The organism is Bacillus cereus group sp. MYBKT14-1 (assembly GCF_051915185.1).
Classification (GTDB): Bacteria; Bacillota; Bacilli; order Bacillales; family Bacillaceae_G; genus Bacillus_A; species Bacillus_A cereus.
On record NZ_JBQAEF010000012.1, the window covers coordinates 57,500 to 115,170 of the forward strand.

The following is a 57,671-nucleotide window of genomic DNA, read 5'->3' on the forward strand; positions in this document are numbered from 1 at the left end:
CCTTGTATTAATCATGCTGCGCTAATATATACATTATAAAGAATATATGTTTTATTAATTTATGTTAATAACACATAAACTAATAAAATTTACTGATTACTCTCCAGACATTCATAAACCGCCATCATATCTCGTTTATCCAACTCACGTATGCGATTAAAAATTGGTATTTGCGCAACAGCTTCTGTTAATAAGCTTTCATCCACAACATCACTTACTTTTCCAGTTAACCACGTTTGTACATCCACGCCCTCAACAACTTCTTTTAACCCTTCGTCATTAATACCACTTGCATTACAAGTTACACATGGAATTGTTAGTTTAAAGACACCATCATGTAGATTATCTTCGGTTATCACTTTCTTACCTTTACAAAATGGACATGGATTACTTTTTTTAATTTTATTAATTTGAGTAACTAATTTTTTGTATCCAAACGCTTCGTATACATACGTAAGTTTTTTATATTTACCATTTGTGAAATACTTATCTATAATGGCTTCTCTCGTTTCATAAACATTAGGGAAATCACAAACAGTTACCTGATTATTAACACTAATGGATTCGATATTTCCTTTTATTTCGCTCCAGAATGGTAAGACATTTTGTAACACCATTTCATAGTTTGAAAAGCTTGCTTGTTCTAATTCAAACATTTTCAATGCAACTTGTGCTTTTCTTGGCAATAAAGAAACATCTTCCGTCAATACCATATCGCCACCAACAATAGACTTCAATGTAACAAGTGCCGGTAAATCACCAACTGTTTTCAATACTTTATTAATAGGCTGATTGATTATTTCACGAATATCTACGTTACCAAATTTAAGTGGCTTATGATGATTTAAAACCGTCCCCTCACAAATTGGACATTTCATCATTTTTTTTGAACTCTTAATTTCTTCTTTAATAGATGCTTTTGAAATAACAATATATCCACCAATAATTGTATTAAATCCTACCCATGTTCTGCGTGTCTTTCCTTTTTTATCATAAAATGATTTTTCAAAATATCCGTACCAAAACGTATGCTTTTCTTCTTCTGACATATCATTATAGCTCTTTGACAAATCGTGACCAAGCTCATTTTTTATTTCTTCGAATAGAAATTCTATTTTTTCATGCTGATAAAACTTTAATACCTTCATGATTTCTGGATCGAATAGCCCATCCCAAAATGGAACACTTTTATCTTGAATGGCAATATCTTTATCAAAAACTTCAATTTGAAGACGTCCAGAACAAGATGGACAATGATTGTCCTGTGAATAGAAATCAAAACTTCTCGTATCTTTATTAATTGGATGAGCAGCTACAATATGATTAATTAATCCACCAATCTCATATAAGAAACTATATTGACTATATAAATGTCTTTCAAGATCAATAGCAATAACAGGTGCGATTGTATCAGATTCATATTCACCATAAATTAACCTAGCCATTGATGATAAACTTTTTAAAATACCGCCCTTATAAACATTTTCGGCATTTTTAAAATAGTTAATATGATTTTCTTCTAAATAGTGAACTCCTTTTTTCTGCTTAAGCATTGAAGAGATATTTATTTTCTCTGTGCTATTCACATTACTTTTTTGACGATAGTAATCCTCATGATTAACAACATCCAAATGCTCTACAGATTCATTCTGCCTTTTTCCAAAATCAACTATATAATCAGAGCTTTCTAACATGTAACGATTATGCTCAATCATAATGATAGAAACTGATTCATCTTGCAGAATACCTCTAATACTATCGATAAATTGATTTAAAATATTTTGTGATAAACCTTTTGAAGGCTCATCAAAAATGAATAATGTATGTGGATTTCTAGTGTTTGCAAATAATTCCGAAACTAAATGAACACATTGAAACTCACCTGTCGATAATGTTTGTGTTTTTCTCTCTAATGTTAAATAGCCAAGTCCTAATTTAATTAGTAGGCTCAAACGTTTATAAGCGATATCTTCATTTGGAAGTTCATCAATAATATCCTCAATCGAGCGCTCAAAAATATCATCAATGTCTTCACTATACTTTGTTAGTTTCTTTTTAATATCTAGGAAAGTTGCTACAGTTGATCGACTTGTAATTGATTGATTTCGGTCTTGTCCCACCATAACTAATTTATCTTTTGGATATCTTTTCAAGAAATCTGTAGCTAGACATTCATTGACAAGTGTAGATTTCCCACATCCTGATTCTCCTGTAACCGTTACAAGCCTGTTTTTAGGAATTTGAAACTCCTCCATTTGGATATTACGGCAATATAAATCATAGAATGTATAATATTCTGTTGGTATTTCTTTATTTCGATCCCACAGTATTGACTTTGGTCTTGGTGATTCTTTCACAATTTTCCCGCCATATTTTCCGCTACCAGGTCCAAAGAACAATTGCTCATCAGTTGTATCTAGTACCGTATCTGAATGATCAATAAGCCAAATTTGATTTTTACACCCTAATCGTTTTATCTCTTCTAAAATTTGTAATAATATTTCATGATCAAGTCCAACTGAAATCTCATCAATAATAATTACAGCATTTTCACTTACTGCCATGAATTCAGCCAAATAAAGTCGTGTTAACTCTCCACCTGACAACGTACCCATAATTCGATTTAATGTTAAATAACCAATGTTCATATTAATAATATTTTGCAGTATATGCTGTTTTTCTTCACTAATATTTAATTCTTTTGCTAGTGAAAGAATAGATTCAACACTTAAATCATTAATATTTGAAATTGAATGTGGCTTGGCCAACAAATCAATTTCATGTTGTTCAATTTCTTCACTATAACGTTTTCCCTTACATTTTTTACACTCAACATTTTTTGTAGTACCACGGCCTTTACAACCAGTACACCAGCCTAATTGATTATTAAATGAAAAGACCTCTGGAGAAAGATTAAATACTTCAGCAAGTTTTTCCCGAACCTCTGTAAAAACACCAGTATGAGTACCAATCGTTGAACGCGGATTAGACGAAATCGATGATTTTCCTAGAAAAAGTACTAAAGGCATTTCTTCCATCTTAATGGCACTAAAATTTGTTTCCATAATGTTAGGAAATAAATATTGATATTCAGCCTTTGGTAATAAAGAAACTAATCGTTTTTTTGATTCTTCACCAATTGTTTGGCAAAAAGTTGTTTTACCCGATCCAGATAAACCAGCAATTCCAAACGATTTATTAAACGGTATAGTTGCATCTAATTTATTTATGTTATTAGCAATTAATTGATTTACTTTCATATTAACCTCTATTCTTATTTATTCACAAAAGCATTTTTACAATATAATAATTACATAATGAATATTACCTATTATGCAATTATCCTCTCACTTCATGAATCTTATCCTTGTATATTTCAAACCATTGTTGCCATTCATCTTTAGAAAATCCTTTCTCTTCTCCTTTTAAAACGTAAGAAAAAAGATTTAAACAAATATGCCAACCAGCTATATCTCTCGGTGTATGATCTGTTAATTCATGAATGTACTCTTTAAGAAGTAACAAAGTACCATTCTCCTCTTTATGTATTTCAAATCGGACACGGTCTTTATCCCAAGTAAATTCAAGTACTGAGTTTACTTTACACTCTAAAATATCAATGTTTATGAATGAACCGTCCATCATGTCGAACTTTATTATTCCACCAGTTTTAAGGCTTTCAATCTGTAAATTGGACATCCATTTTTTCAGCTTACTGTTTTCTGTTAATACAGACCAAACTTCCTCTACCGTATATGGAAATTCGCGTTCAAATTTTACAATATATCCATCAGTTAGTTTCCCAATTTCAGCTATCATTTTGATTGCCTCCTTATATAGAATGTATGTTCTCACTTCATTTTACACGAATATAAATATAAAATAAATATTTATAACAACGAAGTGTTAATTTAAAGTGAATGGTGCTGAGAAAAACTTAAATATTTTCTAAATCGAGTTATATAATATTGAAAATTAAATATAGATTTACGTACAAATAAAAAAAGCCGCATTTGCGACTTATGAAATCATAGGATTAACTCCTTTTTTTGTTGAATGATTAGCGCTTAATCGCATCGACAATTAGCGATGGAAAACCAAGTTTATCGCCTTTATTTCTAGAATCATACCTTTTCGAACGGAAAATAACACCGTCGTTTGCATCCCATTCGTTGTAATAAAACCGACCATTTTCATCACAATATTCAAGTAAAACTACCTCGAATCCAGCAGTTTCAAACATTTTTGTTAATGTTATATAATTATGAACGATTTTATGACTTGCTGCTGGATGATCTTTCGGACCGGGGCCCCCTATTTGAACTATATTTTGATATGCCTCATCCTGAAAGAATGCATCAGGGACTCCGCACCGAATATGACCAGATGGTTTTAAAAATTCATAACAAATTTCAGCTGCTCTTACACCTTCTTCAAAAGTAAGGTGTTCCCATACATGCTCAGCTAAAATAGCTGAAATAGAGTTGTATTCAAATCTTTCTTCCCACGTAGCTTTATCTAGTAAGTTAAGTTCATCTTCTTGCGTTTGAATCCAACCTGGATTATTATTAAACACTCCAGCTCCGACAACTACTTTAATTTCGTCTTGTTTTATTGCCACCATGTTCACCTCTTAAATATTTTAATTCATTAATATATTCTATGTTTACTATTATCCTTCCTCCTTTAACAAATTTAGTACCATGAGTCCAGTACAATACCGAACTCATGTCCTAAAAACTCTCTAACGTAACGATCTGTCTAACTCTATAAAATTAGTTCATAATATACGATTTTTCTTACAGAAATATAGCACAGCAAACATTAGCATAATACCAATTACGTAAAAAATTGTTGTTCCGCTCCCACCAGTATTAGGAATTACCCAATTATTCTTCGCATTTTTCACTGTTATTTTTTGTGTCTTTACTGCTTCTGTAATTTCTATTTCTATTGGATCCCTAAGTAACATGTATCCGTTCGGTGCTTTTATTTCTTTAATCGTATACTTTCCAATTGCTAATTGGTTGGAAATCACCTTTCCTTTTTCATCCGTTATTAATCTACTAACTTCTTTCCCTTCTTTATCTAACACTTGAAATACAGCGCCTTTTAGCTTTAATTCACTATCCATATCATCAACTTTCTCAATTTCAAATTGTCCAGTCGGATCTGGTAATTTCTTATTTCCTATTTTAATTTCTACTACTGCATCTTTTTCTACTTTTACAGTTATTTTTTCTTTTAATAATTCGTAACCTTTAGGTGCTTCTACTTCCACTAAGGTATAGTTTCCTATTGCTAAGTCTTTTGATATTACTTCTCCTTCTTCATTTGTTACTAGTTCTCCAACTATTTTTCCTTTTGAATCTTCTATATGAAACTTTGCCCCTGCTAGCTTTTTATTTTTATCACTTATGTCTACTTTCACAAGCTTCATTTTCCCCATTGGATCTGGCAATTTCTTATTTCCTATTTTAATTTCTACTACTGCATCTTTTTCTACTTTTACAGTTATTTTATCTTTTAATAATTCGTAACCTTTAGGTGCTTCTACTTCCACTAAGGTATAGTTTCCTTTTGGTAAGTCTTTTGATATTACTTCTCCTTCTTCATTTGTTACTAGTTCTCCAACTATTTTTCCTTTTGAATCTTCAATTTTAAACTTTGCTCCCGCCAATGTTTTATTATCATTATTACTATCAACTTTTTTTATTTTTACTTTTCCAGTACTAGGCTTGTTCCAATGTTGCCAGTTAAATTTGAAATTATGAAATTCAAATCCACCAGTTTGTTGTACCGCGCCGACAAATGCTTGTCCATTAATCGAGCCGCCTTTTGTTTCTAATACAGCATTTGGGGCAAACACACTCCCAACGACACCATATCCCTCTGTTGTAATTTTTTTCGCATTTGGAAAAACCCAAATCACTTTCCCGTATAGCTCAGTAAACGGGGAATTAGGAGAATATGGTTGTGATGTAGGAACTATATCTGTAGCCCTTCCAATATTGTTCGTGTCATATAGAATAGAGCCATTTTTAAATGTAACCTCTGTTGCATTCGAATACATAACAATAAAATCTTTGTCCTTAGCACTCGGTAAAAATACATCTCTTATATCTAAATTAATTTTCCCTGTCAATTCTGATGAAACATAAATATTAGGATTGTTTATATCTTTTCCGATTCCATGACTCATATTTGGAATTGGGGTATTCGTTTTATATTGACCTGCATTTTTACTGACTTGGTTCACTATATTGCGAAATTCATTAAATTTCGCGTCAATTTCTAGTTGTTCTTTATAAACGATACGATCATAAGAAGATTGTATGATGCGATCTGGATCACTCTCTTTTGTCATTACAACCATTCCGTTTTGAATGATAAAAGATTCTTCTCTTGATTTCTTAAATTTTCCAGACAATAACAAGGACGGATATCCCTCATCAACCCATTTTTCACCTACTATATTAGATGTTCCCGCTGCAGCACCTACAATCGTATACCCCGATGCATCCATATCACCTTGAACTGCGATTGCTCCTTCAATGTCACCACCTATTGCTTTATGGTTGCCAAAGACAACAGCATTATAACGCGATATATCACCTAGACTTTCTAGGTTTGTCGTGGATCCATATACTTCTTTGGGTACATATACGACAAAACTTACACTTAACATTAACAAAACAATAAAATGAATACTTACCAGCTTTAATCGTAGCCTCAATTCCTTTGTTCCCACCTTTACCGTATTTTTTCTATAGTCAAATAAAATGAAATTTTTATTAATGATGATTTACTTCAATCCCCTATATACCTTCTTTACTTATCTCTGAATTTCCGGTCCCACTTCCCATTAATGCAGGATAAATAAATACATTCTATCGAGTAAACCTTTTCTTATAAATTACGACTAGAAACACACATAACAATAGGAGTGGAACTATTACAGTCCACTTATTAAACATAAATATCTCTGTACTCACTTTTTGTTTTTCTTTCTCGTTTAACTCCACACGCTCACCTCGAACTAGCAATCTATTGGTGTTTACTCCATAAGGCGTACACGTAATTAAAGTTGTATAATCTTTATTTTCTACAATTTGTAGATCTTCCATTTCGTGTGGTAACACTACTTTAATTTGATCTACTTTATAAGCAAGAACTTTGTCTAAAGAATAAATATAAAAAAGATCTCCTTCACTCAACTTATCTAAATCTGTAAATAATTTTGCTGATGGTAAACCACGATGCCCTGTTAAAATAGTGTGCGTATTTTCTCCACCTACCGGGAGCGAAGAAAAATCTAAATGACCTATCCCGCGACTCAATACTTCCTCAGAGGTCCCTTGATAGATTGGCAGTTTTATATTAATTTTCGATATTTCAATATACCCCATTACATCTCCTAAATTTAACGCATCAGCATACGCTTGATGATTACTTTTTTTTTCAGAAAATGGATCTGTAAATGTTTTCGCAAAAGTTTGAACTTGTTTATTATATTCGGCTGCTTCTTTTTCCCTACGTTCGACTTCTTTCTTTTGTAATGCTTTAATCTTCTTATCGTAAGAGCTAATCTCAGAATAATGTGCACGAGTCGCCAACCAATTACTAATAGTAGGATATAAAAAAATACCTAATCCAAATAAGAAAATACCTCCCAAAACAAGATTTCGTTTCATATTTCCACCTCTGTATACGCTTAAATATCGAAAAGAGGAAAGCATTTTGCTTCTCCCCTTTTCATATGGTTACATGTTCCTAAAATCTTAATTTCTAGCAAACTTTTTTCTAAAGAAAACAAATGCCGCTGTAAGCATTAAAGTAAGGCCTATTACAGTAAAAAGAGTCGTTCCTATACCACCCGTTACCGGAAGAATCCATCCACTTTTATTATTTTCAATCGTCAATTTAACCGTTTGATTATTTTCACTAATCTTTACATCAATGGGTTCTTTTAATAATTGATAAGATGCTTTTGTACCATCTTCTTTTGTATATATTGGTGCTTTCGTTTCAAAAATTTGATAGTCTCCATATGGAATGTTAGACCATTTAATAACACCATTTTCATCTGATACACCTGTTACTTCTTTTCCTGCTACGACAACTATTTTTCCATTATTATCTTTAAGTACAAACTCTGCACCTTTTAATTTATTCTTATTAGCACCATCAATTTTTGTTAACTCAATTATTCCAGTTGTCGGAATAACAACTACGGGTTTAGATTCCTTTTCTCCAATTACATCATTTTTATTTGTAAAATGTATTTTTGCTGTATTTAAAATTTCCGAACCAGATGGTACTCCTTCTTTTACTTGAGATTTAATTTGCAAATGAAATTCTTTTTTACCATCTAATTTTGTGAAATCTTTTACTGTAGCTGTTACTTTTTGACCTTCTATAGCTACCTCTACAATGCTTGCATTTACTTCTGCTCCATCAATTTTCACGATTGGCTTTCCTTGAATCACTAAACGATTATCCAAAGTATCTGTTACCACATATTTTTTGTATTCCTTAATGTCTTCTGGAATTAATATTTTAATATCATAATTATAATTAGTTAACGGATTGATTGGTAACGCTTCCAATTTTCCGTTAATCTTTTTATCAATTATTGGTTCTTCATAGTTTTTCACTTCTAATTTAACTACTGTACCAGAAGTAATAGTTCCATCTTCATTAATTGTTCCGGAGTTCTTAACAAAAAACTCACGTTTAGTTGGATCTATTACATAGCCTTTCGGAGCTTTTGTTTCTTGGAAATAGTATTCTCCATACACCAATCCTTGCACGCGAATATGACCATTAGCATCTGTTGCTAACTCTTTTTTCACTTCTGTACCGTCTTTTTTAAATAAAGAGAATACTGCACCTGCTAATGCTTTTTCATTTAAACCAGTTTTTATTAAATCCACTGCACCACGTTTAATCTCATTTTTTGGATACATGTGAACATCATAGTTTAGCACCTTACCCTCTTTATTCGTTAATGGAATATCCACTGTATACGTATTGGGATTTAGATTCACATGTGGAGGTCCTGCCACTTCTTTCACCTCATAACGTCCTAGCGGAAGATCTTTTAATACAGCTTGTCCGTTATCATCTGTTACTACTTGATTTGGAGTGGCTCCCAATACAGGTTTCACGTCTTCTTTTACGATTTTCCCATCGTTTGAAATTTTTTCAAAAGAAGCAACCCTTTTTACTTCAAACGTTACACCCTTTAATGGTTTCGCATCTTTTGGCACCTCTTGATTTGCAGAACCGTCACCTTCTAGTCCCTGTGCTCCATCTTTTTCTTGTTCATACTTATGAATCGTTAAAGTACCTTTAGATGGTGAATCCGCCTTTACTAATACACTAGACCATGTAGAAAATGTTAAGAAAAACAATAAAAGCACACTAAATATTTTTTTCATTTCTCTTATCCCCTTTACTACTTCTATCATTTTAAAAATCTCTTTATTACTATTACCTTCTTAAAAGCAATAGTGTGCCAAGTATCAGATTTAAACGAATAACATAAAACATAGTCGTCCAACAATCCATTGTTTACAATCACTTATTCACTTTTCTTATCTTCTATTATTACGTTGTCTCTCCACATGATATATGTAATTTTCTCCCCTAAATTACACGTATATCCCTATTTCAAGAATCATTACATTTGTTACATAATAGCTTTCACCGCTAATTTCGACTATTCACTTACTGTCAATCTATTCATTTCTCACTTCCTATCCCTATTTAAAATCCAATCTTAATCATTTTTTAATACATATAAGTAATAACCAACAAATAAGTGTGACGATTCATATTTTACGTTACTGTCCAAAACTATTACCTGTATATTCAAATAATATGTGCTATTCATGTTAAATTATGGTATTATTCTTAGAAGTTTATAACTTTTATTTATATTTTTTATTGATAAAGGTTTTCCGTATCTACTTATGAAAAAGGAATATATGTTTATTTAACTATTACGCATAACTGTAAGGAGGAAGAATATGACTAAAAAACTCAGTCTAGTTGAGATAGAGTACATTTGCAATATGTTTTTTCAATCTTTCGAAATTCCAGTTTGTTTTTTAGATTGTAACAAAAATATTCTTTTAGAATTTAAATCAAAAAATGATTCACATTCGTTATATACATCAAAAATAGAAGAGTTACATATGCTTTTTCAGAGAAATGATACATATAATTCCCCCATCTTCAGAACTCACGAATATCTAGGGCACTTTATTTTAATTCACATAAAGAGCGATTATATGGTGAACGGTACTCTTATTATTGGGCCCTTGACACATGTGAATTCTTCTACAAGTAAAGCGGATAGTAACCTTAATTTTATTCCAAATTATAAAAGAACAAGAGACCATTATTTTTCATTGTCAGTCAAAGATCAAAATTTCTTTGTAAATATAGCGATATTGTTCTATAACATTCTCTATAAAAAAAATTCAGATGTAAGCACCTTTTCAAATAACAGTGACTCACTTCATATAAGTCATAGCAGCATCTTAAACGAAGATGTATATATTTCAATGCAAAAAGACGAATCCATTTATCATAATTTATATATAGAGCAGCAACTACTTAGTTCTATAGAACACGGGGATAAAGAAACCGTACTCAAATATTATTACGAATTCCAACAAGAGACTCTTTCATCTTTATCTTCATTCCATCAATTAAGACGTCATAAAAACATTTGTATTTCATCCATCACGCTCGCTACTAGATATGCGATAAAAGGGGGACTTCCATCTGGGATTGCTTACAAAATTTATGATTTATATATTCAAAGAACAGAAGATTTAAAAGACAAAGAATCTGTTTGGGATTTATTAAAAAATGCTTTTTGTACCTTTGCAGACCGTGTAAAGGCACAAAAAACACAGCAACATTCACAGACTATTGCTATTTGCAAAAACTACATTTTTAAAAATATTTACAATCCAATATCTGTTAAACAACTTGCTAAATTTGCAAATGTGAATTCAGATTATTTATCTATATTATTAAAAAAAGAAGTCGGTATTTCATTAATTGAGTACATTCAACGTGAACGAATCGAAGAAGCAAAGAAATTATTAACTTTCACCACCTATCCTTTATCAGACATATGCGCTTCGCTTAATTTTAGCGATCAAAGTTATTTCACTAAAATTTTTAAAAAATTCACCAATGAAACACCTGGTAAATATCGAAAATCTCATGTTGTCATTTAGAGTGAAACTTCCATTAAAACAAAATGTTTTCAGTAACTCATCAATGGCAGATTAGAAGCACTCCCAGATTCATGAACTATAGGATTTATGCTTTTCCAAACCAAAAAACACGTTACTATTCTTTTATTTTAATGAGAATAGTAACGTGTTTTTTATGTAATGTAATTTTGTAGACAGAACATGATCCAACTACAAATTTTTATAGAAGCCAAATGCACCGCTTAACTACTAAAATCTTATTAAGTAAAAAATCCATATTTTGTTTTACTTACTTTCTACTTTATTTCTTTTGAATAATGAACTCTTTTCTTCAAACGAATGATCCCTACTATTATTTTTGTATCTTTCTAAATTTGCGAACAAAAGTGAGTACTGTGCCTGTAATAATCATCAATATGCCGATTGCTGCACTGTTAGTTGTACTTACACCCGTCTTTGGAAGCTCCTTATATGTATATTCTTTTTTATCGCTATTACTGTTGTTTGAGATATTACTCTTATTTTCCTTATTAGCAAGGCCATTAGCTTTGCTAGTTTCTTTATCTTTCACTAATACTTTTTGTATTGCATTTACCTCATTACCCACGGAATCTCTAACACTATATATTATTTCATAAGTACCAGCTTTAGTTGTATCTATAGTTCCTTCATACGCTACTTTAGAAATAAGGTCACCGTCCTCTTTATCAGTAGCTGATACCCCTACCAATGGATCAAATTGATCACCCTCAGTAATTGAAGTTGTAGCAGGTACTTTTAGTATTGGTTTATCATTTTTTACTTCTTCTCTAACTTTGACCGTTACAGTTTGCTTCGCCGTTACTTCATGACCTTTAGAATCTGTAACCGTGTACGTTAATACGTAAGTACCGGCTTTAGTTGTATCTACTTCACCATCAACTTTGATTTTAGAAGTGAGATCACCGTCTTCTTTATCGATAGCTAATACTTCTGCCATTGGAACAAATGAATCTCCAACATGAATTGTCGCTCCAACAGGCACTATTAATTTAGGTTCTAAATCTGATGTTTCTCCATTTCCCTCTACAATTACAGTCTGTCTAGCCGTTGTATTTCTCCCTTGGGAATCAACGACCAAGTATTCCACAATGTATGTACCTGGTTTTGAAGTATCTACATCGCCTTTATGCTTTACTTTATTTGTTAAATCACCATCTTCTTTATCAACAGCTTTTACATTTCTCATTGGATCAAACGTATCACCTACACGTAGTGTAATCGTAAACGGTACAGTTAACTCTGGAGCTTGGTTTTCTGCTGTTTTTTCGTTCTCTTTCACCGTTCCTGTAATTTTTGCCGCATCAAAAGCATTTTGGACTGCTTGAACTTCAATTGAGTTCGCTCCATATTTATTAGTTGCCACTTTAAGGCATGCCAATTTCAATTCAGAGAAATTAGAAGTCATATTTAATTCATCAGTATTTGCATAATAGAAAATATCAAACATTCTATCTTCACCAATACCATTTACATTTACACCGTTATGAGTACCACCTTGTGCCATTAAATACGCAACTTTATTAATAATACTTGAGTTAAAATGAACGCCTCCATAATCCTCTCCATTTAAATCATTATATTTACTATAATCATCCGGATACGGTAGTCCTTCTGAAAAATTAATTGCAGTTGGATTTTTCATATTACGAAAAATCGATCCAGTTTGTTCTCCTATTGTCCAGTTAAATTCCTCATTATTTATGTATTTCTCTATAGCCGTTCCCATAATATCCGATAATGCCTCGTTAATTGCCCCAGATTCTCCTGAAAATTCAAGGTTAGATTCACTTGATGTAACTGCATGTGTAAATTCATGACCGGCTATATCGAACGCTTTTACCATGGGATCTCCATATAAAAGCATACTAATGTTATTAATATTAGTACTAAATGCATTCTCCCAATTTTCAGGATCATTTGTTCCTCCAGAATCCCATGCATGTACAACTGAAACTACTTTTTTTCCTTTATTATCAAAACTATTACGCTTATATTTTTCTTTATAAAAATCGTATACCTTTGTTGCTAAGAAATGAGCGCTTACCGCCTTTGGATCATTAAATGTTGTTGAAACACTAGTTGCTAGTATACCAGGATAATAACTTTCTTCATTTGTAATATCTCTATAATTTACATCATATGTCTCAATTCCTTGTCCTCTTGTGTAATCAGCAAGCGCATAATTCCCACTGGTCTGTTTAGAAATACCAAATGTACGAGTTACGCCTAAATCATCTTTTCCTGTTCCAGTTAATGATGTAAAATTGCTAGTTTTATTTTCCTTAACGGATTCAACATACTCTTCACTTATTTTCAAACTTGATTCTTGTACCATATCTTTTAACATTTCACCATTATGAGCATTCACTAAATAGGTTCCAGATACATAATTTGGTGTTGTAGCAGCAAATGTAACTTGATATGCATTGCTAGCCTGCCCATGATTTTCATCAACAAAAATAACTGCCTTAACTTCTGGCTCAGAAATAAATTTAGTATCGTTTCCGTACTTTTTATAAATATATTGTTTTGCTTCTTCTTTTGATAAATTAATAGGTTTCTTTAAATCTTCTTGTGTTAAATTTTGTGCGCTAGCTCCTGAAATGCTTTTAATAATACCTTTTTTATCTACGTGAGCAGTCAACTGGTGGCCATATACTTCTTTTCCTTCATATATTTGTTGCATGCGCACAAGTGTAGTTCCATCATAAGAACCACGTTTTTGAAGAACCTTGTAATCTACTCCTGTTTCTGCACTAACTTGTTTTGGAGACAAAGCATGCTCCGTATTTTCCTTAAGTGCATCTTTCACTACATTCTCTGGTGCCTTTTTTGATGGTTGTGTCAGATCACCTGTACGGAACGAATCCTCTTGAATTTCAACTTGCATTTGACCAGGTTCCTCTGCATGCCCTACTCCATATGGTGTTACACTTGTTAAAACGAATCCTGTTGTTAATGCAACTATAGCTATTTCTTTTTTATTTCCCATGATATTTACCTCGTATAAATTTCTATTATTTATATGAAACTGCTAAAATGTATACAATCTATTCCTAACATAAAAAGATGACTTTTGTAATCTACAAAAGCCACCTCTTCAATATGTAATATCCCTAAAATGTTTTTAATACATAATTTCTATACGAACAGAAAAAAGCATTCATTAACGAGCATTTTGCAATACTTTTATTAAGTCATTTATATTTTCAACTTTCTGCTGAAACTGATCAAGTCTGCTATGTAACAATGAAGGATTTTTATCTTCAGTTGAAATAACTTGTTTTAATTCGTTTTCTAATTTATCATACATATCAAAGAAATTATCAAATTCTACACTTACAAGCTCTTCATTTTCGCGATAGAATCTTTTTGCTTCTATATAAGTCATATATGATTTATTTAAAAATCCTAATGAAATTAAATATTTAGAAGTGTTTTCTTGATAAATAGCAATATCACACGCTATTTTAATATCAGAATAAGTCTTTTGAACGAGACAATGCAATTCAAAAATCTTAAACTTTAATCCATTATTCATTTCATCCCCTCCCATCGTATCTATTCTACATAAAATTAGAATATTATACAAAGAAAATTATTAGCATGAAATTGACAATTTAAAAAATAACTTAAGGATAAACAAAATCCCTCTCATTATAAATTATAGTTGCGGAGCATTTACCAACATAACAGCAAAATAAAAAGCGAAAAGAATAAATCTTTCCGCTCTTAGAGTAATAAATACATTTCATATTGCGCTAAAGAATTCTTTTCAAATCCACATTTCTTAAGAAAACCTTCCAGTAAATTATTGTTAGGAAACCCAATTGATAAACTTGATAAATTTAATTCTTCTCTTGCTACTTGTAATAATTTCATCCCAACACCAATATTTCTATAATCTTTGTCTACGAAAATAAAACTAATTTTACCTTGTTTATTTACACATAGAGAGCCTTTTAAGTCATTATCGACATATGCACCATAAAATACATGATTTGTTTTTTTGATATAATCAATATCATTTTGCCAATTTATATGGAAGTTTAACCATTTCTGAATTTCATCTTTAAAAGTTGGAAATTCTAATTGTTTTACTTCAATATCCTTACAATCTTTATTCATTATTTTAGTCAAATCATTTAAATTATAATAAGAAAGATCGTACACTTTTTCATAGCCCAACTTATTATAAAAATGAATCGCTCGGTCATTTCCTACAATGACTTCGAGAAAAAGTTGCTTACATCCATGTTGAATCGCCTCTTCTTTATGCAGTTCAAATAATTTTTGACTCACACCAATACCGCGGTAATTAGGATGAACCGCTAATGTTCCACAGCGCATAGTCTTAATACTTTCATAATCCTTTATACCACCTAGTATTACGCCAACAGGTTTGCCTTCTTCTAAAGCAAGAAAAGAATGTTCTAGCAAATTACCTTCTGGTCCCAAAAAACGTTGTATAAAATCCCCTTTTGAAACTTCCATTTTAATAATGTAATCTGAAAATCCAACTTTAAAAGCTTCATATACTAAATCAATATTTACATCACTACACCTTTTATATTGAATCATAATATAATTATGCCTCCAATTACTTATGTTAAAACCCTCTAACTATCTATTATTTACTACATTAATCTCATAAACACGTAAAAAAGCAATTAAATGCTCACATGCTCTTTCGCATGCTAGCATTTTAAAGATTTTTTGTTCTTCTTTCGTTTTATCATTTGCTTGATCTGAAGCAGCTTTTAAACAGAGAAATGGTTTTTTATTTATTTGACACACATAGGCGAAAGCTGCTACTTCTTGATCAACTGCCAATGCTCCATATACGGTATGGAGTAAATATCTCATTTCTGAACTACGAATACGTTGATCTCCGGATAAAAATGTACCGAAATGTATTGGATCATATGATCGTATTTTTTTTATTCTTCTTACAAGTGATTTTGTTGTTTCAATAGGTGCTGTTCTACCGTTATATAAATTAAAAACATCTTCCCCTGAGCCAGCTGCAGTAACATCGTGTTGTATTGCGTTTAGTGCCACTACAATATGACCGTTTTTCACCTTGTTTGATAAACTTCCGCATATTCCTGTCATAAACAACTCATCTGGCTGAAACTCACTAATTAACAATTGTACACAACTAGCGCAGCTTACTTTACCGACACCAGTAACAACTGATATAATTTCCAGCTCATTAATAGTATGAAAATGAAATTCCCAAGCTGCTCTTTTTTCAACACGTTCACTCGGATAATGTTGATGCAAATACGTCAGTTCTGGTTCCCATGCAGATACAATTGCAATACGTTTCATTACACGCTTCACTTCCCCTATTGTCATTTAAATAAGTTATCTATACTTTCTCGTTCATAATCTGGAATCCATTCTTTGTATTTCTTATATGAATCTCGTATTATTTCTTTATTCTTCGCAATTACTTCACATCCTCTATCATCATACATAAACATGACAATATCTTTCTTTGCATTTATGAGAAATACATCTGGATAAGAGATTTCTTTTTTTCGTCCAAATCGAAGATACAGATCAGAAAAATCCTCATGATTAGCAGCTTGTATCAGCGGTTCATATTTAATATCTTCCGCAAGACATTTAAAAGAAAATTGATATGTACAATATAAAGTGAAACTTTAATCAGTGGGGGGTCTTACTGCCCGGCAAATAGCGGGATAAATCTGCTTCTTCATCTTCAAATAAAAACGGTAACGTTTCTTATCTTATATGAAATCTTAAATCTCTTTTCTTAATATATTTATTGTATATATTTATTTTCTGTGAAGTTTTTATGTTTTCCTTTTTAAATCTATAAACATTTGTCACTACAAACACTACATCTTCTTTTGAAAATATGTCTTCAAAGTTGAGAAAAGTATTCCATATTTAAATCGTCGGTTCCTTCTACAATTTGATATTTATCTTTTCCGAAATCAAAATGTAAATGATTTTCCCACTGAGAATATAAGTAGGGTCCTAATGTAACTCCTGGAAATGTTTGATTCATATATTCTTTTAATTGCATTTCCTTGTCCTTTCTACTGTACAATTCTTTTTAAATCCCAATATGCTTCTTCTAGCCACGGATGTATAACTTTCAATGTATCTTTCCTTTCCCACAAATATGAAATATATACAAAAGCTGCTTTTTCCAAAGATTTTCCCAATTCTTTTTTTATTTCTATTAAATATGGTGGTGTCCCTTTTTGATCCCATTCTATTTTATCTGCAACAAATAATACTAAATCCATCTTCGTTGCATGTTTACGCAACGTTGTATGGCAACAAATTGCATTTAAAATCTCTTCATCTTCGACTTTAAATATTTCTTTTGCGATTACCCTCGATAATTTTTGATGAATAATCATAGGAAACTTTCTTTCCGCTTCCACTATTTCTACACCAAATTCTTCAGCAACTGCAATCCGCTCCTCGTTTGGAAAAATGCCACTAATATCATGTAAATATCCTGCAATTGCTGCTTTTTCTTTATCTACGTGAAACTTTTCTGCAATCTTTTTTGCCTCATTTGCCACACGAATTGAATGTTTATATGTAAACTCTTTATTATATTTTAGTAGAAAAGCTTTAATATCATTGTCTATTTTTCCAGTTGGAGTAAATGAATATATATCATTACATAACATAGAAAATCCCCCTTATAACTAACTTTCATTATAATGTAGAATCTAAATATCCTTGTTATTTTATATTCGTTATTAATCTTTTTACTCCTTTTTAATACGTTACATGAAATTTTATACATAATCATCGCTACAAGTACATAAATGTTTGATATTATAGTAATGTTGATGATTTGTAAGGAAAGGAACTACACAATGAATAAAAATATATTAATTATTGATGATGATAAAGAAATTGTTGAATTACTTGCTGTTTATTTGCGAAATGAAGGCTATAACATTTATAAAGCTTATGATGGCGATGAAGCATTGCAAAAGGTTTCTACATATGAAGTTGACCTTATGATTTTGGATATTATGATGCCAAAACGAAACGGATTAGAAGTTTGTCAGGAAGTGCGTGAAAATAATACTGTACCAATTCTAATGCTTAGTGCAAAAGCAGAAGATATGGATAAAATATTAGGCCTTATGACAGGTGCCGATGATTATATGATCAAACCATTCAATCCATTAGAATTAGTAGCTAGAGTGAAAGCTTTATTACGAAGATCCTCTTTCCAAAATGCTACTTCGCAAAAGAATGAAGATGGTATTATTCGTATTCGCTCTGTTGAAATACACAAACATAATCATACAGTTAAAGTAAATGGAGAGTACATTAAACTAACCTCTATTGAATTCGATATTTTATATTTACTTGCGAGTAATACAGGAAGAGTATTTAGTTCAGAAGAAATTTTCGAACGCGTTTGGAATGAAGATGGTTATGGTTCAAATAAGACGGTAATGGTCCATATTAGCAACTTACGAGATAAACTTGAAACAGTAATAAATGGAGAAAAATTTATTCATACTGTTTGGGGAGTTGGCTATAAAATTGAGAAATGAAGCATTTGATATATTAAAAGATATTCCTAAATGGAAACTTATTTTTTGGCTTTTATTAGCTATCACACTCACTCCTATTACTGAATTAATTATTTATCGCCTCGTTACGAGTGTAATTGAAAGTTCACTTACTCTAACCGAACTCGGTAAAGAATTCATTCGAATTTTTGGTTATGAAAAGTATAAAGGGATTAAAGAGTCTTTATGGATGATGATTGTATCTTATTTGTTTTTATTTTCTATTTTTTCATCCTATCTTTACATTTTTTATCGTCACGAGAAAAAACTTTATTATGAAACTTGTATAAAAAAAATGATAGAAGAAATTCGTTATATTGCAAATGGAAACTTCAATCATAAAGTTTCTATTGTAAATCATAATTATCTAGAAGAATTAGCAATCGGGGTCAATGAAATTGTTGAACAATTAAAAGTCTCAATTGATGAAGAAAGACAAGCTGAACAAGCAAAAAGTGAACTTATTACAAATGTATCACATGACTTACGCACTCCCCTTACCTCTATAGTTGGATACGTAAATTTAATCCATCATGATAATTATAGAGATGAAGTGGAATTGCGATACTATATTCAAGTCATTTACGATAAGGTAACTCGTCTTAATGCATTAATGAATGACTTGTTCGAATATACACGTGTTCAAAATAAAGAATTAAGCTTGTATTCTGTTCCTATTGATATTGTAGAGTTACTTGGACAATTAACTGTTCAATTCCGTATACAATTTCAAGAAGCTAATATAGAATGTCGGCCTTCTTTCCCGTCTCAAAAGCTCATGGTATTAGCTGATGGTGACAAATTAGTGCGTGTGTTTGAAAATCTTATTATAAACGCTATCGCTTATGGAAGCGAAGGTCGCTATATTGACCTTACTGCTTATGAAAGCAATAATATGATTACAATTGATATAACAAATTACGGACAACCTATTCCTAGTACGGATTTACCTCATATTTTTGAACGTTTTTATCGCGTTGAGAAATCTCGCTCTACAAACACTGGTGGATCTGGACTTGGATTAGCAATTGCAAAAAGTATAGTCGAATTGCATAAAGGAACAATTGAAGTATATAGTGATGACGAAAAAACAACATTCACTGTAAAACTACTCCCATACAAATGTTAATATTACAAATAAAAAGTTCAATTTCTTACCATATAAGAAATTGAACTTTTTCCATAATTACCCTAAATTTAATAATCCTTTATAATTCTTTAGAAATTCTTTACCTTTTCTTTCTTCCTAATTAAGCATTCCTTTTTACAATACTATTATTGATGTCATAATAGGAGGATCGCTTATGCAATTCTTAAAGAAATTCGCTATTTTATTATTATCTTTTTTTATTACTGCACTTATCGTTTTATATTTTTATCTTTATGTAAATGGTCCGATTATTCAAGCTAAATCAGCTATTTTAATAAATGCTAATTCAGGTGAAATTGTTTATAAAAAAAATGAAGAAACTCCAGTACAATCAGCTGCTTTATCTAAATTAATGACAGAATATATCGTATTGGAGCAACTAAATGATAGAAAAATACAGTTAGATGACTTAGTACAAATAAGTAACGAAGTTTTCCGAGTAGAAACAAGCCCTATACAAGTAACATCGAATGATAAAACAACGGTTCGTGATTTACTTCATGCATTGCTACTGGCAGGGAATAATCGTTCTGTACTCGCCCTAGCAGAACACATTGCTGGAAATGAAGATAACTTTACAGTATTAATGAATAAAAAAGCAAAAGAACTAAAGTTATTACAACCATCTCCATTTCTAAACTCTACTGGAATTAATAATAATACAAATAAACAATCAACTACAACAGCGATAGACGCAGCTAAACTAGCAGCACGATTAGTAAAAGATTTTCCAGATGTATTGAATATTACGAAACTAACCTCTTACCAATTTACCTTCAAAGATTCCCAGGTTTTCAATACGAATAAAATGATATATTCCCTTAATGAAAACATTAAACTTCAAGGTGTTGATGGCTTACAAACTAGTTTTTCAACTAACGGTAATTATAGTTTTGTCAGTACAGCAAAACTTGGAGATACTAGACTAATTTCAGTAATATTAGATGCAGATGAAGAAAACATTTCATTTATTGAAACAAAAAAGTTGCTCCAGTATGGTTTTGATCCTTCCTCGTACTCTGCACTCCAAGCTTTTAAAGACGCCCTTACATCTTGGACAATATTGCTTCAGTTTAAAAATTTAATTATACAAACTATAATGATTTTTTTAATCATTACCACCTTAATGTTTTTACATATACGTCAGAAAAAATCCGAGGATTTCAATTAAGAAATCTTCTTATATATATAAAACCGACTTGCGCTTGAGATGCAAGTCGGTTTTTAATTCTATCATCCTCTTCCAAGCAAATTTGCTGAAACTGGTTGCAAGTTTAACTCTCTCGCCCATATAGATAGCTGACCAATATGATAAATTTCATATCCCATTACATGTCTTAAAACCTATGTTTTTTGAGGCATACATCCATCTCTGTTTCCTTTCGTTGTGTTCGTTTGTTTAGTTTAAATGGGTTAATCTATTAATTCTATTAAATCCAACAATTGAACTATTACACTTTAAAGTTCTACTCATATACTATAGTAGATTACTAGAAAGGAGGCTTAACTATGGATAGTTGCGTTGTATTTGTAAACGGACAACCTTTTTTAGTTCTTTCAGTAGCTGGTATTGAAATTGCTAGATTAGAGATTTCCCTTCAAGTAGCATTAGCTCTAAGAGTGCTTGGGATACCAATCTGTGATTAATTACCAAATTAAAAGAAAAAGAGGGCATTAGCCCTCTTTTTTTATTTTCCTCATATATTTTCTTAACAACAAATAAAATTTTAATTTTTATATTGTAAGGAAATTCCGAAAAATAAACTCATTTTATTCAATAAAAAGAGCACCACCCATACCTCATTATCCGTTTCTAAAAAATTAGAATTCGATTAATTACAAAAAAATTTAAATATACGAACGTTACATAAAATACTTGTTAGAATAGCTGTCCTTCACACTATTTATTTCGCAGACGTTATATAATCAAAGCACCAATGATTAACTTTTTATACGGCTTATTTTAAGTGTGCTAGCATTCTAGGCTAGATGATCATGACTGCAAAAAAAACTTCAAGTTCTCGTTTATATAAATCAGATAACGCTTTCACTTTTTGAATCGATTGATAATCTTTAAATTGCGGTTCGCTATCTTCTTCTCCTTGAAGAGCACTAATCCAACTATACTTGAAATCATGTTTCTAACATACCCCCAGTTTGCAAAGTAAATCTTCCTCTCAAAGTTGTTCACACCACTTAAACCAATCATCTCTTACTTGCCAATTATATTGAAATAAAGTGTACACATTTCTCTCTCCCTTACTTCAATTATCCACCTAACAGCATCTGTTATATAATGTGGTTCATCTTTTTGAATATAATGACCACTTTGTTCTGCAATTATTAGTTTATTTTTGTTTGATAATCTTAATAATTCTTCTTGCAATTGTAACCATTTTATTTGTGCATCTTGCGAATAAAAAGCTTTTTTACCAGCAGCTAACACGACGAGTGGAATATCTCTCGTCGACTGACAATATTTATCTGCTTCACCCAGACTAAACATAAACTCTTCATAAGAACTTTCATGTACAAATTGTTTATAGTAAGCTTCTTGAAATTCTGGAGACATGATTGGCAAAAATGCTTCTTTATAATTTTCTGGTGTCGAATCAACCAAAACTATTCCCAACATATCTTCAGGATAAAAATCAGTAAATAAACGTGCATTTATACCACCAAAAGAATGTCCTACAAAAATATAAGGTGGCTTCAGTTGTAAAAGATTTAAGCATGTTCTCAAATCTTTTACCATTTCAGAACTAATACGTTTCTTGGAACTCTTCCCGCTTTTGCCTAATCCAGCCCGATCGTATGTAAGTACCGTACCATATTCCGTCAGTTCTTCAGCAGTTTGATTCCATGCCTTCGAATAATCACCATAGCCTGATTCCAATATAATAACAGGCTGCTTCTTCTTTCCTTGGAATATTTTCGTATACATTTTAAAATCAGCAACTTGTATATATTCCTCTATACATTTAACCATTGACAATCACTTCTCTTCGGCCAAGTTCCTCTACAGCGTGATTAATTATTTCACTTACAGATAAAGAACCATCCAATATGATATCTGAATTCGGCTTAACAGTATGAATTGCCTCTAAATAAGCTTTTCTCGCATATGTCATGTAATGTTCCAAATCATTATGTATTTCATCTATTGTACCTTCCTTAAAATCTCGCAAAATCCTTCTAGCCATCGCAATATCTAAAGGCGTATCAATAAATATAGTTACATCAATGAATTTTCGCATCTCACTATTTAAGTATGCAAAAGGATAATCTACAATAATATAGTCTAAGGTATTATTTTGTATAAGTTGCTCAATATCATGAATTAATGGTGTTAATACCCACTCGTCGTAATTCGCCCCATCATCAATCCATTTACAAATATCAGCAGGAGAGTTATCAAATGTATAACTATCAAAATATAGAGCTTTTGAGTTTTTAAACTTATGCTTTAATCTTTCTGTAATTGTAGTTTTACCTCCCCCCGAAACAGCTGCAATTGAAATTATTTTTGTTTTATTATCCACTATACCCACCAAGCCCCTTTGTTAACATAATATAATTATAAATTACTATTGTTGCTACTTCTTCCATTCATATTCTAACATACTCATTTCCCATAAATTCCAATACGTTTCTCCTACGCTTTTTGACTCTCTTAATAAGCCTTCTTTTACAAACCCTATTTTTTCGTAACATGAAATGGCCGATGTATTAAAATCATACACACCAAGAGTTACTCTATGTAGTTTTAATTCGTCAAAAGCAATATGAAGTACTGCTTTCATCATATGTTTTCCTATAGAACGTCCTCTCATCTTCGTATTACCAACTAATACTTTTCCAATTCTAGCGGACTTATTAATATTATCTATTTGCCCAAGCGAAATATGACCAATAACGTCTGAAGTCTCTTCATCTACCACTTTGAAAGCGAGTGTATTTGCACTTTCTATATACTTCTCTAATTGCTGTTCGTCTAAAGGGAATGTGAATGCATTTCCTGACCATTGTATTAGAAATTCTTCGGAATTAATCCAATTTATTAATTGTTTAAAATCAGATTTCTTAAAACTTTCTAGTTTAATCACTTCCTTGCTCCTTTCGTACATCATGCTTTATAACCTCAAACTTATTTCTATATAAAGAATATATTCTCCTTTTATATAAAATTAAAATAAAGCCATTCATGTGAATGGCTTTACAAAAAAGCAGCATAATTATGCTTTGTTTGCTACATCAATACCATTAAAATCAAAGTCAGCAGTAACCGTTGTAACCGGTGGGAAAATTGCTTCAATTTTGCAAATGGAAATAATTACTCCAACCGATCCAGGAATAGCCGCAAGCCTAACTACATCACAACTTACAGACGAAACAGTACCTACATAAGTACGTCCCTCTGTATTAATTTGAACTGTTCGATTAATTAATTTCTTAAGTTCATCTCTAATTCCTTGTACACAAGAATTATCACATTTCTCATGCTGTTCTTTTTTACACTCTTCGAATACTTCCCAACAATCATCTTGTTTACATGTACACTTCTTTTTACAATTATTAAATCGAGAACCCAATACCTCACCCCCTAATCCTTTCTATTAGTAAAGTATGTCCACTAGCTTAAAAGGGTACGAGGCAAACACATAAAAAGAAAAAAACAAACAATTGTACCAAACTTTCTTTTCATTATTCATTATAAAAACAGACTTCTCCTAATTAAAAGCTTTTTAATGAGCGGCCGTGAATTTAGTCCTACTCCATTTAATGTTTAGACACCACTTTCTAAAACAAACCTTTTTTCTTTTAAATAAGACGCCCCTTAAAAACACACTAGATTTCCCCATTAACTCACATATACATAGACTTTATTTGTGGATTTCCCATTTTTCATTGTGAAATATACATTTAAAAAGCGTACTCGAAAATAAGATATTATTTGTAATCAGAACATTTTCTTCAACAAGTGTTTATTGAAAAATACCATAACTAGTAGTAGTTCTCTCCACTTTCTCTTAAAAATTAGCATAGTTTGTATGAATTCTATATCGAGTAGAAGACACTCTATCATATAAAGATAAAATAGTAGGTTAATAAACAAGCCATTTTTTTATTAAAACATAGAATAATATGAACACTATTGAAAGGAGGTAGAAATAAATGTCCTGGAAAAATGATTGCTGGAGTTCTCAGAAAAAGCATTGTTGTGATGATTGGTGGAAATCTAAAGAAAAGCACCATTGTGATGATAATTGGAGTTCTCAGAAAAAGCATTGTAATGATGATTGGTGGAAATCTAAAGAAAAGTGTCATTGTGATGACGATTGGAGTTCTCAGGAAAAACATTGTAATGATGATTGGTGGAAATCTAAAGAAAAGTGTCATCGTGATGATGATTGGAGTTCTAAACGAAATAAGTGTCGTTGTAAATGTTTCTTTATTTGTTGCCATTGTAAAAGAAAAAATTGGTAATATTTTTAATGTCAACGTAAAGGAAAGAATATGTCTTTTGGAACCAATCGGGCTTTTCCGGAAAGTTGATCCCTCACCTACTTCCTTGCTTTTGCTGAATTTTTAGATGGGGGCATTACTGCCCGGCAAATACTAGAATGTAATATATAAAAAGCTGACTGCTTATAGTCAGCTTTTTATATATTAACACGTAAAGGTTTAAACAGACATATAAGCAGTCACGCTTTGTCATCACCTTGTTGTTGTAAATTAGTATTTCTACATTGAATAGACATTCCATAATATCGTATTTTGATTAAAACTAAAAAACATACTTAACACTAATAGTAAAATTTTTCTTCTTCATCAAATTCACTTCTTTTCTTTTTATAAACATAAAAAAAAGGATCTCTATTTATATAGAGATCCTTTCTAACTTTATAATTTACTAGACTGTAACCCCTGAATAAACGGAACTACTTCAGGATTTACAAGCGATGATAAATCACCTAATTCTTTTCCTAAGTAAGCTGCTTTAATAACACGGCGCATTACTTTAGAATTACGTGTTTTCGGTAAATCTTCTACAACGTGGATGTCTTTAGGACACAACGCTTTTCCAATATGAGAGTTTACTAAACTCATTAATTCTTTCTTTAATTCTCCTGTGAATGTTACATGATCTCTTAACACTACAAAACAATGACAAACTTCACCTTTTACTTCGTCAGGTACACCAATTACAGCAGCTTCGATTACATCGTTATGTTTCACAAGAATAGATTCATATTCAGCAGGTCCAATACGTTTACCTGCAATATTTAACGTATCGTCTGAACGCCCTGTGATGATATATTGTTCACCATCGTAAATGACCCAGTCACCGTGGACCCATTTATTTTCAAAACGCGACCAATATGTGTTTACGTAACGTTCATCATCTTCCCAGAAGCTTTTCGTCATACCTACCCAAGGTTTCTCTAAGCATAATTCTCCGACTTCATCTCGAATTGGTTTACCTTGATCATCCAGTACGACAGCTGCCATTCCTGGTAAAGATGCGTTAAAACTAATCGGTGCTATTGGCTTAATAAGAACATTACCGAAAATCCCACCAGAGATTTCAGTTCCACCTGAGTAGTTACAGATTGGGACATTTCCTTTTCCAACTGTTTCAAACAGCCACATCCATGGATCAGGATTCCAAGGTTCTCCTGTTGATGCGAATACTTCCAAACTCTTTAAAGAATGTTTATTGACATACTCATCACCTTTTGCCATCAATGCTCGGATTAACGTTGGCGAAATACCTAGATGAGTAATCTCATATTTATCAACTGTCTCCCATAACCGGTCTGCTTCTGGGAAGTCTGGAACACCTTCGTACATAACCATCGTTGCTCCATTAATGAGTGAACCGAATAATAGAAACGGCCCCATCATCCAGCCCATATCAGTTACCCATAATACACGATCACCTTGTTTAATATTCATTCCAAATCCTGCATCAAAAGCTGCTTTCAAAGGAAATCCTGCATGCGTGTGTACTGTTCCTTTCGGCTTACCAGTCGTTCCTGATGTATAAATGAGCATTAATGGATCATCACTTTGCATTTCCTCGGCATGTATGAATGGTTTTTCTTTTTCTAGCGTACTCCACGAAAAATCATAGTTATGTGGTGTAAAATCATTTCCTGCATGACGAACGATAACAACTTTTTCAACAGTTGGGCAATACTCACAAGCTTTATCTACTTCATCTTTTAAAGAAACAATTTTACCGCGGCGTGAAAATCCATCTGCGGTAATAATCATTTTTGAACCTGCCGCTTGCACACGTGTCATGACTGCATCAGACGCAAAGCCTGAGAATATTGGTGAAATAATTGCTCCGATTTTCATTACAGCTAGCATCGCAACAACTGTTTCTGGAATCATCGGCATATAAATTGTTACACGGTCACCTTTCTCAATACCCGCGTGTTTCAAACCATTTGCAACACGACTTACCCAGTTGTCAAGCTCTTCATATGTAAATGATTTTGAAGTTCCATTTTCCCCTTCGTACTGAAGTGCTGGCTGTATTCTCGTCTCTTCATCCGCAAGCCAGCGGGATAAAGCTGATTCTACAACGTTACATGTTCCGCCATTATACCACTGTGCAAACGGTGTACCATTTTCTAAATCTAACACGTCTGTATAAGGTTTCATCCATTGATAGCCTACTGCCTTTTCTGCCTCTCCCCAAAACCAAGCTGTTTCCTCGATAGATTTATTATAAAAAGTTTCATAATCTTCATATCCCAATGATTTCATCCAACCATATAAACGTGTTTTTTCCTTGTACTCTTCTGTTGGAAACCAAACTGCTTGTTTCAATGTTTTCCCCTCCTTAACTTTTTGAGCAAGAAAGCCCTAAATAGGGCTTTTAAACTGGATATACAGGATGTTTACGATCCGTGAATACTTGATATTTACTCATATACATTTCGAAACGTCCTTTTAATTCTTCACGTAAATTGTTTGGATGAACAATACCATCAATCACCATCTCTGATGCTAAATGATAAATATCAATATCTTTCTTATACTCTTCACGTTTTTCAGCAATGAAGCTAGCACGCTCTTCTTCTGGTAAAGCTGCAATTTTATTTGCATATACAGCATTAACCGCAGCTTCTGGACCCATTACCGCAATAGAGGCTGTCGGTAATGCCAGGCAACAATCTGGTTCAAATGCTGGACCTGCCATCGCATATAAACCAGCACCATATGCTTTACGAACAACGATAGAAATCTTCGGTACAGTTGCTTCACTCATTGCAGAAATCATTTTTGCACCATGGCGAATAATACCAGCACGCTCTACTTTTGTTCCAATCATAAATCCTGGTACATCCGCAAGGAATAATAATGGAATATGATATGCATCACATAAATTAATAAACTTAGCAGCTTTATCAGCTGAATCATGGAATAATACGCCGCCCTTCATACGCGGCTGATTTGCAATAATACCAACAGGCTTACCATCAATACGTGCTAAGCCTGTAATTAGCTCTTGAGCAAATAATTTTTTCACTTCATAGAAGGAACCTTCATCAATAACTCTATTAATGAGATCTTTCATATTGAAAGGAGCATTTTGATTTTCTGGAATGATTTGTTCTAACGTTTTATCGAATTGTTTCGGTTCTTGAGGTGTAACCAATGGAGTCTTTTCTAAGTAGTTATTTGGAAAATATGAAATGTATTGTCTTGCTTGTGTAATCGCATCTTCTTCTGTCTTGCATAAAACATCTCCGCATCCTGATACAGAGCAATGCATACGAGCTCCGCCCATCTCTTCTAAAGTTACCTTCTCACCGATAACCATCTCAGCCATACGAGGAGATCCTAAATACATAGATGCATTTCCTTCTACCATCATTACAACGTCGCAAAAGGCTGGAATATAGGCACCACCAGCTGCAGAAGGTCCAAATAATAAGCATACTTGAGGAACTTTACCTGATAATTTCACTTGATTATAGAAGATTCTTCCTGCACCACGGCGCCCTGGGAACATTTCTACTTGATCTGTAATGCGCGCTCCAGCAGAGTCGACTAAATAAAATAACGGAACACGTAGTTTTTCAGCTGTTTCTTGAATACGTAAAATCTTTTCAACTGTGCGTGATCCCCATGATCCAGCTTTTACAGTAGAATCATTGGCCATTACACATGCAGTACGACCATGTATTTTACCCGTTGCCGTTACAACGCCGTCCGCAGGTAAGCCTGTTTGTTCACAGTTAGCAAATAATGCATCTTCTACATATTCGCCATTATCAAATAGAAGCGCTAAACGATCTCGAACAAATAATTTTCCTTTTGCTTTATTTTGTTCATGATACTTTGGTGCGCCGCCTTGTTTAATCGTTTCAACTCGTTCTTCAAATGAATTAGATTGTTGTTTTTGATCTAACATATTTACTCCCCCTTATACGTTGGTGTGCGTTTTTCCTTGAATGCTTGTAATCCTTCTAATCTATCTTTCGTATGGATTACACCTTCATACGCTTGTTTTTCCATTTGTAATCCGGTATGTAAATCAACTTGAATACCATTTGAAATTGCCTCTTTTGCTAATCGAACAGCAATAGGTCCATTACTAGCAATTTTCTCTGCTATTTCAATCGCTTTCTCTTCAAGTAAATTAGCTGGTACAACAAATTCTACTAAACCATATTCTTTTGCTTCTTGCGCTGAAATACGTCTACCTGTATAAATTAATTCTTTCGCTCTACCAACACCAATTAATCTCGGTAAGCGCTGTGTACCACCCGCTCCTGGTATAATTGCAAGTGTCGTTTCAGTAAGACCAAGACTTGCAGATTCAGCAGCAATTCTAAAATCACAAGCTAAACTTAATTCCGTACCACCACCAAGTGCGATTCCATTTATAGCAGCAATAACTGGCTGTGGTAATTGTTCAACCATCTCCATAGTCGTGCGAATCATACTAACAGCATGGCGAACTTGTTCCTCATTCATACCAGCACGTTCTTTTAAATCAGCACCAGCACAAAATGCTTTTTCACCAGCACCTGTTAGAATAACTACACGCGTATTGGACTCTTCACTTATTTGAGTTAATATGTTTTGTAACTCTTCTAATAACGCTAAAGATAATGAGTTTACTTGTCTTTCACGATATAACGAAATCTTTACAACGTGAGGTGTTACATAATCAACTGAAATGTTTTGTAATTGTAGCATCTTCTCACCTACTTATCGTTTTATGTTGAAGCGCTCTATACACATGACTCGGTAATTGGATATTTAGCTTACTTTGAATAAATTGACTAGCTCGCAATAACTTTTCTTCGTCTATATTCGTTTGAACTCCTAATTTATGGAGCATATGTACTAGGTCATCAGTAGCAACATTACCTGATGCTCCTGGTGCATAAGGGCAGCCCCCGAGTCCACCACAAGAACTATCAAATGTTGTAATACCGTATTCTAATGATTTAACTACATTTGCTAGAGCCATTCCATACGTATTATGAAAATGCATGGCAAACTGCGAAGCATCATACTTCTTTAATAGATGTTCTAATACTTGTTCTACTTGTAATGGATTCGCTACACCGATTGTATCCCCAAGAGAAACTTCATAAATGCCGTATGAAAATAGTTGATTACATAATTCGTCAACTGCTGTGACACTTATATCCCCTTCATAAGGACATCCAAATACAGTAGAAACATAGCCTCTTACCTTTTTCCCTTCGAATAATGCCTGTTTTGTTATATCTTTGATTACAACTAACGCTTCTTTAATCGATTTATTAATATTACTTTTATTATGAGATTCACTTGATGATAAAAAAACATTCACCTCATCTACATTTTGCAAAAAAGCTCGTTCCAAACCATTTTGGTTCGGAACAAGCGCAGCATATGTAACATTTGGATCCCTTTTCAGCTCAGAAAACACATCATTTGCATCCGCTAATGCTGGGACCCATTTTGGGTGAACGAATGAGGAAACTTCAACATACGACAATCCTGCTTCTGTAAGTAGTTGAATCCATTTTACTTTATCTTTTGTGCCAACAATCTTTTTTTCATTTTGTAAACCATCACGTGGTCCTACTTCTTTAATGACAGCAAAATTAGGTAGTTTCAATTCGCTTCCCCCTATATCTCCCTATTCAATTTCTAATAATACATCTCCTTCATTTACAAAATCGCCTTCTTGCACATTAATTTTCATAACTGTGCCGGCTTCTTCTGAAATGATTGGAATTTCCATTTTCATAGATTCTAAAATGACGACATCCTGCTCTTCCTCTACTGTATCTCCTACTCCTACAACAATCTTCCAAACGTTTCCTGCCATCGATGCGTATACTTTCGTCATCATTTTTTCCCCCTTAATATTGTTAGATCTTATTTTTTAACGAGTTGTTTCGTTACAAAACCCGTTGTATAAATACCCGCTTTGAACACTTCGTCTTCCAAAACTTGCAGTAGCATTGGCGTGTTCGTTTTAATACCTTCTACTTTTAATTCTTCTAGAGCATCATGTAATTTCGAAATTGCTTCTTCACGAGTCTCGCCATGTGCAATGACTTTCGCAATCATTGGATCATAGAAAGGTGTAATCGTTACATGATTTTCTAAGAAGTGATCAATTCGTACATTTGACGGTAATGTTAAATCTGTAATTTTCCCAGGTGACGGGAAGAATGTTTTCGGATCCTCTGCATAAATACGAGCTTCAATGGCATGACCACTACGTTTTACATCATCCTGAGTAAATGATAGTTTCTCTCCACTTGCGATAAGGAGTTGCTGTTCTACAAGGTCTAATCCCGTAATTTCTTCTGTCACTGGATGCTCCACTTGTAATCTCGTATTCATTTCTAAGAAATAGAAATTTTTCTGATTATCTACAAGAAACTCAACTGTACCTGCATTTGTATAGCCAAGTGCTTTGGCAGCTTGTACAGCAACTTCTCCCATCGCCTTTCGTGTACCTTCATCTAAAAATGGTGAAGGTGCTTCTTCGATTACTTTTTGATTTCGGCGCTGTACCGAACATTCACGCTCCCATAAATACACTGTGTTACCATGTGTATCTGCTAAAAGCTGAATTTCAATATGATGCGCATCTGCTATATATCGCTCTAAATACATTTCCCCGTTACCGAAGAAGTTTTGCGCTCTTGTTTTATTACTTTCAAACGCTTTGGTGAGCGTTTGCTCAGTTTCCATCAACTGCATACCAATGCCTCCGCCGCCTGCGGATGCCTTAAGCATTAATGGATAACCAATTTGTTTTGCAATTTCAATTGCTTCTTCAGCAGTTTCAATATTTGTAGTAATACCTGGGACTACTGGGACATCTGCTGCTTGCATTGCGATACGTGATTCAATTTTACTTCCCATCTTCGTAATGATTTCTTCTGAAGGACCGATAAATACGATTCCTTCTTCTTTGCAGCGAACCGGAAAAGACGGATTCTCTGATAATAAACCATAACCCGGATGAATGGCTTCTGCATTTGTCTTCTTAGCTATTTCAATAATTTTTTCAAGGTTTAAATAGCTTTCTTGAACACGCGGTCCACCTACTAAGTAAGCTTCATTTGCCATTTTCACATGAAGGGCATTTTCATCTGCTTCAGAATAAATAGCAACAGTGCGAATGCCAAGTTTTTGACAAGTTTTCATAATACGAACAGCGATTTCCCCGCGATTCGCAATTAATATTTTTTGAAACATAGTGATTCCTCCCTTTTATCTACATCCTAAATGTCTAGCAATTACGAGACGTTGAATTTCAGAAGTTCCTTCACCAATTTCTAATAGTTTCGCATCACGAATATGTCGTTCAACTTCATATTCACGCATATAACCATATCCACCATGAATCTGTACTGCTTGATTCGCAATACGGCTTGCTGCTTCCGATGCAAATAGTTTTGCCATTGCCGCTTCTTTGCCGAAAGGTTTATCGTTATCTTTTAACCAAGCTGCTTTATGTACTAAATTGCGTGCTAGCTCTACTTCAGTCGCCATATCAGCTAATTTAAATTGAATCGCTTGGAAATTAGAGATTGACTTTCCAAATTGTTGACGTTCTTTCGCATATTGTAATGCACGTTCAAAGGCTGATTGCGCAATACCAACTGCCAATGCTGCGATTGAAATACGCCCTCCATCAAGTGTATATAAAAATTGTTTAAAGCCTTTATTTACATCACCAAGAATATTTTCTTTCGGTACACGAACGCCATCAAGTACGATTTCACAAGTATTAGAAGCGCGAACACCCATCTTATCGTAAGGACTTGAAATCGTTAATCCTTCACTCGTAGTAGGCACGATAAATGCAGAAATACGTTTTCTACCATTCTCTTCAATACCGTTGACAGCGGTTACAATAATTGTATTTGCATACTCTGCGTTTGTAATCCAACACTTCTCACCACTGATTACATACTCATCACCATCTAATACCGCTTTCGTTTGAGTACCACCTGCATCTGATCCAGCATTCGGCTCCGTTAATCCGAAGGCACCTAATGTTTTACCTGACGCCATCGGAACTAAATACTTTTGTTTTTGTTCTTCTGTACCGAAATAATAAATTGGAGAAGCACCTAATGAAATTGTTGCAGCATAGCTTAAACCGGTGCCACCACAAGCGCGACCAATTTCTTCAACTGCTAACGCATACGATACCGTATCGCCACCTGAACCTCCATACTCTTCTGGGAATGGGATGCCTAATAATCCTAGTTCGCCCATTTTTTGAAATGTTTCATATGGAAACTCTGCAGTTTTGTCATAATATACAGCTTTCGGTGCGATTTCCTTTTCAGCAAAGTCACGTACCATTTCTTTAATCATTTGTTTTTCGCGAGTTAGAGTAAATTCCATTCCGCTACACACCCCTTATCGAATATTGAGTTTCGACAGCGTGCGAGTTTCTACTACAAACATAACAACTTAAAAGACAAGAATATTAGTTAGACAATTGCTACAATTCTGTCATAACTTAATTTTAAAACAGATTCTGTACTAATGCACAAAAAAATTCCTACATTGTTCTACAACAACATAGGAGATTTTGTGTCGAATTATGTAATTTATTGTTTAATAATCTCTACCTTTTCCCGAATCAGAAATTTCTACTAATGCTTCAGGGTATGGTTCGAAATACGTTTGTCTTAATAAATACTTTTCATCAAATCGAATAGCCCATGATTTTAATATTGTAAGTAAACTACTAAGTGGTATTTTCTTTTCTGCATACTTTTGTAACAGTTCTATAAAATGATCTTTTTCTTGTTTTTTTAACTTTGTTTTAAAATATCCAAAAATGTGCTCGCATACATTTACATTCGATGTATAACGGGGCGCACGCATAAATAATTCATATAAAGTCTTCTCATAGTTTTCAAATACCACTTCAATCTTTTCATTTTTTTGATTTGCAATTATACGACCTAATTCCTTTTGTTTCACCTGATTATATGCCATAAATAAATATTTATTGTCCGACTGAAACGATACAAGTTCTTTCATATTTTTATTGTGTTTAATCATTTTGTAATATGCGATTGTAAATAACCTTGTAAAGAAATGCTCTCTAATAATAAAATTCGACAATCTACCTTCCTCTTCAATAGGAAGATGCGAAAAATTTTTTACTACTGCTCCGCCGAATAAGCCAGCTCCTTTTCCTTTTGCTGGCGCTTTTTCAAAACCAGAATAAATTTTCACATCACGCGTACCACAACTTGGTGAACGATTCTTTAAAATAAAACCATCCACATCCGGTATCGTTTGTAAAAAGTCATTTGAAAACTGCTCCATTTTTTCAGTTACATCTTCTCGTGTCGACGGTTGCACAAGTCTATTCTCACCATTTTCTTCTACAATTCGTATCGTTTCACGAGGAGTCCCCAATCCAATCTCCACTTCTGGACAAACAGGTATAAATGTAACAAATGGCTGCAAATTTCGTATTGTTACATCTGGAATCATCTCTCCATTATAACGACAAGCATCAAATTCTAAACACTTACTTACGACGATTGTAGGTTTTGCAAATTGTCGCATCTTATTACCTCCTTATTGCTAGCCCGTATAATATAAATTGTACTAAGATTAACATTTTAAGCAAAGTTTGATTCAGTTATTTTTATGAGAAATATATATCCAATGATATATTAACAATCATTCAACTCTATTTTCTATAAATGTGCGCCCTATTAATGAGGGTTTAGATATTGTGAAATGAATAATACACACATGCTTCGGAGAAATTAATGATTAAGAAAGGAGGGAGCTTTATGAAGAAGAAATTATCATCTATTTTAAGTGTTTTAGCACTATCTATAATGTTTTTAGGTACATCTGCACAAGCTGAATACGATGGAAATAATATGAATAGAGTTAATAACACTGATATTTCAACTCGAGTAAATGACAATAACTTAGACAGAGTTAATAATGATGTAAGAACTCGAAATGTAAATACAACAAATGATTTAAATGATAATCGTGATAAAAATAATAATTGGGCTTGGCTTGGTTTATTAGGACTAGCAGGATTATTAGGTCTTAGAAGAAGAGACAAAGAAACACGCTGATTTAGAATGTTTTTAGTAAACAAGTACTTATTTATCAAAAATATATAATGAAAATAAATCGCCTTTTTAAAGGCGATTTATTTTTACTTAAAAGTAATGTATGTAATTCACACTTCAACGATTAAAATCGTGGAGTTAATCCATACAATATAAATTGAATCGTATTTTCAATTTCCGCTTCATCATTCCATTTTTCTTCAGGCAATAATAAAAATCGTGTTAATAATAAACCTAATACAGCTGATAAAGTAAGACGTAGTACGGAAGATGGTGGTATCTCAATAATTTCCCCTTCTTCTTGAAATTTCACAATCAACTTTTTGAAATGTGAAAACAGTTCTGTTTCTACTAATTGCTGTATTTCATTTTTCAGTTCTGGTTGGAATGGCACCTCTTGAATTAATATTTTTATCATAGGAAAGTGTTTTTGAGCAAATTTAAACCTATTATGAATTACAACCCTTAAAAGTCCTTCGTATGATTCATAATCCGATTTAAATATTTCTTTTGCAAAGGTTTGTACGAAAAATGGTGCAGCGAACTTAGTTAAAGTTGGCATTACGACCGCTAGTAATAAATCTTTTTTTGTTTTATAGTAGCGGAAGACGGTTCCTTCCGCTACACCAGCACGCTTTGCAATTTCACTTGTTGAAGTTGAAGCGTATCCTTTTTCTCCAAACATATCAACAGCCGCCTCTAATATTCGCATTTGACGTTCATTTCGTTTATCCGTATTAGTTGCAGCTATTAATTCCTCCAGCCAATCCTTCTGCATTTATAAAGCTCCTTTTTGTCATTATTATATTTTGCGATGTTTCTTTAAAGCAAATACATTTCCTACTGCAAATAATAGTGAAAAAAGTAATAATACAGTAAGATCTAATACAATCTCTGTAAACCCTTGATTCCGAATCATCACTTGTCTCATTGCGTCAGCGCCGTATGTGAGTGGAAATACTTTCCCTAACATTTGTAGCCACTTATTCATAGATTCCATTGGAAACAATCCAGAAAAGAAGATTTGTGGCACAATAACAAGCGGTATAAATTGAATCATTTGAAACTCATTATTTGCGTATGCCGATAAAAACGTACCTAATGTTAGTGCAGTTAAAGAGAGCATACATGTAATAAGTAACGTTAGCCATATGGAGCCAGCTACGTATAAATCTAAAATATAAACGGAAAAACTTACGATAATAATGGATTGTATAAAGGCAAAGATTCCAAAACCAATAATATAACCTGCGACTATTTCCCATCTTCTTACTGGGGTGGATAATAACCTTTCTAGCGTACCACTTAAACGTTCTCTTACGAAAGATACACCTGATAATATAAATACAAAGAAAAATGTAAAGAAACCAATTAATACAGGACCAAGCCCATCAAACATCGTAAAGTCTTTAGAGCCATGTAAATAATTTACTTCAGGTTTCATAATCGATACATCATTCTTCTCTGTGCTTTTTTGCAATACTTGAAGTACAGCACGATTTTTTGACGAATCACTACCTTCCAACAGAAGTTTCATTTTTCCATTCTCTATTCGAAATACTGCATCTACCTTTTGTTTTTCCAACTCAAAAATCGCCTTTTCTTTACTGTATTCATAAATTGACGCTTCTTGATTTTTCATCACTTTTACTATTTGAGCGGGCATATCAACAACAGCAATTTGCGGTATATAGTCTTTTTGTGTAAACACTAGCGATAATAGCCAAAGTAATAACATTGGTGCCCCAAACATCATCGCTAACGAACGCTTATCTCGAAAAAATTGGCGAATAATACGAATGATTACACCAGTAACTCTCATGATGACACCACCTCTTCCAACAAAAAGACATCTTCAATCCGTCCAGATGACACGCGTTTTTTCAATTCTTCAGTTGTTCCAACCGCAACTAGTTTCCCTTCTCTAATTAATCCTAGACGCTCACAAAATTCAGCTTCATCCATAATGTGCGTCGTTACAATAATCGTTGTGCCTTTCTTTTTAAGATCATAAAATTTTTCCCAAATCGTTTTTCTAAGAAGCGGATCTATCCCCACTGTAGGCTCGTCTAAAATTAATATTTCTGGTTCGTGAAGGAGTGCTATTGCTAATGATAAGCGTTTTTTCATTCCACCTGAAAATTGTTGTACTTGCTTTTTCATATACTGTGACAATTGTACAAGTTCAAAAACCTCTGCAATTCTTGTCTTTTTACGTTTTCCCTTTAGTCCATACATCGTTGCTATAAAATCTGCATTTTCATATGCTGACAATTCTTCGTATAATGCATCCGCCTGGGCCATATAACCAATTCGTTTCATTTCATTTAAATTAGGCATATTAGTATTATTAACAAGCACTTCACCTTTCGTTGCCTCATTAATACCTGCAATCATTTTAATGAGCGTTGTTTTCCCCGATCCAGAAGGTCCAACAAAACCAAAAATCTCTGCTTTTTCAACTTGCAATGAAAGATTGTGTAACACTTCTTTTTTTCCAAAACTTTTTGATACAGTCCGTAAAATAATTGAAGGTTGTTGCACGTTTCATCCTCCTTTTCCAATAAAAATGAGTGAGTACTCACTTTTATTTTACTCTTGCTTAATTATATGTCAAACTTCGTTGATTAGTATGTATGTTCAATCACCGATATTAAACAATGAAACAGAGTCGACATTAGAATTTCATTTCCTAAAGTCGACTCTGTTTCATTTAAACTATAAATTTCACTTTACGTTTTTAAATTCATATACTTCCGAATTCTAGCAACGTCTAAAGAATATTCGATAACTAATTGCTGTAACGGTAAAATAACTGTGTCAGGATATAAATGTGCATATTGTAATGTTTCTGCATATTTTTCTAACCTTTTTTCTAAATACTTTATTATTTGATCAGGATGACTTACTAATAAACATTTACAATAATAATGGATTTGTTCCTCAATCGCCGTGTATTCTTCAATTTCATATTCTTTATGCATGTGTACACCCCTTTAAGTTTTTTATATGAATTACTTATCACAATTTTCACTCGACAAATTTTAAGTTTTTTGATTATTTACACTATAACAAACACTGAGGGTCAAATTTTGTTACTTTATGTAACGTAGAAAATTTTTAACAAAATTGTAATGTTTACTCCTGCAAAATACAGAAAGCCCCTTTACTCATTTTTGTATAAAAAAAATCGTACAGCTTAATTTAGCTGCACGACTACAATTTCTGGCCTATTCAAAATCCTTTGCGGAATGATACTATTTCCTAATCCTCTACTCACTACCATTGATGTATTTTGTTCTACATATAAACCCGCTGTATATTTAGGTAAAACACCTTGATTTGGCGCAACTAATCCTCCGATAAATGGCAATCTAACTTGCCCTCCATGAGCATGTCCCGATAAAACCAAATCCAACCGCTCATTCGTATATTCCTTTATAAATTCAGGCCGATGGGATAATAATACATTATATTTATCTGGCTGCATTTCAATTTTCGCTTTTTTAATTTCATCTATTATAATATTTCCTTCATCACGGTTTCCAGTACCAAACTCTGGATCATCAATACCTAGCAAGTTTATTTCTTGCTCACCCTTTCGAATGCCTACATGTTCATTCCTTAAAACATTGACACCATATTTCTTCAACTCTTTTTCTAAACTGTTATACTTTCCAGACCATTGTTCATGGTTTCCTGTCACAAAATATACAGGATATTTCTTTACAATTTCTCGTATTAATTGCATACTAACTTCTGCATCGTATGATTTACTGTCAATTAAATCACCCGTAATCGCAATAATATCTGGGTCTATACTTTTTATTTTTTGAATTAACACATCTTGATTATCGCCAAATTTTTTATTGTGTAAGTCTGAAATTTGTAGAATTTTATACCCTTTAAAAGAGGATGGTATTTTACTAGAGGTTATTTTAACCTCAGTTATACTTATTAAATTGTTCTGTAAATATAAAAAGATTGTAAAACCTACTAATATACAAATAATCATTACAATTCTATTAATCTTCTTTTTCATATTTTCTCCTTTACATTCTCATCAAACACTTCTATATGCTAACTGAATTATATTATACTTTCTTGAAATTTATTTAAATTAATAAAATAATACAGTACATGAAATTTCATATGAGATATGTCATATATATTCGTTATATTTTTACTTTTACCTTTTTAATAATAAGAATACAAAAACGACTCTTATCACAAGAAAAGAGTCGTTTTCTAACTTTATACTTTTAATACTTTCATGTTAAAAATGCGAAAACTAAAATACTATTACCTAAGAGCCTTAACTATAACTTTAGTTGCCTCTGCAATGAGTTGATTATCATAAGTTGCCTCTTTCTCATCTTTACTAGATAAAATTGCGATGATAATTGGTGCTCTATTTGGAGGCCAAACGATAGCAATATCATTTCTTGTCCCGTAACTGCCAGCACCTGATTTATCTCCAACTACCCAGTCAGTTGGTACGCCTGCACGAATAAGTTTGTCTCCTGTAGCATTTCCTTTCATCCACTCTGTAAGAATTTTACGTTTTTCAGCAGGAAGTGCATTTCCGACCGTAAAAGCTTTAAGATTCGTAGCAATAGCTTTCGCTGTACTAGTGTCACGAATGTCTCCTGGAATAGCTTCGTTTAATTCTGTTTCAAAGCGATCAGACATAGTAATCCGATCCCCCATATGCCTAAGCGCTTTTTCATATCCTTTAGGTCCTCCTATTTTATTAAATAAAATGTTCCCTGCAGTATTATCACTTGAACGAACAGCTGCCTCAGCAATTTCTCCTAGTTTCATTCCAGTATCTACATGTTTCTCTGTAACAGGTGAATAATCCACTAAGTCTTCTTTCGTATATGTGATTACTTCATTTAATGAATCAATTGAGTTTTGCTGTAGTAATACTCCTGCTGCTAAAGCCTTGTAGGTTGATGCGAAGGCAAATCTTTCGTTAGATCGATAAGAGATTGTTTGATTTGTACCAGTATCAATCGCATATACACCTAATCGAGCATCAAATTTTTTCTCAAGTTGAGAGAACTCTTTATGCGTCGCCTGATTTTTATGTTTCACTTGTCCAGTCTTTTCTTTCGCTTCAACTTGCAGTGCCCCTCCTGTAAAAGCTTCTAGGCTTGTAATACTTAAACCTAATATACCAACGCATATTCCTATTTTTAGCATCCTCTTATTTTTCAAAATCATCATTCCTTCCAAATTTTTAGTACCTTTTTATACGTACACATAATAGACAATCACCGAACCAAATTTGTTCCATAAACTGAAAAAATTTTTATAGCTAGTATGAGAGTTATTAACAAAATAAGAGATAGTAGCTATGATCGCCGCTATCTCTTATTTCACATTTCATTTTTTTCTTATAAATGGCTTTATACAAACAGGTTCTCTTCCCTGAGAAAAGTATCTTAATTTTGCTTAGAACTACCTGTACTAGTAGATTCACCATGTATACGTTGCTGTTTCAAATAAAAGTATACATCTAAAACTTCCTTTCCAATTATAGAATTAATTCCATTTTTATCATCATGAAGCCATGGAACTACTACAGAAAATGCTACTTCTGGATTATCATATGGAGCATATCCAATTAACGTTAAGTTGTAACATTCCATACGTTCTCCTTTTGCATTTCTGCCAATCGGGTCATCTCCACCATATACAGTTTGGGCTGTTCCTGTCTTTCCTGCTGGTTTATATGGCGCGTTTTTGAAATACTTCACGCCAGTTCCATCACCTTCTTGGAATACCCATCTAAACCCTTCTTTTATCCGATCAATATGTTCTTTCTTCATATCAATTCGATTTAATACGACAGGCTCTATGGACCGTATAACTTTGCCAACCTCTTCTTTTATTGATTGTTCTCGTATTTCTTGTACAATTTGAGGTTGCATTCTATAACCACCATTCGCAATCGTTGAAATATATTGCGCTAATTGCAACGGCGTATACGTATCATACTGACCGATAGAAAAATCTAGTAAAAAACCAGGTTGACTATCTACTTTTCTCGTTTGTCCAATTATTTCATTCGGTAAATCAATACCTGTTGGGACACCTAAACCAAATTGCTTGAAATAATAGCGCATCGTATCAAATGCTCCTTGTTTAATATCCAATGAGCCATTTGGTACGTAATTAACTCCCGCAATTTTTAAAGCTGTCTGGAACATGTATACATTCGAAGATACTTGTAAAGCTCGTAAATCATTAATATTACCAAATCCGGATACATTCCACGATTTTTTAGCTTGTGTACCTTTAAATTTCATCGGCGCGTCATAAAATTGATCTCCTGGATGTATTGCCCCTGTCTCATATCCAGTTAATAAAGTAGCACCTTTTACAGCTGACCCTAGCTCATACGAAGTTGTCATGTTACCTAACGCCAAATCCTCAACCTCTATTTTCCCTTCTTTTTCTACAATCTTTTTGCCTGCCATAGATAAAATTTGTCCGTTATTTGGATTTGTCATGACAACAAAAGCTCGATCGAGCAGTGGCTCTGAACTCTTAAAAGCTCTCAAGTTTTTCTCTATACTTTCTTCCACTTTCTTTTGTAATTCCATATCAATCGTTAATGTTAAACTATTACCACTTTTTCCTTTAGAGATTATTTCTGTGCTAACAATGTTTCCTGATTTATCAGTAATATTTTTCACTTCTTCTTTTGTGCCGTGTAATACATCTTCATATCGTTGTTCAATATAACTTTTTCCAACACGATCATTACGGTTATATCCACGTACTAAATAAGAATCTAAATTTTCTTTCGGTAATCCTTCTTCACTACTCGTAATATTTCCTAATATAGAACGAAATAAATTACCATTTACATAATTACGTTCCCAATCAACAGTGGCATCTACTCCTGGAAAATCTCCAAGATTTTCGCTTATCCGCGCATACTCTTCATCTGTTACATCTTTTTTTATAATTTGTGGTGTTAGTTGATAACCTGAACTCATTTTACTTTTAATAGCTAACACCTTTAAATCTTGTGCTGTTAATTCTGCTAATTCTACCTCTGTAACGCGACCTCGTCTTAAGTCTTCTATTTTTTTATCTAACTCTTTCCCCTCTATACCCTTTTCTTTAAACTTTTCTATATCTTTCTTAGTAATCTTTGTCTCCGCACGTTTCGAATTCAACTGCATCCAAAAATCTTTTTTATCGATATCTGTTAATTTATTTATATCTTGTTCAGGCATTTCAAGTACTTTCGCCAAGTCATTTGCTGTTTTTAAAATATCTTCATTCGTAATCCCCTTTACCCTTGTATACGTAATTGTGCGAAGAGATTTATTATTAACGACTGTTTTCCCTTCTCGATCTAAAATTTGTCCACGCGGAACTGGAATACTAGTTATTGCATTTTGACTACTTTCCACTTGGTTCTTATAAGCCTCTCCCTCAACGATTTGTACTTTTCCTAGCTGCATAATAATAGCTGAGAATAGTACAAATATACAAAGGAACATTATATTTAATCGAATAGATATATATGTCTTCTGCTTCTTGCCTTTTTGTTCTTTCATAAATCCTCCATATAATTCTTCCGGAACTCCTCACTAATACTTAAACGTTCCCTATATATTTGAAACCATTATTCGGTTATAAATAGTGTCTTATCTTTTTTTCTAAATCTTTGTAAGTATTAATTCCTTTTTGTATAGCCGCGTAATTGATAAATCTCCCTTCCTTTTTTCTCACTTGTTTTTTGTCGCTTGCAATGTGACTCATATTATATTTTACACATAGGCTTGCTAGTAACTTTTCATATTGATTATTCCTTTCTTCATGCTGTAATACTTAATAGACAACCTAAACAATACAGTTGTTCCACATTTACAAAAAAAATAATTAAATATAAGATGAAGTAGGCTACATAAGGGAGGGTTATATGTTACATACAAAAAGATGGAGATTATTTGCGGTTCTTTCTATTGTAGGTTTGATTTTACTAATTTTATTAAAAATCAACTTCATTTCAATTACTATCGCAACTTCTTCAGCTGAAAGAGGAAAGATTTTTGATCGAAATGGTGCAATACTAGCTACAAATAAGAAAGTTAAGTCTCTATATTGCACTTCTAATGATGAAAAGCTATCGAAACAAGATACATCAAGCACATTAGCTTTTTTTAATCAATTTTCAAGCGAGTTTCAACATGATATTTCTACAGAGAACATAAAATCTCAATTACAACAATCTTGTAAAAAGCAGACTATGAATGATATACCGTTATACTCTGATATAACTGAGAATGAACTTGCATTCATAAACAAAAACAAACCCAATAATGTAATAATTAAAGATGAATGGATTCGATATTATCCTAAACACGAAATTGGTTCACAAGTAATTGGGTATGTAGAAAATGACCTTAATTCAAAGCATATGGCTGTTGGAAAAAGCGGGATTGAGCTGCAATATGAAAATGATTTAAAAGGAAAACCAGGTAAAACTCTTATTTTTAAATTGAATAATAAAAAGTTCTTATGGAACATTCAAAAAGTACAAAAAGGAAAAGATGTACGGCTAGCTTTAGACTCTGAGTTGCAGCAAAAGGCAGAAGAAGCATTAAGATCGCAAATTAAGAAAACACCTGATGCTAAAGCTGGTTATGCTGTAGTGAGCGATGCAAAAACTGGCGCGATTTTAACTATGGTCAACTCGACAGTTTTTGATCCAAATATATTAAATACACATGTATCTTCTAGAAAAGAAAATATTAAATCTCTTTCGCAAAATAAAGCGATTCAAAAATTAAAGTATGGTGAATCTTATGTAAATATGGCTTCTACTATAAAACCACTTACTATTTTAATTGGATTAAACGAAAAACTTTTTCAACCCGAAGATACTTATTTAGATAAAGGTACTTTTCAGTATGATAATCAAAATAACATTACAAATGCACCTGGAACACCAACAGGTGAGATTACACCGAGGCAGGCTATCATTAATTCATCTAACACATTTATGACAGCAAAAGTTGCTCTACCATTATTTAACCAAAATAATGGAAATGTAGAAAAAGTGGCACATATATGGACAGATTATTTAATGCAATTCGGCCTACGTTCTAAAACCGGGATTGATTTACCCTTTGAAGAAGACGGTAAGTATGAATTCCATCCTTCTAATAAGTTTGAAAATGGAATCTCCGCTTTATTAAATGCCTCGTGGGGCGGAAATGAAGTGCATACTCCTCTTCAACTCGCTCAATATGCAGCAACATTGGCAAGTAAAGGTGATAAATATAAACCTCAAATCGTAAGTGCGATTATTGGTCAAGATGGTAAGGAAACCAAAAAGTTTAAAACCATTTTAGAAAGTTCAAATCGTTACCCGATGAACTTTTGGAGTGTCGTGCAAGGTGGAATGAGTCAAAATATAGAGGAAATTAAAAAGTTGCCCTTTGACGTCGCAGGTAAAACAGGTATTACAGGTTTTCCAAATGAGCAAGAAAGAATGATAAATCATTCTCTTTTCATTGCATATGCTCCTACTGAAGATCCACAAATTGCCGTTTCTGTCGTTATTCCTGGCAGTAATTCCGAAAAAAACATTGCCGCTCTCGTTACATCAGAAATTTTAGAGTACTGGAATACTCTTCAAAAAGAGAATAAAAACAAAGAGGAAGGTTCATTAAAGTGAACCTTCCTCTTTTACCATATAGAATCTATATTTATTATTTTCCATATACCTTCATTATTCTTTTCGAACATAAATGAATATTTAATATCAGTTAAAATGTACTCTTTCTGTACATATCCAGTATTACCGTTAATTGTCGATATTTTTATATATCCATCATTCTGCACTTTTTCTGGAATCCAAGCTTTTACCATTTCATTAGATACTTCATATAAAACTTGTGATTCTCGCTTTGGTTCTGCTAAAATTTTTGTTTTATTTCCAGTAACAGTTGCATATATAAAATGTGCTTGCTTTGGTTGGTTACTTTCCGTCAATCCACTTGGTACTTTATATACTTGCTTTGTATCATTTCCAAACTCTCCCCCCATTGTAAGGGCGACTTGCAACTCATGAAAAATATCTTCATCAAACTTCAGTTCATCCTTCTTATAACTCTTCCCTTTGAATAGAACTTCATCATTTAACGCTTTGTACAAGTCATTTTCATTTTTTGAGTTCGTACTTTGATATAGTTCATTCATAAATTGTTTTAATGATGGATCTTGAGCAGACTCATCTTTTGTTTTAGGCTTAATTTGAGTACTACTTTGTACTGGTGATTTATTATCATCAAGCCAAGGTTGTTGAACAATGAAAAATAACATTGTACAAACTAAAACAACTACAATAGGTAATGCTTTTTTATGAAATGGTCTTTTATGTTTTACAAAATCCACTTCATTATTTTCGTATATAGACTGCTTTATTTTAGAAATAAATTCTTCTTCATCTTTACGATTCTCCATTGGGCCTTTTTTTATTTTTCTATACCAGTCAGGATTTTGTTTATTGTTCATCACTACTACCCTCCCCTATTAATTTTGAAACCTTACTTCTCGCTCTACTTAATCTCGATTTTACAGTTCCAATGGATACTCCTAATGTTTCAGCCATTTCTTCATATGATAATTCATATTTTGCGTCCAATATAATTATTTCACGGTGCTTTTTAGGTAGTTTTAATACAACCTTCCACACCTCATTCATCTCTTCTTGGTTAAAAAATTCTTGTTCTGCTGACAGGGATTGCTTATCGTCACTAAAAAATCCTATTAAAGATATCCTTTTAAAATAGGAGGATTTCAAATAGTTTATTGCCGTATTTCTTGTGATTTTTAAAATCCACGTTTTAATAGATGACTCCTTTCGAAATGAATTCCAATTTTTAAACACCTTTATAAATACATCTTGCGTGATATCATCTGATAAGTGTGGATCTTTCGTAATAATAAATGAATAATTCCATACATCTTGCCAATAGTCTTCTATAACATAGTCCAGCTCATCATGATTACACTTTTCAATAAACGTCTGTTCCATTTCCACACCTCAAACTTATTTGAATAAACATAAAAACTGCCCTCACTTTTATTATGGTTTCAATATATAGACAAGATACAAGTTTCATTTGTTCCATTGTTTATCTTTTTTCAAGCAGAATAATACTACTAAAAAACAAGTAAAGCATACAATGATAAAATTCTACTCATGAAAATCTGTTTTTTGAATTTAACGTAACACTCCACTTGTCCATTTCAACTTGCTATACTCTTCTATTTACCATTAGCAATGCCAACTTTTCAGAAATGAAAATTAAGATAAGGTATTAACTTTCTAGAGTCGCAGCAAAAAAGCATTCTCGATTAGAAAGAATGCTTTTTTGAAATTTCATTGCTCTATATTTTCCCCAATTTATATCTTTGAGTTAAGCAAACATGTAATAAATGTAGTCAAAAAATTCACCTTATAATTAAGTATTATTTCTGAAATACATGTTTTACTTTTTCACCTGGAACGTTACTTCCCCCTCTTCCTTTTACATCTTCAATCATCATTGTAACAATCATGTCTGGCGCATTTGCATCGAAAGCTGCGAACCATCCCAGTTCTTTTCCGTCTGCTTCTTTCGACTCTTTCAGTTCTGCTGTACCAGTTTTACCAGCAAGCGTTACACCATCAACCTTTGCAATTCTCCCTGCACCATCAGGGTCATTAATGACTTTGATTAATGCACTCTTTAATATTTCTTGATTCTTTTTAGAAACCACATTTTCTTTCCAATTCCCTGCTACTTTTGCTTCTTTTAAAAGATGTGGCGACGGAATATTCCCTTCATTCACAATCGGTGCATATGTTAATGCTAAATGAAGTGGTGTCATTAATACTTGTCCTTGTCCATAGCCTGTGTCTGCTAGTTGGATATCGTTTCTTATCCCATCTCTTGCAATGATTGAAATAGGAAATTCGTATTCGATTGGTAATTTTTCATGAAAACCGTATTTCTTCAGTTCATTTACATACTGATCTTTTCCTATTTTCAAAGCTTGTTGAGCAAAATAAATATTATCAGAGTACTTCATTGCCTTATCAAAATCAATTGGACTTGCATCCTTTACACGCGTTACATAGTAATTTCCCCAAGATGAATCTTTTGTCCACTTCAATCCTTGAATTTTAAATTCTTCCTTCGGATTTATTGTGTTTGTTTCCAAACCAATTGCACCTGTGATCGTTTTAAATACGGAACCTGGTACAAATGCTTGTGTAAAGCGATTCGTCATTGGTAGTTTCGAGTCGTTACTCCATGCTTCTCGTTGGGCTTTCGATGCTCCTCTAACTATTATATTTGGATTATAAGCAGGGCTACTTACAAGTGCGATTGTTTCACCTGTTTTAGGATTAATCGCTGCACTAGACCCTGCTTCAGTTTTCATCTCATTAAAGATTTTTTCTTGAATTGCAGCATCAATTGTTAACGTAACATTTTCTCCTTCTTTTGCTTCTTTTTTTGCTACGTTTTTAATCTCTTTCCCCTTCTCATCTTCTATAAATACGCGTCCACCCTTTTCACCACGCAATTTATTTTCTAACACTTTCTCTAAACCAGTCTTACCTACTAAATCATCTGCTTGATAACCTTGTTTTTGAAGTGATTTTAACTCCTCCGCATTCACCTTTCCTATATATCCAGTTAAGTGTGCCGCTGCTTCACCTAATGGATACGTACGAATATTTACTGGGTGAGATGAAACTCCTTCTAATTCAATATAATCATTCTGTCTGGTTCCCTCTTTTAAAATGCCAATTGGTACAAAGGAGTCTGGTTTTATCCATTTCGCTGTGAGCTTTTGTTCGACCTCTTCTATAGACATATCAAGTAATTGTGCTACTATTTCTTTCGTTTGCGCTGCTGTTTCGCCTAGTTTCTCTGGAATAATTCCAACCTCAGTTGCTTTACCATTCGTTGCAAGCCCTTTTCCATTTCGATCATATATTTCTCCGCGTTTTCCTTGCTCTATTTGCATACGTACTTTGTAATCTTTTTTCATACCTGGGAAGATGAAGTCTGGTGTCCAATCTATTTCCCAAGACTCTTTATCTTTCACAAGTTTTGCTTCATGGATGAATGAAACTGGTCCTACATCCGTATCCATCTTAACTTCAAAAAGAAAAAGCTCTTTATCTTTCGTATTCTCTCCTTTCATTTTAACTTTTAAATTATTAGCTCCAATCCCCTCATAGATTTTTTGATATTTTTCTGTGAATTCTTTTTTAGAAATCGATTTTTTGGCATGGTCTGATAAATGATCATACATATTTGCAAATTTTCTATCATTCCATAAATTGATATATTCTTCAAATGCTTGTTTTGGTGGTTCGTTTTTATTACATCCTACCAACAAAACTGCGAAACAAACGAAAAGCAGCATCCATAATTTTTTCAATTCAATCTTCTCCCTTAGTTAAAAATGATGATTCCTTTCGTAATTTATTTAATAAAAAATGTTTTAACGCTTAATAGACAGTGTAAGTAATGACATTGTTCCATATTTACAAAAAAATTAATATCTATGTTCATTTTAATACAAAAAAGGCAGGCATAAATATATGCCTGCCTTCCGTTCCCAAAATCAATTACACCCTAAAACAACGTGTGGTTAACCAAATCCAGATACTCTTCTACACCCTATTTTTTACTTTTCTAAAATAATTCCTGCTATTTCATTAGCATATTTTTTAGAGTCAAATCCATCATAGTTACTTAGTACTACAACAGTCAAATATTCTTTTGGAAACCGCATGAAGTATGAACGATAACCTGCCCAGCTACCTGAATGTTCCAAGTATCGACAGTTAAAACCTTCTGCAAGCCTTAGCCCAAAAGCATAATCTTCATTGTCAATAATCGTTTCCCTAGTTGGAGAAATTTCCGGACCTATTTCGCTCATTCTTTTAACAAGTTCTTTTCCGCCAACGGTACCTGTAGTTAAATTTTCTCCCCACTTTACCAGGTCTTCGACTGTTGCATGAACTGCCCCATCACCTGTATGTTCCCAAGGGCTTTCATAGACCATATATGCTCCTTGTTCATTCTTTGAATACCCCCTAGCAATTGATATAGTAGTTGGGTAGCAATCTACAATTGTTGTGTCTTTCATATTTAAAGAATCAAAAATACGTTCTTTTGCAAACTGACGTAAAGACTTCCCGCTTACCTTCTCTACCACCAATGACAATAAAAAATATCCTGTATTGCTATACTCAAATTTTGTGCCAACAGGGAACCTTGCAATTTGATGACCATTAAGGTGTTTTAGCGATTGTTCCACAGTTAATATATCAGTAAATTTAATATTTTCTGCATGAGCCAATTCCATATAATCAACTAGTCCGCCAGTATGATGAATTAGATGCCTCAATGTTACTGGTTCAGCATATGTTCCTATAGAAGGGACAAACTTTACAATTGAATCATCTAAACTCAATCTTCCCTCTTGTTCTAAGAGTAATATAGAAAACGCTGTAAATTGTTTAGAAACTGAGGCGATATTAAAAACGCTCTTTGTGGTTATCGGTAGATTTTCCTCTATAGAAGCTAAGCCAACTGCACCTTTATACGTTACTCCGCTATCAAAACTGGCCATATATGCAAAGCCAGGAACTTTTGGTGAAAACTTTTTTAATAATTGTTTAATCAATGTATGCGTCTTTTCATTATATGTATTATTCACCTTAATCACATCCCCTTCTCTTTGAATGGTTAGGAATACAATAAAAAATACTATATATATAAAATGTCAAATTCTCCTTTCAAAATTTAAACTTTTTAATGCATTATGCCAAGTACTAAAGGAAAGCAAAAATTATTAAAGAAATTAATAGTCTACCTTAGGATTGCTCTTAACAGGTTAAAAGCTTTTACAAACAAATTTTAGCAAACAATGTCTTCCCCCTCTTTTTTTATGACAGTTTTTTGATTGGAATGAAAGCCAATAGAATTAATTATTGAAATATACAAAAAATCTTAATATAAACAATATTTTACAGCACTTCTTCTATAACGTAAATATTCATTTTACTTTATTTTCCACATAACAAAATATTCTACTTGAGAAATTATTGTTCCGTGGAAATTTTTTCCTTCTCACCAAATGGAAGAAGAATCCTGACTGTTAGCGCTTTTCGTATTACTCAAACCTGATAACAAGCATGCGTCCTCCGTCAAGTGTACTTCAGCAAAAGTACTAAATCCTGGAGTGTCACCTGTATGCCTCCCAATCGGAACACAGGTTGGAAGCTTAGTTTCATCCTTATAAATAAAAAAATAGGGGGAGCCTATCGTGACAGACTCCTCCTAAAATACAACTCTCGTATACATATCGGAAATGAATTTATTTTACTAATAGTGAATATTCACCATTTTTATCATCAAATTTATACACATTCAGATAATATTTCCCTGGTTTCGCTACGAATTTTCCCTTTATAGTATTTCCTTCATCTTCACCACAAGCTACATAATTTTGCATATCTGATTCATGATAAAGTACCCATGTCATCCCAATATTTTGTTCATTTACCACAGAAATCTCTACTTCTTTTGGATCTGTAACATTAAACGTATAAACATCTGTTTGATCAGGAGTAACCAGATTTCCTTTTACAAGCGTATTAAACGGGAGTATCTTCTCTTCTTCAAGGAACCCGCCTGTTTGCGGATCTTGTTTTACAGTAACTTTTGTCTGTTCTATACTTTCTTTTCCTCTACTATCTTTCACAGTTAGTTCCACAGTATATGTTCCTTTTTCTCCATATATGTGGGTAGGATTCGCTTTTGTACTTGTTATACCATCCCCAAAATTCCATAGATAAGAAATAACTTTTCCATTTTCACTTGTTGTACCATTGCTATGGAATTGAATTTCTTCATTTACTATCCCGCTGTATGGTCCATTCATATTTACTATAGTAGTCGTTTTTTCTTTTTCCTCTGTCGCAACACCATGGAAAACAATATCATATTCAAATTGATTAGCTGCATTCACACGATAGTTTACAAAATAGGCTGTAACTGTTTTATAACCGCTCCACCCTTTTTGGGATAACTGCTCTAAAGTTTGATTTACTTGTTTACTCATCGTTTTCCAATCTTCAGACTCACCTTTTGATATCCCACCAACGTACGTGCCTTCCACGCTAAATGTGTTAAAGAATTGCGACTCATGTTTTGTAATTTTTGCATCTTTTATATTTGCTACATCTACAATTTCGTTTTTCACTTCAGCTAACGGCTTTGGTGCGTGTTGAATTAAATAATCATTTGTTACTTGAGGTACATTATATTTATCTTGATTATCAGTCAACTGCTGCATATATGCTTGATATTCTGCATTCAATTGTGTATTTTTGCTTAATAATTCACGATACACATCATAATTTTTCACATCGTTTGCACGGATTAAATCTTGAAGCTTATCAAATGTATCAAATTGATGATTATACAAATAAGACTGTAGTGCAAAGGAATACTTATAAAAGTCCCAAGATCCATATTTGGCGAACAAAGTTTGCTTTGCTGTATAACGGCTTGCTGGATCAGATGATAAGCCACTTATCATACTTTTACGCGGAACAACATTATTTGTACGTGTAGATCCTGCAAAAAATTCTGCATTCCCTTCTTGGAACCAAGTTAATCGTTCATTTTGATACATTTCTCCGCTTCCAAATAAACCAGGAACCTCATATCTTCCTTGTAAATAGTGAGTGAACTCATGACGGAACAACTCTTCTAAACTATAAATACTCTGCTTTGGCGTACGCTCATATGTAAAGAAAGTCCCCTTCTCTTCAATATAAATTCCACCGTTGTTTGTTTCATATCCATATAATTGTCTATTTAATTGATATTCATCTGGATTATTATAAATTACTATTGTTAGTACATCATCAGCATTACCCGGTTCTAGTGCTTTATCATTTCCAATTACACGGTGATATTGTGCTTTTACTTCCTTGGCTGCCCAATATAATTTCTTAATTTTTTCTTCTGTTACTTTATCTCCCGTCTTAAAGACAATAGATCCGTCATCAAATATAATTTTTTTCAAATACGTAGAAATATGGTTTAACCAGTAATCAATGATCAGATCTTCTTAACTTAAGTAAACCTAAATCTATTTGTCTCCATACAGAAAGAGATAAATAGTTTTGTTCCTATTCATGAAATAGTACAATATATGCAAAATTACATATCTAATTAATTGCTTTTAATGTTATATTTTAATAGCGATGAATGCTATTATTTCATAAGTTGTCAACAAGCGTTATGTATGTATGAGAAAAAGGAAGGAGCCAAATAGGCCCCTTCCTTTTTCTACTAATTAACTAAATTACTCTCTGGTAAAAATTTAAATAGTAATGCTCATTTACAGGCGTCTCATTATGCATTAAACATGCTAACTTAGCTTGCTGTCGGAAAAAATAAAAACGATAGCATTAAGTTATTAAGAGACAAAAATTCATCAACACGAAGACAGATTTGTCTTGGCTAGATAAATTTGGTGATAAATACAGGAAGTAACTCTTACGATTCAATGATTCTTTTTCCTGCCTTCTACCCTTGCCACTTCTGTTTCATGACTTGTAAATAGAGATCTTCAAACTCGTTAAAATGGACGCGAAAAACACCTAATGTATCGATATAAGTAGAAATCACATCTTTTTCATTAAAATGGATACCTTCCTGTGCTAAGTCATAGCTATCATTAAGGCTGTATAAATCAAAATATTCTTCTTCCCAATACAGGCCTCTATTTACTAGTAATCGAGTAGAGCAAGTAATAGCTTGTTTAATATTCCATTTCTGAGCTACTAACTTTTCATTTAAGACTGAAAGAAGGATGTTTACCGAGGGGTTTTCATCAACTATGCGGCTATATGACAGTAAAGCCGATTCTATATATATCAGCTTTGCTTTAGACATTAAAGATATCTCCATAATTTCATATGGCGGGTGATCATTTGCTTCAATCAACCTATCGCACCATGAAATAACCTCCTCTCTATTCCAAAGTCCGCAGCCTAGTCCTAATGCATACAAGTGGGCTAAAGTTTGATAAGATTTCAATATGGTTCACCTTCAATTTAACTGTATAGTGGTATTGCATTCATTTTGGAAATAATCACGCTTAGTAATAAATATAATAAGCTGCCCAAACGGACAGCTTATTTGCATTAAAAACGCTACACATGAACTTTTTCTTTTTTTCGACGCACAAGCCACCAAACTAAAGATAGCAGTACTAGGGGAAACGGAAATATCTGAATAAACAAAAATACTTCCCAAAAATCGTGCATCGTACTACCAGGGGAATCTGTTGCCATCCCGCCAATAAAAAAAGACAATGGAATGACAAGTATATTTATACCTAAGCTAATCATTAGGAATGATAGATTTTTCTTCCAGATTACTGGTAATGCAGCCACGATTAATAAAACCAATGCAGTACCCAGTATAAGAAACAGTGCTCCAAATAAAAATACAAAGTATAAAATAGCATTGATTAAAGGTTCCACAATAGCCCTCCTAAGGATTCATTCTATAGAAACACTCATGTTATTTAGAAAGTCAGGATGCTATACCTCTTAGTTGTCTTTCAATTTCTTCATCGCTATAGTCTTCATTTATCTGCTTAGAATACTTAATCTACTTGCTTATATTCTGGACTGCGTTAGGACATATGTTTCTATTGTACAACCAGCTAGCAAGAAACCCACACTTATCCCTGCTAATACGGTACCTTTAAAGGCTCTGTTCATATTCATTTGCCCCTTTTATCTTTTCGTATTTTTTCTCCATCCATAGACAGTCCATTATGAACGTTTTCATTATAAGTATTGTCTGCTCCTTACTATCTGTTTCGGCCCTGATTCTTCTCGTTTACCGTTTCAGTATTACGCTTCAATTCGCATTATCATCACATAAAAAGGACATACCTATTCATATATATACCTTTATTATTTTATATTGAAATAAATAATGATTCAAAGTTATTTTGTGAAAATTATACAAAAAGTAATAATTCGTCGTTTACCTAACAATAGATAATATAGATAAAGAAAAAATACTAGAGAATATCACATTGTAGTAGTCTCTAGTATCTTTTCATAGTATTTTAGCGGCTATGCAATACGGAGGGATAAAAAAGGACCTCTTACGGAAAGATAAGAGGTCATCAAAAAGATAAAAATGTTGTATTTGAAACACGCGAGTTTCTAATTCATATCATAACACAATATATTCGTATATTCAATATATACATTAAAGATAAGGAATATTACATCATTGAAGATTACGGTGAACCAGGAGATAGTGTTGAAAATGAACCTACTTTGCGCAACATTTTCCCGAAAAAGTATGCGGATGTCGCACCTGCTAAGACATTTTGAATAATCTTTGCAGCTGCTACATCAACGGGTAATTTATTGTATTTCCAATCTAGAGAATCAATTGTCCAATCCCATACTTTTAAAACTAGTGAAATAGATCTTTTTAATTACATACTTAATTTATTTTTTAATGTCCAATATTTTTCTCCATTAGCTTCAAAAGAGAATTCTACCCATCCATTCGGATCTTCACGATAAATAAAGATGGTTGTTCCAGGAGTTACTGTACCAACTTTATTCTCCTCGACAGCTACATCTGGTCTACTTTTAATTTTTAAATTAAATGGATAAGGTACCTGATAGTAAGTAGCTGATGATACAACATTTGAGCTTGAACCGTCTGCATACATTTTATATGGAATTTCATTAGATAACGCGTCGACATCTAATGTTTCAGGATTCTTTGGTAATTTTTTTGCATATGTATAGTCTTCTACACGAAACGGTTTAATACGTTCCATAATACCCGCAATTTTCTTAGCCCAGCCTTTATCTGATGCATATTTCACGTTCATGCCAGTTAATGTTGACCCGTTATAATACATACCACTTTCTTCTAAATATCTTTCTCGTACATAATTAGCATTATAAGCAATGCTATCGCCGTAGCTTGGTAAATATTTCGCATATTTAAACGGGTCTCCATCATATGCACGTAGACCGAATAAATTATGTTTTTGATATGCAATTTCTGATTTTCCGTATCCAGATTCTAAAATCGCATGCGCCGCTAAATAATGAGCACTCACGCCATATTGATTTTGCGCATTGATAAAATCTTGTCCATGTCCAACTAAGGGACTATCTGAATGATATTTTGCAATAAAACTATCAATCTCTTGAGCTGTAATTTTCGAAGCCACTGTTAAATTTAAATCTTCATATGAGGTAGCAGTAGTAATCTCTTTTTCATCGTTTAAATTTTGTTGTAACATATCTGTTTTTGCAGTAAGTTGAGCAGCTTCAGCACGTGTTATAAATCTATTTGGTTGCCAACCGTTCTCGGTACCATTAGAAATTTTTAAATCTATTAAAATATTGGCATGTTTTTCTCCCCAATGCCCTTTTAAATCTTCAAATCTAACCTGCTCGTTATGATTTGCTGTGCTTTGTAGTTTATATGCATTTACTAGCATGGTAGCCATAGCAGCACGAGTTACTTTTCCGGATGGATTAAAGATTCTATTCCCTTCACCTTTAACAATACCAGCTTTTTCAGCAGCAGCAATATACGGAGTAGCCCAGTGGTTTTGTGAATCTGTAAAAGATGGTTTTGCATTAGGCTCAATTTTTATACCTAAAACTTTTGTCATAATTTTTGTAGCCGAAGCTCTGTCTAAGGAGTCATTTGAACCAAAAGTTCCATCTGGATAACCATTTAATACCTGTTTATCAACTAAATAGTTAACGGATTTATCAGCCCATGTAGGAACATCAGGGAATTTATGAGTATCTGCTAAAATATTAGAAGAATAGGATAATATAGCTCCTGCAAGGATACCTGTTGCAATTAATTTGTGCTTCATTAAAATAAACACCTCTACCATTGTATTTATCAAATTGAGATTTTCTATTTTTATATTTACATGTTTGTAATAATAATAAAATCGTATTATCACGCATTCAATTTGATGTAACGAGTATAGTTACTTATATACACAAGTGTCAATGAATTTCTTTTACAAAAATACATAATATTTACATTATTTTATAATTGACTTATGTATAAATTTTGTAAAGGACCTTTTGATAGATTTTACCTGAAGAAATCTCTTTAGTTGTTAATTTGCCAATCTTTCTCGTTTACTATTAATCAATTAAAAAAAGAATTTTTTGTTTGAAAATCTTAAGTTGATGGATGTGTGGACGTACCGCTACTAAAATTCTTGCTTTTAATTTATTGTTACTGTATTATATTTACGTATCAATATAAGGATTATAGTATATAAAAAGGAATCAAGTCTATAAGTAAGATTTAAATCCTTTTCCAATTCAAAAAGATTTTGCCAAAATCTAATATAATTTATGCTTATCTTTTTAGTATGTATCTAGTAAAAACATATTTTTTATCCATAGAATTCTGTTTTCAATGATATGAATTAGTGTTCTAAACAAGGAATCCTACAAAGTGATCTGAAAAACCTGAGAGATATTGTATGTAGTTTGCTCATCTCCAGGTACTACAATAAAAGAGCCTTACCTCTCTAGGCAAGACTCTACTAGTTTAGTTGTATACTATTTACATGATAACTAAGAAACAGAAAACATATAACACCAAATAACAGCACCCTATTACTCCTCCTACAGCTAATACCTGTTTAACCCAACTCTTAAATTTTTGATTACTGTAAATCGCTTGCACTCTTTCCATATTTCCTCCTATTAAGGAGAACCCTTAAAGACTCTCACCTCGCTATAGTACCATTAAAAAATGAATAATAGAGATCTAATGTATAAATATGCAATATTGCATACGGAAATGTATTGTTATTGTTGTAAGCGCTTACTATAATAAAGTTATAAAGATTTATTACATTTTAATACGAA

46 protein-coding genes and 6 pseudogenes (1 of these 52 cut by a window edge) are annotated in these 57,671 nt (G+C 32.8%); 10 read left to right on the forward strand and 42 right to left on the reverse strand.

Annotated features, from left to right (window positions below; translation table 11 throughout):
• Nucleotides 1-89: 89 nt before the first annotated feature.
• The 6 genes from ACTFO4_RS23470 to ACTFO4_RS23495 form a co-directional block, all read right to left on the reverse strand.
• Nucleotides 90-3,260: an ATP-binding cassette domain-containing protein gene (locus ACTFO4_RS23470; RefSeq protein WP_440013747.1), complete on the reverse strand. Its 3,171-nt coding sequence runs from the start codon at nt 3,258-3,260 to the stop codon at nt 90-92.
• A gap of 79 nt (nt 3,261-3,339) precedes the next feature.
• Nucleotides 3,340-3,819, reverse strand: coding sequence for an SRPBCC family protein (locus ACTFO4_RS23475; protein ID WP_326235147.1), 480 nt, complete (start codon nt 3,817-3,819; stop codon nt 3,340-3,342).
• A gap of 241 nt (nt 3,820-4,060) precedes the next feature.
• Nucleotides 4,061-4,624: a class I SAM-dependent methyltransferase gene (locus ACTFO4_RS23480; protein WP_000225721.1), complete on the reverse strand. Its 564-nt coding sequence runs from the start codon at nt 4,622-4,624 to the stop codon at nt 4,061-4,063.
• Between the two features lie 156 nt (nt 4,625-4,780).
• Nucleotides 4,781-6,736, reverse strand: a complete 1,956-nt coding sequence (locus tag ACTFO4_RS23485; protein WP_440018869.1) for a SpaA isopeptide-forming pilin-related protein — start codon at nt 6,734-6,736, stop codon at nt 4,781-4,783.
• Nucleotides 6,737-6,890: 154 nt separating this feature from the next.
• The gene (locus ACTFO4_RS23490; RefSeq protein ID WP_440013743.1) at nt 6,891-7,694 is read right to left on the reverse strand and encodes a class C sortase; all 804 of its coding nucleotides are present in this window, start codon (nt 7,692-7,694) and stop codon (nt 6,891-6,893) included.
• An 87-nt stretch (nt 7,695-7,781) separates the two neighbouring features.
• Entirely contained in the window at nt 7,782-9,443 is a 1,662-nt protein-coding gene (locus ACTFO4_RS23495) for a SpaA isopeptide-forming pilin-related protein (protein ID WP_440013741.1), read from the reverse strand.
• Nucleotides 9,444-10,034: 591 nt separating this feature from the next.
• Here ACTFO4_RS23495 and ACTFO4_RS23500 point away from each other — a divergent pair.
• A complete protein-coding gene (locus tag ACTFO4_RS23500; RefSeq protein WP_440013739.1) occupies nt 10,035-11,261 on the forward strand; it encodes a helix-turn-helix transcriptional regulator in 1,227 nt (408 codons plus the stop codon).
• 331 nt (nt 11,262-11,592) lie between these two features.
• On the opposite strand, the gene ACTFO4_RS23505 is transcribed toward ACTFO4_RS23500, so the two are convergent.
• From ACTFO4_RS23505 to yqeK, 6 genes and pseudogenes are all read right to left on the reverse strand, one after another.
• Nucleotides 11,593-14,274 (reverse strand): M4 family metallopeptidase, encoded by a 2,682-nt coding sequence (locus tag ACTFO4_RS23505; protein ID WP_078421587.1) that lies wholly within the window; start codon nt 14,272-14,274, stop codon nt 11,593-11,595.
• Between the two features lie 174 nt (nt 14,275-14,448).
• Complete coding sequence (locus ACTFO4_RS23510) at nt 14,449-14,823, reverse strand: hypothetical protein (RefSeq protein ID WP_001059022.1); 375 nt, start codon at nt 14,821-14,823, stop codon at nt 14,449-14,451.
• Nucleotides 14,824-15,014: 191 nt separating this feature from the next.
• Entirely contained in the window at nt 15,015-15,863 is an 849-nt protein-coding gene (locus tag ACTFO4_RS23515) for a GNAT family N-acetyltransferase (RefSeq protein ID WP_000617038.1), read from the reverse strand.
• A 42-nt stretch (nt 15,864-15,905) separates the two neighbouring features.
• The gene (gene mtnN, locus ACTFO4_RS23520) at nt 15,906-16,643 is read right to left on the reverse strand and encodes a 5'-methylthioadenosine/S-adenosylhomocysteine nucleosidase (protein ID WP_000151939.1); all 738 of its coding nucleotides are present in this window, start codon (nt 16,641-16,643) and stop codon (nt 15,906-15,908) included.
• Nucleotides 16,640-17,343 (reverse strand): annotated as a pseudogene (locus ACTFO4_RS23525) (DUF3885 domain-containing protein). The gene mtnN and the pseudogene ACTFO4_RS23525 overlap by 4 nt, the downstream one beginning before the upstream one ends.
• 13 nt (nt 17,344-17,356) lie before the next feature.
• On the reverse strand, nt 17,357-17,965 hold the full coding sequence (gene yqeK / locus ACTFO4_RS23530) for a bis(5'-nucleosyl)-tetraphosphatase (symmetrical) YqeK (protein WP_000882441.1): 609 nt from the start codon (nt 17,963-17,965) through the stop codon (nt 17,357-17,359).
• A gap of 192 nt (nt 17,966-18,157) precedes the next feature.
• On the opposite strand from yqeK, the gene ACTFO4_RS23535 reads away from it, so the two are divergent.
• The 3 genes from ACTFO4_RS23535 (at nt 18,158) to ACTFO4_RS23545 (ending at nt 21,192) form a co-directional block, all read left to right on the forward strand.
• On the forward strand, nt 18,158-18,853 hold the full coding sequence (locus ACTFO4_RS23535) for a response regulator transcription factor (protein ID WP_001038807.1): 696 nt from the start codon (nt 18,158-18,160) through the stop codon (nt 18,851-18,853).
• The gene (locus ACTFO4_RS23540) at nt 18,843-20,000 is read left to right on the forward strand and encodes a sensor histidine kinase (RefSeq protein WP_001243307.1); all 1,158 of its coding nucleotides are present in this window, start codon (nt 18,843-18,845) and stop codon (nt 19,998-20,000) included. The genes ACTFO4_RS23535 and ACTFO4_RS23540 overlap by 11 nt, the downstream gene beginning before the upstream one ends.
• Nucleotides 20,001-20,175: 175 nt before the next feature.
• Nucleotides 20,176-21,192: a D-alanyl-D-alanine carboxypeptidase family protein gene (locus ACTFO4_RS23545; RefSeq protein WP_103622067.1), complete on the forward strand. Its 1,017-nt coding sequence runs from the start codon at nt 20,176-20,178 to the stop codon at nt 21,190-21,192.
• Between the two features lie 62 nt (nt 21,193-21,254).
• Here ACTFO4_RS23545 and ACTFO4_RS23550 read toward each other — a convergent pair.
• Nucleotides 21,255-21,365: pseudogene (locus ACTFO4_RS23550) on the reverse strand (DinB family protein); the annotation flags it as partial.
• 165 nt (nt 21,366-21,530) lie between these two features.
• Between ACTFO4_RS23550 and ACTFO4_RS23555 the strand changes: the two are divergent.
• On the forward strand, nt 21,531-21,668 hold the full coding sequence (locus tag ACTFO4_RS23555) for a DUF3956 domain-containing protein (protein ID WP_000376554.1): 138 nt from the start codon (nt 21,531-21,533) through the stop codon (nt 21,666-21,668).
• A 350-nt stretch (nt 21,669-22,018) separates the two neighbouring features.
• Here the strand turns inward: ACTFO4_RS23555 and ACTFO4_RS23560 are convergent.
• The 5 genes and pseudogenes from ACTFO4_RS23560 to ACTFO4_RS23580 all read right to left on the reverse strand — a co-directional run.
• Nucleotides 22,019-22,267: pseudogene (locus tag ACTFO4_RS23560) on the reverse strand (DinB family protein); the annotation flags it as partial.
• Nucleotides 22,234-23,010 (reverse strand): alpha/beta fold hydrolase, encoded by a 777-nt coding sequence (locus ACTFO4_RS23565; RefSeq protein ID WP_000237651.1) that lies wholly within the window; start codon nt 23,008-23,010, stop codon nt 22,234-22,236. The gene ACTFO4_RS23565 and the pseudogene ACTFO4_RS23560, both read right to left, overlap by 34 nt.
• Nucleotides 23,003-23,572, reverse strand: coding sequence for an AAA family ATPase (locus tag ACTFO4_RS23570; protein WP_000513268.1), 570 nt, complete (start codon nt 23,570-23,572; stop codon nt 23,003-23,005). The genes ACTFO4_RS23565 and ACTFO4_RS23570 overlap by 8 nt, the downstream gene beginning before the upstream one ends.
• A gap of 45 nt (nt 23,573-23,617) precedes the next feature.
• On the reverse strand, nt 23,618-24,151 hold the full coding sequence (locus ACTFO4_RS23575) for a GNAT family N-acetyltransferase (protein WP_142391023.1): 534 nt from the start codon (nt 24,149-24,151) through the stop codon (nt 23,618-23,620).
• A 105-nt stretch (nt 24,152-24,256) separates the two neighbouring features.
• Nucleotides 24,257-24,613 (reverse strand): hypothetical protein, encoded by a 357-nt coding sequence (locus ACTFO4_RS23580; RefSeq protein WP_000535577.1) that lies wholly within the window; start codon nt 24,611-24,613, stop codon nt 24,257-24,259.
• 563 nt (nt 24,614-25,176) lie between these two features.
• On the opposite strand from ACTFO4_RS23580, the gene ACTFO4_RS23585 reads away from it, so the two are divergent.
• On the forward strand, nt 25,177-25,614 hold the full coding sequence (locus ACTFO4_RS23585) for a hypothetical protein (protein WP_440013735.1): 438 nt from the start codon (nt 25,177-25,179) through the stop codon (nt 25,612-25,614).
• Nucleotides 25,615-25,925: 311 nt separating this feature from the next.
• Here ACTFO4_RS23585 and ACTFO4_RS23590 read toward each other — a convergent pair whose 3' ends face one another.
• From ACTFO4_RS23590 to ACTFO4_RS23625, 8 genes are all read right to left on the reverse strand, one after another.
• Nucleotides 25,926-27,866 carry an AMP-binding protein gene (locus tag ACTFO4_RS23590; RefSeq protein ID WP_440013734.1) on the reverse strand — a complete coding sequence of 647 codons (1,941 nt, stop codon included), beginning with the start codon at nt 27,864-27,866 and terminating at the stop codon, nt 25,926-25,928.
• 49 nt (nt 27,867-27,915) lie between these two features.
• Nucleotides 27,916-29,457, reverse strand: a complete 1,542-nt coding sequence (locus ACTFO4_RS23595; RefSeq protein WP_000886744.1) for an acyl-CoA carboxylase subunit beta — start codon at nt 29,455-29,457, stop codon at nt 27,916-27,918.
• 2 nt (nt 29,458-29,459) lie between these two features.
• Nucleotides 29,460-30,248 (reverse strand): enoyl-CoA hydratase, encoded by a 789-nt coding sequence (locus ACTFO4_RS23600; RefSeq protein ID WP_440013732.1) that lies wholly within the window; start codon nt 30,246-30,248, stop codon nt 29,460-29,462.
• A gap of 4 nt (nt 30,249-30,252) precedes the next feature.
• Nucleotides 30,253-31,164, reverse strand: coding sequence for a hydroxymethylglutaryl-CoA lyase (gene mvaB / locus ACTFO4_RS23605; protein WP_440013731.1), 912 nt, complete (start codon nt 31,162-31,164; stop codon nt 30,253-30,255).
• 21 nt (nt 31,165-31,185) lie between these two features.
• Nucleotides 31,186-31,401 carry an acetyl-CoA carboxylase biotin carboxyl carrier protein subunit gene (locus tag ACTFO4_RS23610; RefSeq protein ID WP_001987345.1) on the reverse strand — a complete coding sequence of 72 codons (216 nt, stop codon included), beginning with the start codon at nt 31,399-31,401 and terminating at the stop codon, nt 31,186-31,188.
• A gap of 26 nt (nt 31,402-31,427) precedes the next feature.
• Complete coding sequence (locus tag ACTFO4_RS23615; protein WP_000486749.1) at nt 31,428-32,765, reverse strand: acetyl-CoA carboxylase biotin carboxylase subunit; 1,338 nt, start codon at nt 32,763-32,765, stop codon at nt 31,428-31,430.
• 15 nt (nt 32,766-32,780) lie between these two features.
• Nucleotides 32,781-33,926, reverse strand: a complete 1,146-nt coding sequence (locus tag ACTFO4_RS23620) for an acyl-CoA dehydrogenase (protein WP_000397279.1) — start codon at nt 33,924-33,926, stop codon at nt 32,781-32,783.
• 216 nt (nt 33,927-34,142) lie between these two features.
• Nucleotides 34,143-35,111 carry a YbgA family protein gene (locus tag ACTFO4_RS23625; RefSeq protein ID WP_001248640.1) on the reverse strand — a complete coding sequence of 323 codons (969 nt, stop codon included), beginning with the start codon at nt 35,109-35,111 and terminating at the stop codon, nt 34,143-34,145.
• Between the two features lie 233 nt (nt 35,112-35,344).
• On the opposite strand from ACTFO4_RS23625, the gene ACTFO4_RS23630 reads away from it, so the two are divergent.
• A complete protein-coding gene (locus ACTFO4_RS23630; RefSeq protein ID WP_063224864.1) occupies nt 35,345-35,644 on the forward strand; it encodes a WGxxGxxG family protein in 300 nt (99 codons plus the stop codon).
• A gap of 121 nt (nt 35,645-35,765) precedes the next feature.
• Here the strand turns inward: ACTFO4_RS23630 and ACTFO4_RS23635 are convergent, their stop codons facing one another.
• The 7 genes from ACTFO4_RS23635 to ACTFO4_RS23665 all read right to left on the reverse strand — a co-directional run bounded on the left by ACTFO4_RS23635 (nt 35,766) and on the right by ACTFO4_RS23665 (nt 43,224).
• Nucleotides 35,766-36,419: a TetR/AcrR family transcriptional regulator gene (locus ACTFO4_RS23635; RefSeq protein WP_001168199.1), complete on the reverse strand. Its 654-nt coding sequence runs from the start codon at nt 36,417-36,419 to the stop codon at nt 35,766-35,768.
• Nucleotides 36,420-36,443: 24 nt separating this feature from the next.
• Nucleotides 36,444-37,463, reverse strand: a complete 1,020-nt coding sequence (locus tag ACTFO4_RS23640; protein ID WP_001266721.1) for an ABC transporter permease — start codon at nt 37,461-37,463, stop codon at nt 36,444-36,446.
• Nucleotides 37,460-38,185: an ABC transporter ATP-binding protein gene (locus ACTFO4_RS23645; RefSeq protein WP_016081571.1), complete on the reverse strand. Its 726-nt coding sequence runs from the start codon at nt 38,183-38,185 to the stop codon at nt 37,460-37,462. The genes ACTFO4_RS23640 and ACTFO4_RS23645 overlap by 4 nt, the downstream gene beginning before the upstream one ends.
• Nucleotides 38,186-38,373: 188 nt before the next feature.
• Nucleotides 38,374-38,625, reverse strand: coding sequence for a hypothetical protein (locus ACTFO4_RS23650; RefSeq protein WP_000548621.1), 252 nt, complete (start codon nt 38,623-38,625; stop codon nt 38,374-38,376).
• Nucleotides 38,626-38,840: 215 nt separating this feature from the next.
• Nucleotides 38,841-39,683 (reverse strand): metallophosphoesterase, encoded by an 843-nt coding sequence (locus ACTFO4_RS23655; RefSeq protein WP_078421592.1) that lies wholly within the window; start codon nt 39,681-39,683, stop codon nt 38,841-38,843.
• A 260-nt stretch (nt 39,684-39,943) separates the two neighbouring features.
• On the reverse strand, nt 39,944-40,870 hold the full coding sequence (gene bla, locus ACTFO4_RS23660) for a class A beta-lactamase Bla1 (RefSeq protein ID WP_002164538.1): 927 nt from the start codon (nt 40,868-40,870) through the stop codon (nt 39,944-39,946).
• A 221-nt stretch (nt 40,871-41,091) separates the two neighbouring features.
• Nucleotides 41,092-43,224 carry a peptidoglycan D,D-transpeptidase FtsI family protein gene (locus tag ACTFO4_RS23665; RefSeq protein ID WP_078421593.1) on the reverse strand — a complete coding sequence of 711 codons (2,133 nt, stop codon included), beginning with the start codon at nt 43,222-43,224 and terminating at the stop codon, nt 41,092-41,094.
• A gap of 365 nt (nt 43,225-43,589) precedes the next feature.
• On the opposite strand from ACTFO4_RS23665, the gene ACTFO4_RS23670 reads away from it, so the two are divergent.
• Nucleotides 43,590-45,350, forward strand: coding sequence for a peptidoglycan D,D-transpeptidase FtsI family protein (locus tag ACTFO4_RS23670; RefSeq protein ID WP_078421594.1), 1,761 nt, complete (start codon nt 43,590-43,592; stop codon nt 45,348-45,350).
• An 11-nt stretch (nt 45,351-45,361) separates the two neighbouring features.
• On the opposite strand, the gene ACTFO4_RS23675 is transcribed toward ACTFO4_RS23670, so the two are convergent.
• The 7 genes and pseudogenes from ACTFO4_RS23675 to ACTFO4_RS23705 form a co-directional block, all read right to left on the reverse strand.
• Nucleotides 45,362-46,189, reverse strand: a complete 828-nt coding sequence (locus ACTFO4_RS23675) for an SH3 domain-containing protein (protein ID WP_074553476.1) — start codon at nt 46,187-46,189, stop codon at nt 45,362-45,364.
• A complete protein-coding gene (locus ACTFO4_RS23680) occupies nt 46,179-46,712 on the reverse strand; it encodes an RNA polymerase sigma factor (RefSeq protein ID WP_139365901.1) in 534 nt (177 codons plus the stop codon). The genes ACTFO4_RS23675 and ACTFO4_RS23680 overlap by 11 nt, the downstream gene beginning before the upstream one ends.
• Before the next feature lie 437 nt (nt 46,713-47,149).
• Entirely contained in the window at nt 47,150-49,117 is a 1,968-nt protein-coding gene (locus ACTFO4_RS23685; protein WP_078421596.1) for a penicillin-binding transpeptidase domain-containing protein, read from the reverse strand.
• Nucleotides 49,118-49,366: 249 nt separating this feature from the next.
• Entirely contained in the window at nt 49,367-50,404 is a 1,038-nt protein-coding gene (locus ACTFO4_RS23690) for a serine hydrolase domain-containing protein (RefSeq protein WP_440013725.1), read from the reverse strand.
• A 660-nt stretch (nt 50,405-51,064) separates the two neighbouring features.
• Nucleotides 51,065-52,780, reverse strand: a pseudogene (gene colA / locus ACTFO4_RS23695) (collagenase ColA); the annotation flags it as partial.
• Nucleotides 52,781-53,289: 509 nt separating this feature from the next.
• The gene (locus tag ACTFO4_RS23700; RefSeq protein WP_078421157.1) at nt 53,290-53,802 is read right to left on the reverse strand and encodes a protein kinase; all 513 of its coding nucleotides are present in this window, start codon (nt 53,800-53,802) and stop codon (nt 53,290-53,292) included.
• 116 nt (nt 53,803-53,918) lie between these two features.
• The gene (locus tag ACTFO4_RS23705) at nt 53,919-54,251 is read right to left on the reverse strand and encodes a hypothetical protein (protein WP_000433525.1); all 333 of its coding nucleotides are present in this window, start codon (nt 54,249-54,251) and stop codon (nt 53,919-53,921) included.
• Between the two features lie 747 nt (nt 54,252-54,998).
• On the opposite strand from ACTFO4_RS23705, the pseudogene ACTFO4_RS23710 reads away from it, so the two are divergent.
• Nucleotides 54,999-55,106, forward strand: a pseudogene (locus ACTFO4_RS23710) (peptidase M56); the annotation flags it as partial.
• Here ACTFO4_RS23710 and ACTFO4_RS23715 read toward each other — a convergent pair.
• Nucleotides 55,094-55,207, reverse strand: a pseudogene (locus ACTFO4_RS23715) (polysaccharide deacetylase); the annotation flags it as partial. The pseudogenes ACTFO4_RS23710 and ACTFO4_RS23715 sit on opposite strands and share 13 nt — an antisense overlap.
• Before the next feature lie 24 nt (nt 55,208-55,231).
• Nucleotides 55,232-56,650 (reverse strand): S-layer homology domain-containing protein, encoded by a 1,419-nt coding sequence (locus ACTFO4_RS23720; protein ID WP_440018871.1) that lies wholly within the window; start codon nt 56,648-56,650, stop codon nt 55,232-55,234.
• A gap of 933 nt (nt 56,651-57,583) precedes the next feature.
• Here ACTFO4_RS23720 and ACTFO4_RS23725 point away from each other — a divergent pair.
• Nucleotides 57,584-57,671: the 5' portion of a hypothetical protein gene (locus tag ACTFO4_RS23725; RefSeq protein ID WP_078421158.1), read on the forward strand. It continues 98 nt past the right edge of the window; the window shows 88 of its 186 coding nt (coding positions 1-88); the start codon lies at nt 57,584-57,586; its stop codon lies off the right edge, out of view.

Excerpts from the sequence above, each read along its gene's own strand:
- ACTFO4_RS23470 (WP_440013747.1), bottom strand. The coding sequence starts at position 3,260 with ATGAAAGTAAATCAATTAATTGCTAATAACATAAATAAATTAGATGCA.
- ACTFO4_RS23475 (WP_326235147.1), bottom strand. The coding sequence starts at position 3,819 with ATGATAGCTGAAATTGGGAAACTAACTGATGGATATATTGTAAAATTT.
- ACTFO4_RS23480 (WP_000225721.1), bottom strand. The coding sequence starts at position 4,624 with ATGGTGGCAATAAAACAAGACGAAATTAAAGTAGTTGTCGGAGCTGGA.
- ACTFO4_RS23490 (WP_440013743.1), bottom strand. The coding sequence starts at position 7,694 with ATGAAACGAAATCTTGTTTTGGGAGGTATTTTCTTATTTGGATTAGGT.
- ACTFO4_RS23495 (WP_440013741.1), bottom strand. The coding sequence starts at position 9,443 with ATGAAAAAAATATTTAGTGTGCTTTTATTGTTTTTCTTAACATTTTCT.
- ACTFO4_RS23500 (WP_440013739.1), top strand. The coding sequence starts at position 10,035 with ATGACTAAAAAACTCAGTCTAGTTGAGATAGAGTACATTTGCAATATG.
- ACTFO4_RS23505 (WP_078421587.1), bottom strand. The coding sequence starts at position 14,274 with ATGGGAAATAAAAAAGAAATAGCTATAGTTGCATTAACAACAGGATTC.
- ACTFO4_RS23510 (WP_001059022.1), bottom strand. The coding sequence starts at position 14,823 with ATGAATAATGGATTAAAGTTTAAGATTTTTGAATTGCATTGTCTCGTT.
- ACTFO4_RS23515 (WP_000617038.1), bottom strand. The coding sequence starts at position 15,863 with ATGATTCAATATAAAAGGTGTAGTGATGTAAATATTGATTTAGTATAT.
- mtnN (WP_000151939.1), bottom strand. The coding sequence starts at position 16,643 with ATGACAATAGGGGAAGTGAAGCGTGTAATGAAACGTATTGCAATTGTA.
- yqeK (WP_000882441.1), bottom strand. The coding sequence starts at position 17,965 with ATGTTATGTAATGATATATATTCATTTACTCCAACTGGAAAAATAGAC.
- ACTFO4_RS23535 (WP_001038807.1), top strand. The coding sequence starts at position 18,158 with ATGAATAAAAATATATTAATTATTGATGATGATAAAGAAATTGTTGAA.
- ACTFO4_RS23545 (WP_103622067.1), top strand. The coding sequence starts at position 20,176 with ATGCAATTCTTAAAGAAATTCGCTATTTTATTATTATCTTTTTTTATT.
- ACTFO4_RS23555 (WP_000376554.1), top strand. The coding sequence starts at position 21,531 with ATGGATAGTTGCGTTGTATTTGTAAACGGACAACCTTTTTTAGTTCTT.
- ACTFO4_RS23565 (WP_000237651.1), bottom strand. The coding sequence starts at position 23,010 with ATGGTTAAATGTATAGAGGAATATATACAAGTTGCTGATTTTAAAATG.
- ACTFO4_RS23575 (WP_142391023.1), bottom strand. The coding sequence starts at position 24,151 with ATGATGTACGAAAGGAGCAAGGAAGTGATTAAACTAGAAAGTTTTAAG.
- ACTFO4_RS23595 (WP_000886744.1), bottom strand. The coding sequence starts at position 29,457 with ATGTTAGATCAAAAACAACAATCTAATTCATTTGAAGAACGAGTTGAA.
- ACTFO4_RS23600 (WP_440013732.1), bottom strand. The coding sequence starts at position 30,248 with ATGCTACAATTACAAAACATTTCAGTTGATTATGTAACACCTCACGTT.
- ACTFO4_RS23610 (WP_001987345.1), bottom strand. The coding sequence starts at position 31,401 with ATGATGACGAAAGTATACGCATCGATGGCAGGAAACGTTTGGAAGATT.
- ACTFO4_RS23615 (WP_000486749.1), bottom strand. The coding sequence starts at position 32,765 with ATGTTTCAAAAAATATTAATTGCGAATCGCGGGGAAATCGCTGTTCGT.
- ACTFO4_RS23620 (WP_000397279.1), bottom strand. The coding sequence starts at position 33,926 with ATGGAATTTACTCTAACTCGCGAAAAACAAATGATTAAAGAAATGGTA.
- ACTFO4_RS23625 (WP_001248640.1), bottom strand. The coding sequence starts at position 35,111 with ATGCGACAATTTGCAAAACCTACAATCGTCGTAAGTAAGTGTTTAGAA.
- ACTFO4_RS23630 (WP_063224864.1), top strand. The coding sequence starts at position 35,345 with ATGAAGAAGAAATTATCATCTATTTTAAGTGTTTTAGCACTATCTATA.
- ACTFO4_RS23635 (WP_001168199.1), bottom strand. The coding sequence starts at position 36,419 with ATGCAGAAGGATTGGCTGGAGGAATTAATAGCTGCAACTAATACGGAT.
- ACTFO4_RS23640 (WP_001266721.1), bottom strand. The coding sequence starts at position 37,463 with ATGAGAGTTACTGGTGTAATCATTCGTATTATTCGCCAATTTTTTCGA.
- ACTFO4_RS23650 (WP_000548621.1), bottom strand. The coding sequence starts at position 38,625 with ATGCATAAAGAATATGAAATTGAAGAATACACGGCGATTGAGGAACAA.
- ACTFO4_RS23655 (WP_078421592.1), bottom strand. The coding sequence starts at position 39,683 with ATGAAAAAGAAGATTAATAGAATTGTAATGATTATTTGTATATTAGTA.
- bla (WP_002164538.1), bottom strand. The coding sequence starts at position 40,870 with ATGATTTTGAAAAATAAGAGGATGCTAAAAATAGGAATATGCGTTGGT.
- ACTFO4_RS23665 (WP_078421593.1), bottom strand. The coding sequence starts at position 43,224 with ATGAAAGAACAAAAAGGCAAGAAGCAGAAGACATATATATCTATTCGA.
- ACTFO4_RS23670 (WP_078421594.1), top strand. The coding sequence starts at position 43,590 with ATGTTACATACAAAAAGATGGAGATTATTTGCGGTTCTTTCTATTGTA.
- ACTFO4_RS23675 (WP_074553476.1), bottom strand. The coding sequence starts at position 46,189 with ATGAACAATAAACAAAATCCTGACTGGTATAGAAAAATAAAAAAAGGC.
- ACTFO4_RS23680 (WP_139365901.1), bottom strand. The coding sequence starts at position 46,712 with ATGGAACAGACGTTTATTGAAAAGTGTAATCATGATGAGCTGGACTAT.
- ACTFO4_RS23720 (WP_440018871.1), bottom strand. The coding sequence starts at position 56,650 with ATGAAGCACAAATTAATTGCAACAGGTATCCTTGCAGGAGCTATATTA.